51 protein-coding genes, 4 tRNA genes and 1 pseudogene (1 of these 56 cut by a window edge) are annotated in these 56,806 nt (G+C 66.8%); 42 read left to right on the forward strand and 14 right to left on the reverse strand.

All coding sequences use genetic code 11. The annotated features are described in order from the left end of the window. Positions 1–141 precede the first annotated feature (141 nt). The 22 genes from WT26_RS08920 (at position 142) to nagZ (ending at position 19,826) form a co-directional block, all read left to right on the forward strand. Entirely contained in the window at positions 142–780 is a 639-nt protein-coding gene (locus WT26_RS08920) for a DUF177 domain-containing protein (protein WP_059486572.1), read from the forward strand. 98 nt (positions 781–878) lie between these two features. Then, positions 879–1,058: a 50S ribosomal protein L32 gene (gene rpmF, locus WT26_RS08925; protein WP_006051932.1), complete on the forward strand. Its 180-nt coding sequence runs from the start codon at positions 879–881 to the stop codon at positions 1,056–1,058. A 129-nt stretch (positions 1,059–1,187) separates the two neighbouring features. Further along, positions 1,188–2,294 carry a phosphate acyltransferase PlsX gene (gene plsX / locus WT26_RS08930; protein WP_059527597.1) on the forward strand — a complete coding sequence of 369 codons (1,107 nt, stop codon included), beginning with the start codon at positions 1,188–1,190 and terminating at the stop codon, positions 2,292–2,294. Beyond that, a complete protein-coding gene (locus tag WT26_RS08935; RefSeq protein ID WP_069272650.1) occupies positions 2,295–3,284 on the forward strand; it encodes a beta-ketoacyl-ACP synthase III in 990 nt (329 codons plus the stop codon). Positions 3,285–3,393: 109 nt separating this feature from the next. Then, positions 3,394–4,326 carry an ACP S-malonyltransferase gene (fabD, locus tag WT26_RS08940; protein ID WP_069272651.1) on the forward strand — a complete coding sequence of 311 codons (933 nt, stop codon included), beginning with the start codon at positions 3,394–3,396 and terminating at the stop codon, positions 4,324–4,326. 36 nt (positions 4,327–4,362) lie between these two features. After that, positions 4,363–5,112, forward strand: a complete 750-nt coding sequence (gene fabG, locus WT26_RS08945; protein WP_006476504.1) for a 3-oxoacyl-ACP reductase FabG — start codon at positions 4,363–4,365, stop codon at positions 5,110–5,112. A gap of 144 nt (positions 5,113–5,256) precedes the next feature. Continuing rightward, complete coding sequence (gene acpP / locus WT26_RS08950) at positions 5,257–5,496, forward strand: acyl carrier protein (RefSeq protein WP_004197638.1); 240 nt, start codon at positions 5,257–5,259, stop codon at positions 5,494–5,496. Between the two features lie 170 nt (positions 5,497–5,666). Continuing rightward, on the forward strand, positions 5,667–6,899 hold the full coding sequence (gene fabF / locus WT26_RS08955; protein ID WP_059527593.1) for a beta-ketoacyl-ACP synthase II: 1,233 nt from the start codon (positions 5,667–5,669) through the stop codon (positions 6,897–6,899). Between the two features lie 74 nt (positions 6,900–6,973). Continuing rightward, positions 6,974–7,375, forward strand: a complete 402-nt coding sequence (locus WT26_RS08960) for a hypothetical protein (RefSeq protein WP_231130474.1) — start codon at positions 6,974–6,976, stop codon at positions 7,373–7,375. Positions 7,376–7,466: 91 nt separating this feature from the next. Continuing rightward, a complete protein-coding gene (rpoE, locus tag WT26_RS08965; RefSeq protein ID WP_006490873.1) occupies positions 7,467–8,066 on the forward strand; it encodes an RNA polymerase sigma factor RpoE in 600 nt (199 codons plus the stop codon). Positions 8,067–8,153: 87 nt separating this feature from the next. Further along, positions 8,154–8,771, forward strand: a complete 618-nt coding sequence (locus WT26_RS08970; RefSeq protein ID WP_027788009.1) for a sigma-E factor negative regulatory protein — start codon at positions 8,154–8,156, stop codon at positions 8,769–8,771. Positions 8,772–8,777: 6 nt separating this feature from the next. Further along, positions 8,778–9,833 (forward strand): MucB/RseB C-terminal domain-containing protein, encoded by a 1,056-nt coding sequence (locus tag WT26_RS08975; protein ID WP_069272653.1) that lies wholly within the window; start codon positions 8,778–8,780, stop codon positions 9,831–9,833. A 16-nt stretch (positions 9,834–9,849) separates the two neighbouring features. Next, entirely contained in the window at positions 9,850–11,322 is a 1,473-nt protein-coding gene (locus WT26_RS08980) for a DegQ family serine endoprotease (protein ID WP_069272654.1), read from the forward strand. 7 nt (positions 11,323–11,329) lie between these two features. Next, complete coding sequence (locus tag WT26_RS08985; RefSeq protein WP_069272655.1) at positions 11,330–11,566, forward strand: glutaredoxin family protein; 237 nt, start codon at positions 11,330–11,332, stop codon at positions 11,564–11,566. 135 nt (positions 11,567–11,701) lie between these two features. Then, the gene (lepA, locus tag WT26_RS08990; RefSeq protein ID WP_021159691.1) at positions 11,702–13,495 is read left to right on the forward strand and encodes a translation elongation factor 4; all 1,794 of its coding nucleotides are present in this window, start codon (positions 11,702–11,704) and stop codon (positions 13,493–13,495) included. Positions 13,496–13,511: 16 nt separating this feature from the next. Next, entirely contained in the window at positions 13,512–14,405 is an 894-nt protein-coding gene (gene lepB, locus WT26_RS08995; RefSeq protein WP_059527582.1) for a signal peptidase I, read from the forward strand. A 153-nt stretch (positions 14,406–14,558) separates the two neighbouring features. Beyond that, positions 14,559–15,782 (forward strand): ribonuclease III, encoded by a 1,224-nt coding sequence (rnc, locus tag WT26_RS09000; RefSeq protein WP_069272656.1) that lies wholly within the window; start codon positions 14,559–14,561, stop codon positions 15,780–15,782. Between the two features lie 60 nt (positions 15,783–15,842). After that, positions 15,843–16,742, forward strand: coding sequence for a GTPase Era (gene era / locus WT26_RS09005; RefSeq protein WP_027788003.1), 900 nt, complete (start codon positions 15,843–15,845; stop codon positions 16,740–16,742). Beyond that, entirely contained in the window at positions 16,729–17,565 is an 837-nt protein-coding gene (recO, locus tag WT26_RS09010; protein ID WP_069272657.1) for a DNA repair protein RecO, read from the forward strand. The genes era and recO overlap by 14 nt, the downstream gene beginning before the upstream one ends. Beyond that, positions 17,562–18,335, forward strand: coding sequence for a pyridoxine 5'-phosphate synthase (gene pdxJ / locus WT26_RS09015; RefSeq protein WP_069272658.1), 774 nt, complete (start codon positions 17,562–17,564; stop codon positions 18,333–18,335). The genes recO and pdxJ overlap by 4 nt, the downstream gene beginning before the upstream one ends. A gap of 11 nt (positions 18,336–18,346) precedes the next feature. Beyond that, a complete protein-coding gene (gene acpS, locus WT26_RS09020; protein ID WP_069272659.1) occupies positions 18,347–18,781 on the forward strand; it encodes a holo-ACP synthase in 435 nt (144 codons plus the stop codon). A gap of 16 nt (positions 18,782–18,797) precedes the next feature. Then, a complete protein-coding gene (gene nagZ, locus WT26_RS09025; RefSeq protein ID WP_069272660.1) occupies positions 18,798–19,826 on the forward strand; it encodes a beta-N-acetylhexosaminidase in 1,029 nt (342 codons plus the stop codon). A gap of 130 nt (positions 19,827–19,956) precedes the next feature. On the opposite strand, the gene WT26_RS09030 is transcribed toward nagZ, so the two are convergent. The 3 genes from WT26_RS09030 to earP form a co-directional block, all read right to left on the reverse strand. Next, entirely contained in the window at positions 19,957–21,342 is a 1,386-nt protein-coding gene (locus WT26_RS09030) for a sigma-54-dependent transcriptional regulator (RefSeq protein WP_069272661.1), read from the reverse strand. A 269-nt stretch (positions 21,343–21,611) separates the two neighbouring features. After that, a complete protein-coding gene (gene efp / locus WT26_RS09035) occupies positions 21,612–22,169 on the reverse strand; it encodes an elongation factor P (protein WP_011351421.1) in 558 nt (185 codons plus the stop codon). A gap of 128 nt (positions 22,170–22,297) precedes the next feature. Continuing rightward, positions 22,298–23,503, reverse strand: a complete 1,206-nt coding sequence (gene earP / locus WT26_RS09040) for an elongation factor P maturation arginine rhamnosyltransferase EarP (RefSeq protein WP_069272662.1) — start codon at positions 23,501–23,503, stop codon at positions 22,298–22,300. Positions 23,504–23,579: 76 nt separating this feature from the next. Between earP and uvrC the strand changes: the two genes are divergently transcribed. From uvrC to WT26_RS09075, 7 genes are all read left to right on the forward strand, one after another. Continuing rightward, positions 23,580–25,592: an excinuclease ABC subunit UvrC gene (gene uvrC, locus WT26_RS09045; RefSeq protein ID WP_069272663.1), complete on the forward strand. Its 2,013-nt coding sequence runs from the start codon at positions 23,580–23,582 to the stop codon at positions 25,590–25,592. A gap of 90 nt (positions 25,593–25,682) precedes the next feature. After that, positions 25,683–26,270: a CDP-diacylglycerol--glycerol-3-phosphate 3-phosphatidyltransferase gene (pgsA, locus tag WT26_RS09050; RefSeq protein WP_069272664.1), complete on the forward strand. Its 588-nt coding sequence runs from the start codon at positions 25,683–25,685 to the stop codon at positions 26,268–26,270. Between the two features lie 145 nt (positions 26,271–26,415). Continuing rightward, positions 26,416–26,491 (forward strand) — tRNA-Gly (locus WT26_RS09055). 53 nt (positions 26,492–26,544) lie between these two features. Then, a tRNA-Gly gene (locus tag WT26_RS09060) sits at positions 26,545–26,620 on the forward strand. Positions 26,621–26,668: 48 nt separating this feature from the next. Further along, positions 26,669–26,744: transfer RNA gene (locus WT26_RS09065), tRNA-Gly, on the forward strand. A gap of 98 nt (positions 26,745–26,842) precedes the next feature. After that, positions 26,843–26,916, forward strand: a tRNA-Cys gene (locus WT26_RS09070). Positions 26,917–27,206: 290 nt separating this feature from the next. After that, positions 27,207–29,141 (forward strand): collagenase, encoded by a 1,935-nt coding sequence (locus WT26_RS09075; protein ID WP_060076189.1) that lies wholly within the window; start codon positions 27,207–27,209, stop codon positions 29,139–29,141. 112 nt (positions 29,142–29,253) lie between these two features. Here the strand turns inward: WT26_RS09075 and WT26_RS09080 are convergent, their stop codons facing one another. Together WT26_RS09080 and WT26_RS09085 are read right to left on the reverse strand one after the other, a co-directional pair. Then, positions 29,254–29,757, reverse strand: a complete 504-nt coding sequence (locus WT26_RS09080; protein ID WP_069272665.1) for a GAF domain-containing protein — start codon at positions 29,755–29,757, stop codon at positions 29,254–29,256. Between the two features lie 122 nt (positions 29,758–29,879). Continuing rightward, complete coding sequence (locus tag WT26_RS09085) at positions 29,880–30,797, reverse strand: LysR family transcriptional regulator (RefSeq protein ID WP_069272666.1); 918 nt, start codon at positions 30,795–30,797, stop codon at positions 29,880–29,882. 109 nt (positions 30,798–30,906) lie between these two features. Between WT26_RS09085 and WT26_RS09090 the strand changes: the two genes are divergently transcribed. Further along, positions 30,907–31,779, forward strand: coding sequence for a pirin family protein (locus tag WT26_RS09090; RefSeq protein WP_069272667.1), 873 nt, complete (start codon positions 30,907–30,909; stop codon positions 31,777–31,779). A gap of 132 nt (positions 31,780–31,911) precedes the next feature. Next, on the forward strand, positions 31,912–32,406 hold the full coding sequence (locus WT26_RS09095) for a GNAT family N-acetyltransferase (protein WP_069272668.1): 495 nt from the start codon (positions 31,912–31,914) through the stop codon (positions 32,404–32,406). 19 nt (positions 32,407–32,425) lie between these two features. Here WT26_RS09095 and WT26_RS09100 read toward each other — a convergent pair whose 3' ends face one another. From WT26_RS09100 to WT26_RS09110, 3 genes are read right to left on the reverse strand one after another with little or no spacing between them, the layout of a single operon-like run. After that, on the reverse strand, positions 32,426–33,316 hold the full coding sequence (locus tag WT26_RS09100; protein ID WP_069272669.1) for a cytochrome c oxidase assembly protein: 891 nt from the start codon (positions 33,314–33,316) through the stop codon (positions 32,426–32,428). A gap of 10 nt (positions 33,317–33,326) precedes the next feature. After that, positions 33,327–33,773 (reverse strand): copper chaperone PCu(A)C, encoded by a 447-nt coding sequence (locus WT26_RS09105; protein WP_059527539.1) that lies wholly within the window; start codon positions 33,771–33,773, stop codon positions 33,327–33,329. Positions 33,774–33,787: 14 nt separating this feature from the next. After that, positions 33,788–34,423 (reverse strand): SCO family protein, encoded by a 636-nt coding sequence (locus tag WT26_RS09110; RefSeq protein WP_059667040.1) that lies wholly within the window; start codon positions 34,421–34,423, stop codon positions 33,788–33,790. Positions 34,424–34,705: 282 nt separating this feature from the next. Here WT26_RS09110 and otsB point away from each other — a divergent pair, with 282 nt between their 5' ends. Beyond that, positions 34,706–35,458 carry a trehalose-phosphatase gene (gene otsB, locus WT26_RS09115; protein WP_059527532.1) on the forward strand — a complete coding sequence of 251 codons (753 nt, stop codon included), beginning with the start codon at positions 34,706–34,708 and terminating at the stop codon, positions 35,456–35,458. Further along, a complete protein-coding gene (otsA, locus tag WT26_RS09120; protein WP_069272670.1) occupies positions 35,455–36,834 on the forward strand; it encodes an alpha,alpha-trehalose-phosphate synthase (UDP-forming) in 1,380 nt (459 codons plus the stop codon). Before otsB ends, otsA begins: the two co-directional genes overlap by 4 nt. Before the next feature lie 86 nt (positions 36,835–36,920). Here the strand turns inward: otsA and WT26_RS09125 are convergent, their stop codons facing one another. Beyond that, positions 36,921–38,753, reverse strand: coding sequence for an ABC transporter ATP-binding protein (locus WT26_RS09125; RefSeq protein WP_069272671.1), 1,833 nt, complete (start codon positions 38,751–38,753; stop codon positions 36,921–36,923). A 564-nt stretch (positions 38,754–39,317) separates the two neighbouring features. On the opposite strand from WT26_RS09125, the gene WT26_RS09130 reads away from it, so the two are divergent. Continuing rightward, the gene (locus tag WT26_RS09130; RefSeq protein ID WP_027787985.1) at positions 39,318–40,382 is read left to right on the forward strand and encodes a glycosyltransferase family 4 protein; all 1,065 of its coding nucleotides are present in this window, start codon (positions 39,318–39,320) and stop codon (positions 40,380–40,382) included. A gap of 235 nt (positions 40,383–40,617) precedes the next feature. Next, positions 40,618–41,433: a hypothetical protein gene (locus tag WT26_RS09135; protein WP_069272672.1), complete on the forward strand. Its 816-nt coding sequence runs from the start codon at positions 40,618–40,620 to the stop codon at positions 41,431–41,433. 90 nt (positions 41,434–41,523) lie between these two features. On the opposite strand, the gene gudD is transcribed toward WT26_RS09135, so the two are convergent. After that, positions 41,524–42,876, reverse strand: a complete 1,353-nt coding sequence (gudD, locus tag WT26_RS09140) for a glucarate dehydratase (protein WP_069272673.1) — start codon at positions 42,874–42,876, stop codon at positions 41,524–41,526. Between the two features lie 306 nt (positions 42,877–43,182). Between gudD and WT26_RS09145 the strand changes: the two genes are divergently transcribed. Next, positions 43,183–43,944, forward strand: a complete 762-nt coding sequence (locus WT26_RS09145) for a FadR/GntR family transcriptional regulator (protein WP_069272674.1) — start codon at positions 43,183–43,185, stop codon at positions 43,942–43,944. A gap of 144 nt (positions 43,945–44,088) precedes the next feature. Here WT26_RS09145 and WT26_RS09150 read toward each other — a convergent pair whose 3' ends face one another. From WT26_RS09150 to pdxY, 3 genes are all read right to left on the reverse strand, one after another. Beyond that, positions 44,089–45,237 carry a branched-chain amino acid ABC transporter substrate-binding protein gene (locus WT26_RS09150; RefSeq protein ID WP_069272675.1) on the reverse strand — a complete coding sequence of 383 codons (1,149 nt, stop codon included), beginning with the start codon at positions 45,235–45,237 and terminating at the stop codon, positions 44,089–44,091. Positions 45,238–45,559: 322 nt separating this feature from the next. Continuing rightward, entirely contained in the window at positions 45,560–47,716 is a 2,157-nt protein-coding gene (locus WT26_RS09155; protein WP_069272676.1) for a phosphocholine-specific phospholipase C, read from the reverse strand. Between the two features lie 321 nt (positions 47,717–48,037). Beyond that, on the reverse strand, positions 48,038–48,898 hold the full coding sequence (gene pdxY, locus WT26_RS09160) for a pyridoxal kinase PdxY (RefSeq protein ID WP_027787980.1): 861 nt from the start codon (positions 48,896–48,898) through the stop codon (positions 48,038–48,040). A 172-nt stretch (positions 48,899–49,070) separates the two neighbouring features. On the opposite strand from pdxY, the gene WT26_RS09165 reads away from it, so the two are divergent. Next, the gene (locus WT26_RS09165; protein ID WP_059527514.1) at positions 49,071–50,132 is read left to right on the forward strand and encodes an alpha/beta fold hydrolase; all 1,062 of its coding nucleotides are present in this window, start codon (positions 49,071–49,073) and stop codon (positions 50,130–50,132) included. 36 nt (positions 50,133–50,168) lie between these two features. Here WT26_RS09165 and WT26_RS09170 read toward each other — a convergent pair whose 3' ends face one another. Continuing rightward, positions 50,169–51,167 carry an LLM class flavin-dependent oxidoreductase gene (locus WT26_RS09170; RefSeq protein WP_059527511.1) on the reverse strand — a complete coding sequence of 333 codons (999 nt, stop codon included), beginning with the start codon at positions 51,165–51,167 and terminating at the stop codon, positions 50,169–50,171. A 623-nt stretch (positions 51,168–51,790) separates the two neighbouring features. Here WT26_RS09170 and hpnI point away from each other — a divergent pair. The 5 genes and pseudogenes from hpnI to WT26_RS09195 all read left to right on the forward strand — a co-directional run. Continuing rightward, a complete protein-coding gene (gene hpnI, locus WT26_RS09175) occupies positions 51,791–52,966 on the forward strand; it encodes a bacteriohopanetetrol glucosamine biosynthesis glycosyltransferase HpnI (protein WP_069272677.1) in 1,176 nt (391 codons plus the stop codon). Between the two features lie 94 nt (positions 52,967–53,060). Next, positions 53,061–54,503, forward strand: coding sequence for a hopanoid biosynthesis associated radical SAM protein HpnJ (gene hpnJ / locus WT26_RS09180; RefSeq protein WP_309301883.1), 1,443 nt, complete (start codon positions 53,061–53,063; stop codon positions 54,501–54,503). 3 nt (positions 54,504–54,506) lie between these two features. After that, positions 54,507–55,391 (forward strand): hopanoid biosynthesis-associated protein HpnK, encoded by an 885-nt coding sequence (gene hpnK / locus WT26_RS09185; RefSeq protein ID WP_059902045.1) that lies wholly within the window; start codon positions 54,507–54,509, stop codon positions 55,389–55,391. After that, entirely contained in the window at positions 55,388–56,419 is a 1,032-nt protein-coding gene (locus WT26_RS09190) for a lysylphosphatidylglycerol synthase domain-containing protein (protein WP_069272678.1), read from the forward strand. Before hpnK ends, WT26_RS09190 begins: the two co-directional genes overlap by 4 nt. An 85-nt stretch (positions 56,420–56,504) precedes the next feature. After that, positions 56,505–56,806 (forward strand): annotated as a pseudogene (locus WT26_RS09195) (hypothetical protein); it runs 255 nt beyond the window's last position.

Genomic DNA, 56,806 nt, shown 5'->3' on the forward strand with positions numbered 1-56,806 from the left:
GTAAAACAGGTATGCTTTTCCGCTTTTCGTCGGCAGGCTTCCGTTGTGGCGCCTGCCGGGTCTTCGGAAGTAAAGTACGGTCACCCGTACGCGAGCGGCGCCAAGCCGGATCCGCAAGTCAGCCTGTAGGCAGGAGCGCACATGAACACTTCTTCCGGCAAACCTGCTGCGGCACCACTTGATCCGCATGCAGTCGACCTGTTCGAGTTCGCCCGCAGCGGGCGGCAGGCAGCAGGCGCGGTGCGCCTCTCGCAGCTGCCGCGCATGTTAAACGAAGTGCCCGCGGACGCGCCAGATCGCGACACGGTCTTCACATGGCAGGCGGAAGGGTTCACCCAGAAGGAGTTGCAGGACGACGGCGCCGACGGGCAGCAGCCGTATCTGCGCCTCGCGGTGCACGGTCATGCGTGGCTCACGTGCCAGCGCTGCATGACCCCGTACGACCAGACGTTCGACGTCGACATGACGTACCGGGTCGTCGCGACCGAAGAAGAAGCTGAAGAATTTCCGCTCGACGACGATGAAGCCGATGTGATCGTGGGCTCACGCCAGTTCGATCTCGTCGACTTGATCGAAGAGGAGTTGCTGCTTTCGTTGCCGCTCGTGCCCAAGCACGAGGTTTGCCCGGCAGTTCACGAAAGCCTCGTGTCGGGTGCGAGCGGTCCCGCGGAAGAGACGGACGAGGAGTCCGACGAAGCCGGGGACGAAGGCAAACGGCCGAATCCGTTCGCGGCGCTGGAAGCGCTGAAGAAGGGTGGTGACGGCACCAAGAAACACTAAGCAGTTGTGGCGCGGGAAGGCGTAAAGGCTTTGGGCCAGGGTAGTTAAGCGCCGGATCGGGCTGTGTTAGAATCCGGAAAATTATTTAGGAGTTAGTCATGGCAGTCCAGCAAAACAAGAAGTCGCCGTCGAAGCGCGGCATGCATCGTTCGCACGATTTCCTGACGGCAGCGCCGCTGGCAGTCGAGCCGAGCACGGGTGAAGTGCACCTGCGTCACCACGTCAGCCCGAACGGCTACTACCGCGGCAAGAAAGTCGTCAAGACGAAGAACGACTAAGCGTCAAGTCACGCGTTGCGCGCTACGTTTGCCGTTCGCGTGACAACTGGTTCGCTTGACACTTTCCTGGCTCGACAAAAAGGCGGCATTCAACTGCCGCTTTTTTGTGCCTGAAATTCGTCGCATTCCATGACCGTAAAGCTCACAATCGATTGCATGGGAGGCGACCACGGCCCGTCCGTGACCGTTCCCGCGGCAGTCAAGTTCGTCCGCGCGCATCCCGATGCGCACCTGATGCTCGTCGGCATCGAAAGCGCGATCCGCGCCCAGCTCAAGAAGCTGAAAGCCCTCGACGATCCCGCGCTGACCATCGTTCCCGCCACCGAAGTCGTGGCGATGGACGACCCTGTCGAAGTGGCGCTGCGCAAGAAGAAGGATTCTTCGATGCGCGTCGCACTCAACCACGTCAAGGAAGGCGCGGCGCAGGCCTGCATCTCCGCCGGCAATACCGGCGCGCTGATGGCCGTTTCCCGTTACGTACTCAAGACGCTGCCCGGCATCGAGCGGCCCGCGATCGCGTTCGCGCTGCCGAACCCGTCCGGCTACACGATGATGCTGGACCTCGGCGCGAACGTCGACTGCGAACCGCAGCACCTGCTGCAGTTCGCGGAAATGGGGCACGCGCTCGTGGCGGCGCTGGAGGGCAAGGAGCGTCCGACGATCGGCCTCTTGAACATCGGCGAAGAGATGATCAAGGGCAACGAGACGATCAAGCGCGCAGGCGAACTGCTGCGCGCCAGCACGCTCAATTTCCGCGGCAACGTCGAAGGCAACGACATCTACAAGGGCACGGTCGACGTGATCGTGTGCGACGGCTTCGTCGGCAACGTCGCGCTGAAGACGTCCGAGGGGCTCGCGCAGATGCTGTCGGACATCATCCGCGAGGAGTTCGGCCGTTCGCTGATGTCGAAGCTGATGGCGCTGCTCGCGCTGCCCGTCCTGATGCGTTTCAAGAAGCGCGTCGATCACCGCCAGTACAACGGCGCGGCGCTGCTGGGGCTGAAGAGCCTCGTGATCAAGAGCCATGGTTCGGCCGATGCCTACGCGTTTGAGTGGGCAATCAAACGCGGGTATGATGCCGTCAAAAACGGCGTGCTGGAGCGCCTCACGCGTGCGATGGCGGATAATTCGGTGTCGCTCGGCGACGGCGAACACAACGCGGGCGGCGCGGGCCATGCAAGCCCCGCCGCAGGCCATCACGCCGAACCTTCCGCTGCGCAATCCTCTAAAGCATAAATGGCCCAATCGACTCTCTATTCCCGCGTGCTCGGCACGGGCAGCTACCTGCCGCCTGACCGCGTCACGAACCAGCAGTTGACCGATCGCCTCGCGAAGGAAGGCATCGAGACCAGCGATGAATGGATCGTTGCGCGCACGGGTATCCATGCGCGCCATTTCGCCGCACCGGACGTCACGACCAGCGACCTCGCGCTCGAGGCGTCGCGTCGGGCGATCGAGGCCGCCGGCATCGATCCGCAGTCGATCGACCTGATCATCGTCGCGACTTCGACCCCCGATTTCGTGTTCCCGAGCACCGCGTGCCTGCTGCAGAACAAGCTCGGCATCAAGAACGGCGGCGCGGCATTCGACGTGCAGGCCGTGTGTTCGGGCTTCGCGTACGCGATGGCGACGGCCGACAGCTTCATCCGCAGCGGCCAGCACCGCACCGCGCTCGTGGTGGGTGCGGAGACGTTTTCGCGCATTCTCGACTTCAAGGACCGCACGACCTGCGTGCTGTTCGGCGACGGTGCGGGCGCGGTGATCCTGTCCGCGTCGGAAGAGCCGGGCGTGCTCGGCAGCGCGCTGCACGCGGACGGCAGCTACGCGGACATTCTCTGCGTGCCCGGCCACGTCAACCGCGGCGTGATCGAAGGCAGCGCGTTCCTGTACATGGACGGGCAGGCCGTGTTCAAGCTCGCGGTCAACGTGCTCGAGAAGGTCGCGATCGAGGCGCTCGCGAAGGCGAATCTCGCGCCCGAGCAGATCGACTGGCTGATTCCGCACCAGGCCAACATCCGCATCATGACCAGCACCTGCCGCAAGCTCGGCCTGCCGCAGGAGCGCATGGTCGTGACGGTCGACCAGCACGGCAACACGTCGGCCGCATCGATCCCGCTCGCGCTCGACACCGCGGTGCGCGACGGTCGCATCCAGCGTGGCCAGCACGTGCTGATCGAAGGCGTCGGCGGCGGCTTCACCTGGGGCGCGTCGGTCTTCCGCTTCTAAGCCGTCACACGCGACTGCTGCGCGTGCCTGCTGCGCGCGCCTGCTGCGCGTGCTCCCATCCGGCGCGCCATTCGTGCGCGCCGTCCGAATCGATTCAATTGGGGACGATATGAAATTTGCATTCGTATTTCCGGGGCAGGGCTCGCAGGCGGTCGGCATGCTCAACGCATTCGCCGATCTGGCCGTCGTGCGCGAGACGCTCCAGGAAGCGTCCGATGCACTCAATCAGGATCTCGGCAAGCTGATCGCCGAAGGCCCGGCCGAAGAGCTGAACCTCACCGCCAACACGCAGCCCGTGATGCTGACCGCGGCCTATGCGTGCTATCGCGCGTGGCAGCAGGCGGGCGGCCCGGCGCCGTCGATCGTCGCCGGCCACAGCCTCGGCGAATACACGGCGCTCGTCGCAGCCGGCGCGCTCGCGTTCAAGGACGCCGTGCCGCTCGTGCGCTTTCGCGCGCAGGCGATGCAGACGGCCGTGCCGGTCGGCCAGGGCGGCATGGCCGCGATCCTGGGTCTCGATGACGACACGGTGCGTGCGGTATGCGCGGAAGCCGCGGAAGCGGGCGTCGTCGAAGCAGTGAACTTCAACGCACCCGCGCAGGTCGTTATCGCAGGCAACAAGGCCGCGGTCGAAAAGGCCTGCGAGATCGCGAAGGCGAAGGGTGCGAAGCGCGCGCTGCCGCTGCCGGTGTCGGCGCCGTTCCATTCGTCGCTGCTCAAGCCGGCCTCGGACCAGCTGCGCGATTACCTGGCGGGCGTCGACGTGAAGGTGCCGCAGATTCCGGTCGTCAACAACATCGACGTCGCCGTGGCCGGCGATCCGGCCGCGATCAAGGATGCGCTGGTGCGCCAGGCCGCGGGCCCGGTGCGCTGGGTCGAGTGCGTGCGGCACATTGCCGGCACGGGCGTCACGCACGTGATCGAATGCGGTCCGGGCAAGGTGCTCGCCGGCCTGACGAAGCGCATCGACGGCAACCTGACGGGGGCGTCGGTGTTCGATCCGGCGTCGCTCGACGAAGCGCTCAAGCTGGTGACCGCCTGACGCGGCGCCTTTTCTCAAGAGACGGATATTCGATTCATGGACAAGACTCTCGATAAACAGGTTGCGATCGTTACCGGCGCATCGCGCGGCATCGGCCGTTCGATCGCGCTCGAGCTCGCGCGCCTGGGCGCGACGGTGATCGGCACGGCGACGAGTGAATCGGGCGCCGCCGCGATCACCGCGGCGTTCGCGGAAGCGGGCGTCACGGGGCGCGGTGCGGTGCTGAACGTCAACGACGCGGCCGCCGCCGAGGCGCTGATCGACGCGACCGTGAAGGAATTCGGCGCGCTGAACGTGCTCGTCAACAACGCGGGCATCACGCAGGACCAGCTCGCGATGCGGATGAAGGACGAGGACTGGGACGCGGTGATCGACACCAACCTGAAGTCGGTGTTCCGCCTGTCGCGCGCGGTGCTGCGCCCGATGATGAAGGCGCGTGGCGGCCGCATCATCAACATCACGTCGGTGGTCGGCTCGGCCGGCAACCCGGGTCAGGTCAACTACGCGGCCGCGAAGGCCGGCGTCGCGGGCATGACCCGTGCGCTCGCACGTGAAATCGGCAGCCGCGGCATCACCGTAAACTGTGTGGCGCCGGGCTTCATCGACACCGACATGACGAAGACGCTGCCGGAAGAACAGCAGGCCGCGCTCAAGACCCAGATTCCGCTCGGCCGCCTCGGCAGCCCGGAAGACATTGCCCACGCCGTCGCGTTCCTCGCATCGCCGCAGGCCGGTTACATCACCGGTACGACGCTGCACGTGAACGGCGGCATGTACATGTCGTAACGATTTTCGTTTACCATCCGCGCCGTATCCCGTTTTTCAGGCGGATCGGCGCTTGATCGACCATCAAGCCAACGCGCGTTTTGGCGTCAGCAAACCTGATAAAATGCGCGCACTTGTAAATCTGAACTTTCCCTCGGAGGGGTAATGGACAACATCGAACAACGTGTCAAGAAGATCGTCGCTGAACAACTGGGCGTCGCGGAAGCCGAGATCAAGAACGAAGCTTCGTTCGTGAACGACCTGGGCGCCGACTCGCTCGACACCGTCGAGCTGGTGATGGCTCTCGAAGACGAGTTCGGCATGGAAATCCCGGACGAAGAAGCAGAGAAGATCACGACCGTTCAGCAAGCGATCGACTACGCTCGCGCAAACGTCAAGGCGTAACAGGCGTCTTTCGCGCTTGTCCGCCACGTCGCCGCGATCTTCGCGATTGACGCGCCATCCTGCCGGCCTCGCGCCGGACGGACTAACAGCCACAGGGCTCGCAGGGCTGGTTCCTGTGGCCACTGTGGCTTTTGTTTTTGTCATCCAATAATAATGGAAAAGAGGTTACCGTGAGCCGCCGTCGTGTTGTTGTTACAGGCCTGGGGCTGATTTCGCCTGTTGGCAATAATGTTGCCGACGGCTGGGCCAATCTCGTCGCCGGCAAGTCCGGCATCGCCACCGTCACGAAGTTCGATGCGTCGAACCTCGCCTGCCATTTCGCGGGCGAAGTGAAGGGTTTCAGCGCCGAAGAGTACATCCCGGCGAAGGAAGCCCGGAACATGGATACGTTCATCCATTACGGCATCGCCGCCGGTGTCCAGGCCATCAAGGACAGCGGGCTGGAAGTGAACGAAACCAATGCGGAACGCATCGGCGTGCTGGTCGGTTCCGGCATCGGCGGCCTGCCGATGATCGAAGATACGCACCAGACCTACGTCGATCGCGGCGCGCGCCGGATTTCGCCGTTCTTCGTGCCGGGTTCGATCATCAACATGATCTCGGGTCACCTGAGCATCATGTTCGGCCTGAAGGGCCCGAACCTCGCGGCCGTCACGGCCTGCACGACCGGCCTGCACAGCATCGGCCTTGCGGCGCGCCTGATCCAGGCCGGCGACGCCGACGTGATGGTCGCGGGCGGTGCCGAATCGACGGTGTCGCCGCTCGGCATCGGCGGTTTCGCGGCCGCGCGTGCGCTGTCGACCCGCAACGACGATCCGGCCACCGCGTCCCGGCCGTGGGACAAGGACCGCGACGGCTTCGTGCTGGGTGAAGGTGCGGGCGTGATGGTGCTCGAGGAATACGAGGCGGCGAAGGCGCGCGGTGCGAAGATCTACGCGGAAGTCTCGGGCTTCGGCATGACGGGCGACGCGTACCACATGACCGCGCCGAACATGGACGGCCCGCGCCGCTGCATGGTCGCGGCACTGCGCGACGCCGGCGTGAACGCGGACGAGGTCCAGTACCTGAACGCGCATGGCACGTCGACGCCGCTGGGCGACAAGAACGAGTCCGACGCGGTGAAGGCGGCCTTCGGCGAGCATGCGTACAAGATCGTCGTGAACTCGACGAAGTCGATGACGGGCCACCTGCTGGGCGGCGCGGGCGGCCTCGAGTCGGTGTTCACGGTGCTCGCGCTGCACAACAACGTGTCGCCGCCGACCATCAACATCTTCAACCAGGACCCCGAGTGCGATCTCGATTACTGCGCGAACACCGCGCGTGACATGAAGATCGACGTCGCCGTGAAGAACAACTTCGGCTTCGGCGGTACCAACGGCACGCTGGTGTTCAAGCGCGTCTGACGCGGAATCGCTTGACGAATCCTGTCGGAATCACGGTCGGGTGCCCGCAGCGCTTTGCGTTGCGGGCCTCGGCCGTGTTGTACGTGGTGCTGGCCGTTTTCATCGTGGCGGCTGCAGTGGCGGTGCACCTGTTCGTCGCGCCGCGCGCCGGCGTCGCGGCCGGGGCGGGGGCGCTGGCCGCGACGGCGGCGCTGCTGGCCTTCGGCGTGGCCCGTGCTTGCGCGCGGCGACTGCCGGCCGAGGTGCAGGTCGATGCGCTCGGCGAGGTTGCGGCATTCGGTCGCGCCGGGCAATTGCTCGCGCGCGGCCGTGTGACGGGTCATGCGCACTGGAGCAGCCTGCTGCTGGTGCTGTCGGTCGGGCAGGGTGCCCGGCGGGCCCGGCCGCTGCTGATTCCGGCCGATGCGCTCGACGCCGCATCGTTCAGCGCGCTTTCCGTGCTGGCGAGAACCGCGACGGCGGCGCGGCCGGCGTGACGGCGTGGCCGTTACGCACCGTAACCAGCGTCCGGCGCGGGAACGTTACAATGACGCTCCGCGTTGCATCCCTAGTTAACGGATTTGTCAGGTGAGTGAAAAAGAAATCGATCAGGCTCTGGTCGAACGCGTACAGAAGGGCGACAAGGCGGCGTTCGAACTCCTGGTCTCCAAATACCACCGCAAGATCATTCGGCTGATCTCGCGCCTCGTGCGGGATCCTGCCGAGGTCGAGGATGTGGCCCAGGACGCGTTCATCAAGGCGTATCGTGCGCTGCCGCAATTCCGCGGCGAATCGGCGTTCTATACGTGGTTGTACCGAATTGCCGTCAACACGGCGAAGAACTACCTTGCGACGCAAGGCCGCCGGGCGCCGACCTCGACCGAGGCCGATGCGGAGGAAGCGGAAACTTTCTCCGACGCAGACCAACTAAGGGATATCAACACGCCTGAGTCGATGTTGATGAGCAAGCAGATTGCCGAGACGGTCAACGCTGCCATGGCTCTGCTGCCCGAGGAACTGCGCCAGGCGATTACGCTGCGCGAGATCGAGGGCCTGAGCTACGAAGAGATCGCGGAAATGATGGGCTGTCCGATCGGGACGGTCCGGTCGCGGATCTTCCGTGCACGCGAGGCAATCGCTGCCAAATTGCGTCCGCTGCTCGATACGCCCGAAGGCAAGCGCTGGTAAGCGCGACAGGCGGAGCGACGCGGGGTCGGGGTCTAGTTACGGTTAGAGTCGTGAAGTCACGACGGGGTGTGCAAGATGGGGAGCATCATGGGGTCGGTCAATACGCAGTCGCAAGCGTGCTCGCGCGGCGAGCGCCTTTCCGCGCTGGTCGACGGCGAAATGTTCGATGGCCCGGATAACGGGCAGTTTCTGGCTGAGCTCAACCGCGCGGATCGCGCTGCGTGGGCCCATTACCACCTGATCGGCGATGCGCTGCGCTCGGACGAACTGGCGCTGTCGCCCGCGCTGAGCGTCGCGTTCACCGCGCGCATGTCGGCCGCGCTCGAAAGCGAGCCGCACCTGCTCGCGCCGGCGGCCGCGCCGGTCGCGCGCAAGCTGCTGTCGCTGCGCCGGCGCGTCGTGCCCGCGTTCGCGGTTGCCGCTGCAGCGGCCACGCTGACGTGGATCGTCGTCCCGCAAATGCAGACGGCCGGCGCTCCGGGCGCCGTCCAGGTCGCGTCGGCCGGTGCGCCGCAAGGCGGCAACCTGCAGCGCGTGACGGTTGCGCAGGCATCGGCCCAGCCGGGGCTGCAGGACGTCAACATCATCCGCGACGCCAGCCTCGACCAATACCTTGAAGCGCACCAGCAATTCGCGCAGCAGCCCGTCGTCACGGGTTCGATGCCGCTGATCCGCGCTGCCGTGACCACCACGCCAGGCCAATAAAACCCGATGCGGACATTGCAGTTGAATCACGCCATCTCCGGATGGAAGCGGCTGCCGGCCCTCCTGCTTTGCGCAGCCGCCCTGTTGTCCGTTCAATCCCTTCCTGCCAGCGCCCAGCAACCGGACGATCCCGTCGCGACCCGCAAGGGTGCCGCCGACTGGCTCGACCGTGTCCAGCAAGCGGCGCAGCAGCAGAGCTACGAAGGCACGTTCGTCTATCAGCGCGGCGGATATGTGCAGTCGTCGCGCATCGCGCACGTCGCGTCCCGCGACGGCGAGTTCGAGCGCATCGAGACGCTCGACGGCAAGCCTCGCAAGCTGCTGCGCCACAACGACGAGCTGTACACGTTCGTGCCCGAGCGCAAGCTGTGCGTGGTCGAGCGCCGTCAGACGCGCGACTCGTTCCCCGCGCTGCTCGGCGCGAGCGGCGAGCATGTGATGTCCGTCTACGACGCGAAGTCGCTCGGCAAGGATCGTGTCGCGGGGATCGACGCGCAGGTCGTCGAACTCGTGCCGAAGGACGCATACCGCTTCACGTACAAGCTGTGGGCCGATGCACGCACGGGGCTGCTGCTGCGTTCGCAGACGCTCGACGCGAACGATCACGTGCTCGAGCAGATCGCGTTTTCGCAATTGCAGATGGGTGGCGCGGGCGCAGCCGACAAGTCGGCGATCATGTCCGGCATGCGCAACCTGAGCGGCTGGACGGTCGTGCGCCCGCCGGTCGCGACGGTCGACATGGAAGCGCAGGGCTGGCAACTCGCACCGAGTGTCGCCGGTTTCCAGAAGATTCGCGAGGTGCGCCGGCCGATGGCCGCGCGCGATGCGGGTGAGCCGCCGATTCCGGTCGATCAGGCCGTCTTCACCGACGGTCTCGCGACGATCTCGGTTTTCATCGAGCCGGCCGAAAAGAATACGCGCAAGGAAGGCGCGGGCAGCACCGGTGCAACGAACGTTCTCGTGAAGCGCCGCGGCGACTACTGGATCACCGTGCTCGGCGAAGTGCCGCCGGCTACGTTGCAGCAGTTCGCGTCTGCCATAGAATACAAGGCTTCCAAGTAACGCTACGGCTTCCGACATGATGAAACTCACGCTGCGCAAATGGCTGGCCGTTGCGGCGGTGGCGGCTTGCCTGCCGCTCATGCCGCATTCCGCGGCGGCGGCGCCCGCTGCCAGCCTGCCCGACTTCGCCGATCTGGTCGAAAAAGTCGGGCCGGCCGTCGTGAACATCCGGACGACCGCCAACGTGCCGACGAGCGGCGGCCCGCGCGGGATGCTCCCGCCGGGCTTCGACAACGGCGACATGTCGGAATTCTTCCGGCGCTTCTTCGGCATTCCGCTGCCGCAGGCGCCCGGCAACCCGAAGAACGCGCCGGCGCCGGACAATCCGCCCGACACCGAACAGAATCGCGGCGTCGGCTCGGGCTTCATCGTGTCGGCCGACGGTTACGTGATGACCAATGCGCACGTCGTCGACGATGCGGACACCATCTACGTGACGCTGACCGACAAGCGCGAATTCAAGGCGAAGCTGATCGGCGTCGACGATCGCACGGACGTCGCGGTCGTCAAGATCCAGGCGTCGAACCTGCCGGTCGTCGCGATCGGCGATTCGAACAAGGTGCGTGTCGGCGAGTGGGTCGTCGCGATCGGTTCGCCGTTCGGCCTCGACAACACGGTGACGGCCGGCATCGTCAGCTCGAAGAGCCGCAACACGGGCGACTACCTGCCGTTCATCCAGACCGACGTCGCCGTGAACCCCGGCAACTCGGGCGGCCCGCTGATCAACATGCAGGGCGAGGTGATCGGCATCAACTCGCAGATCTACAGCCGTACCGGCGGCTTCATGGGCATCTCGTTCGCGATTCCGATCGACGAGGCGATGCGCGTGGCCGACCAGCTGAAGGCGACGGGCAAGGTCACGCGCGGCCGGATCGCGGTCGCGATCGGCGAAGTGACGAAGGACGTGGCCGATTCGATCGGGCTGCCGAAGGCGGAGGGCGCGCTCGTCAGCAGCGTCGAGCCGGGCGGTCCGGCCGACAAGGCGGGCATCCAGCCGGGCGACATTATCCTGAAGTTCAATGGCCGTTCGGTCGATACGGCGTCGGATCTGCCGCGCATGGTCGGCGACACGAAGCCGGGCACGAAGGCGACGGTCAGCGTGTGGCGCAAGGGTCAGGCACGCGATCTGCCGATCACGATCGCGGAAACCCCGGCCGAATCGACGGCGAAGGCCGAGCAGCGCAAGAACGCGCCGCAGAAGCCGCGCCAGAGCAACGCGCTCGGCTTGACGGTCAGCGACATTCCGGCCGACCAGCTGAAGACGCTGAAGCTGAAGAACGGCGTGCAGATCGATGGCGTCGACGGCCCGGCCGCCCGTGCAGGCCTGCAGCGCGGCGACATCGTGCTGCGTGTCGGCGACACCGACATCACCAACGCGAAGCAGTTCGCCGAAGTGACCGCGCAACTCGATCCGCAGAAGGCGGTCGCGGTGCTCGTGCGGCGCGGCGACAACACGCAGTTCGTGCCCGTGCGGCCGCGCCAGAAGTAACGCGCCGATGTTCACGCTCTACGGCCGCGGCTGGTGCCACCTGTGCGACGACATGCGCGACGCACTGGCGCCGGTGGCGGCCGAATTCGGCGTTGCGGTCGACTACATCGACATCGATACCGATGCGGCACTCGTCGCCCGCTACGACGAGGACGTGCCCGTGCTGCTGCTGGACGGTGCGGAAGTGTGTCGCCACCGGTTCGACGAGATGCGGGTACGGAACGCGCTCGCCGCGCGACGCTGAGGCCCGGCGGCGGCCGGTCGCCAAAATGCCGCCCGGCGGGGGGCTTTTCGGCTAAAATAAGCCGTTTTTTCACCGACTTACACAAGGCGTGCTCTGCGGTCGTCGAGCGCGCCTTTTTCGCTTGATCGGCACTGAATGGATCATATTCGCAATTTCTCGATCATCGCGCACATCGACCACGGCAAGTCGACGCTCGCGGATCGCATCATCCAGGTATGCGGCGGCCTCGCCGACCGTGAAATGGAAGCGCAGGTGCTCGACTCGATGGATATCGAGCGCGAGCGCGGCATCACGATCAAGGCGCAGACAGCCGCGCTGTCCTATCGCGCGCGCGACGGCAAGGTCTACAACCTGAACCTGATCGACACGCCGGGGCACGTCGATTTCTCGTACGAAGTCAGCCGTTCGCTGTCCGCGTGCGAAGGCGCGCTGCTGGTCGTCGATGCGAGCCAGGGCGTCGAGGCGCAGACGGTCGCGAACTGCTATACGGCGATCGAGCTCGGCGTCGAAGTCGTTCCCGTGCTGAACAAGATCGACCTGCCGGCCGCGAATCCCGAGAACGCGATCGAGGAGATCGAGGACGTGATCGGCATCGACGCGACCGACGCGACGCGTTGCAGCGCGAAGACGGGCCTCGGCGTCGAGGACGTCCTCGAGGCGCTGATCGCGAAGGTGCCGCCGCCGAAGGGCGATCCGGCCGCGCCGCTGCAGGCGCTGATCATCGACTCGTGGTTCGACAACTACGTCGGCGTCGTGATGCTGGTGCGCATCGTCAACGGCACGCTGCGTCCGAAGGACAAGATCAAGATGATGGCGACCGGCGCGCAGTATCCGGTCGAGCACGTCGGCGTGTTCACGCCGAAATCGCGCAATCTCGAATCGCTGTCGGCCGGGCAGGTCGGCTTCATCATCGCCGGCATCAAGGAGCTGACGGCCGCGAAGGTCGGCGATACCGTCACGCATGCGACCAAGGCTGCCGCCGAGCCGCTGCCGGGTTTCAAGGAAGTGAAGCCGCAGGTGTTCGCGGGGCTGTATCCGGTCGAGGCGAACCAGTACGACGCGCTGCGCGAATCGCTCGAGAAGCTGAAGCTCAACGACGCGTCGCTGCAATATGAGCCGGAAGTGTCGCAGGCACTCGGCTTCGGTTTCCGCTGCGGCTTCCTCGGGTTGCTGCACATGGAAATCGTGCAGGAGCGGCTCGAACGCGAGTTCGACATGGATCTCATCACGACCGCACCGACGGTCGTCTACGAGGTCGTGCAGAGCGACGGCTCGACGATCATGGTCGAGAACCCGGCGAAGATGCCGGAGCCCGGCCGCATCGCGGAAGTGCGCGAGCCGATCGTCACCGTGAACCTGTACATGCCGCAGGACTACGTGGGCTCGGTGATCACGCTGTGCGAGCAGAAGCGCGGCTCGCAGATCAACATGCAGTATCACGGCCGCCAGGTGCAGCTCACGTACGAAATCCCGATGGCCGAAATCGTGCTCGACTTCTTCGATCGCCTGAAGTCGGTGTCGCGCGGCTATGCGTCGATGGACTACGAGTTCAAGGAATACCGTTCGTCGGACGTCGTGAAGGTCGACATGCTGATCAACGGCGACAAGGTCGATGCGCTGTCGATCATCGTGCACCGCTCGCAGTCGCAATACCGTGGCCGCGAAGTGGCCGCGAAGATGCGCGAGATCATCCCGCGCCAGATGTACGACGTGGCGATCCAGGCCGCGATCGGCGCGCACATCGTCGCGCGCGAGAACATCAAGGCGCTGCGCAAGAACGTGCTCGCAAAGTGCTACGGCGGCGACATCACGCGAAAGAAGAAACTGCTCGAAAAGCAGAAGGAAGGCAAGAAACGGATGAAGCAGGTGGGTTCGGTCGAGATCCCGCAGGAAGCGTTCCTTGCGATCTTGCGCGTCGAAGACAAATAACAGGACTGTTCCTTTTATGAATTTTGCGCTGATTCTTTTTGTGCTCGTCATCTTGACGGGTGTAGCGTGGGTGCTGGACAAACTGGTGTTCCTGCCGCAGCGACGCAGGGCGGCCGACTCGGCGATCGAGGAGTTCGATCGCCAGCAGTCGCGCATCGACAAGCGTTTCGCGGATGAAAACGCGGTGCAGACGCGTTCGAAGCTGCGCGACGAAAAGCTGCGCCAGCCGTGGTGGCTCGAGTACACCGCGAGCTTCTTCCCGGTGATCCTGGCGGTGTTCGTCGTGCGTTCGTTCGTCGTCGAGCCGTTCAAGATTCCGTCGGGCTCGATGGTGCCGACGCTGCTCGTCGGCGACTTCATCCTCGTCAACAAGTTCGAATACGGGCTGCGCCTGCCGGTCACGAACACGAAGATCACGCAGGGCAGCCCGCTGTCGCGCGGCGACGTCGTCGTGTTCCGCTATCCGAAGGACGAGTCGGTCGACTACATCAAGCGCGTGATCGGCCTGCCGGGCGATACCGTCGCATACCAGGACAAGCAGCTCACGATCAACGGCCAGCCGGTGCCTGAAACGCCGCTGCCCGATTTCTTCGACGACGAGCGCCAGAACTACGCGAAGCAGTTCGAGGAAACGATCGGCAACAAGAAGAACGCGATCCTCAACAACCCGGCCGTGCCGCCGTTCGTGATGGGCGCATACGACTATCCGTTTCGCGACAACTGCACGTACAACAGCCGCGGCGTGATCTGCAAGGTGCCGCCCGGTCACTACTTCATGATGGGCGACAACCGCGACAACAGTGCGGACAGCCGCTACTGGGGTTTCGTGCCGGACCAGAACATCGTCGGCCGCGCGTTCTTCATCTGGATGAACTTCAGCGACCTGAAGCGCATCGGCTCCTTCAACTGATCGCATCCGGGTCACTCGCAATACGCGACGCACGGGCCGCGTCGCGTATTGCCGAACTACTTTAAGAACCGGCGGTAACACCGCCTCGTCACGCCTTTTCGCGTCCGGCCGTGCCGTTTCGGCCCGACCGGCGCCCGCGTTATACTCCTGCACATGCCCCTATCCCAGTTGGAAAGCCGGCTGCGCTATGAATTTCGCAATGCGGAATTGTTGCGCCAGGCTTTGACCCATCGTAGTCACAGTGCCACGCACAACGAACGGCTCGAGTTTCTCGGCGATTCCGTTCTGAATTGCGCGGTGGCCGCTCTTTTGTTCCAGCGTTTCAGCAAGCTGGACGAAGGCGATCTGTCGCGCGTGCGCGCCAACCTCGTCAAACAGCAGTCGCTGTACGAAATTGCTCAGGCCCTGAATATCTCGGACGGGCTGAGGCTCGGCGAGGGGGAGTTGCGCAGCGGCGGGTTCCGCCGCCCGTCGATCCTCGCGGACGCGTTCGAAGCCATCATCGGGGCCGTGTTCCTCGATGGCGGCTTCGAAGCCGCCCAAGGGGTCATCAAGCGCCTCTATATCCCGATTCTCGACCACATCGATCCGCGCACGCTCGGCAAGGACGCCAAGACGCTGCTGCAGGAATACCTGCAGGGGCACAAGATCGCGTTGCCGACTTACACGGTGGTCGCGACGCATGGTGCGGCGCACAATCAGCAATTCGAAGTCGAATGCACGGTGCCGAAGCTCGACGTGAAGGTGTCGGGCTCGGGTGCGAGCCGGCGCGCGGCCGAGCAGGCCGCCGCGAAGAAGGCGCTCGACGAGGTGATGGCGGCCGCGCCGATGCTGGCCGCCAAGCCGAAACGTTCGAAGAACGCACGCGCGGCCAAGCACGTGGAGCCGGAAATCGTGCCGGGCGTGAAGGGCGTGCAGGAAGCGCTCGACCTGCGCTCGCCGGAGCGCAAGGAACGCGCGGCGGCGCGCGCCGAAGCGAAGGCCGCGGCGGCTCCGGCGGGCGCGAGCAGCGTGGCGGAGGCGGTCGAGCGCGCGGCGCAGGCGCCGATGGCCGCGATTCGCGCGGCGCATGTCGAGCACGGTGCGGACAAGGCCGAGCGGGCGGCGAAGCCGGCGACGGACAAGCCCGCGGACCGCGCCGATGCCGCGCCGAAACCTGCCGACAAGGCGGTCGAGCGAACCGATGCCGCGCCGCGTGCAGCCGACAAGCCTGCCGACCATCGCGCCGACGCGGCGCCTCACGCGGCCGAGAAGACCGAGAAGGCCGCCGAGCGCGCCGCGCCGCGCGTGCGCGACGTGACGCCCGGCCAGGACGCGTCGTCCGGCGAAACGAGCCTCGCTGCCGCGCAGGCGCGCGTGGCCGATGCCGACCACTGAATTGCCCATCGATCGTGCCGCGCGCCGCGCGGCCGTTTCCGAACCTGTCTCCCAAACGATATGAACACTCCCGCTCCTACCGGTTTCCGTTGCGGCATGATCGCGATCGTGGGCCGCCCGAACGTCGGCAAGTCGACGTTGATGAACGCACTCGTCGGCCAGAAGATCAGCATCACGTCGCGCAAGGCGCAAACCACGCGCCACCGCATCACCGGCATCAATACGTTCGACGACGCGCAATTCGTGTTCGTCGACACGCCGGGCTTCCAGACCCGCCACAGCACCGCGCTGAACCGTTCGCTGAACCGCGCGGTCACGTCGACGCTCACGTCGGTCGACGTGATCCTGTTCGTGATCGAGGCCGGCCGCTTCGGGCCCGACGACCAGAAGGTGCTCGACCTGATCCCGCCGGGCATGCCGACGCTGCTGATCGCGAACAAGATCGACCGCGTGACCGACAAGGCTTCGCTGTTCCCGTTCATGCAGCAGATGAGCACGCTGCGCGAATTCACCGAGCTCGTGCCGCTGTCGGCGCAGCGTCCGGAAGACATCAAGCGCCTGCTGGACACGATCAAGCCGTACCTGCCGGAGGGCGAGCCGATCTACGGCGAGGACGAACTGACCGACCGCAGCTCGCGCTTCCTTGCCGCTGAAATCCTGCGCGAGAAGGTGTTCCGCTGGACCGGCGACGAACTGCCGTACACGAGCACCGTGCTGATCGACAAGTTCGAGGAGGAAGGGCGCCTGAAGCGCATCTTCGCGACGATCCTCGTCGAGCGCGATTCGCACAAGGCGATGGTGATCGGCAAGAAGGGCGAGAAGCTCAAGCAGATCAGCACCGAGGCGCGGATGGACATGGAGAAGCTGTTCGACGGCCCCGTGTACCTCGAGACCTTCGTGAAGGTGAAGAGCGGCTGGGCCGACAACGAGGCAGGGCTGCGCGCCTATGGGTACGAATGACGCACTGACGTCGACCGAAGACGCGGTAGAGGCGGGCGCTGACGCGCCGCCGCCTGCCGCGCCCCCCGAACCGCCGCGCAAGGCGCGGCGCGCGACGTCTCGCACGTCCGATTTCCGCGTCGCCGAGCAGCCGGCGTTCGTGCTGCACAGTTACCCGTATCGGGAAACGAGCCTGATCGTCGACGTGCTGACGCGCGATCATGGCCGGCTCGCGCTCGTCGCGAAGGGCGCGAAGCGCCCGCACTCCGCGCTGCGCGGCGTACTGCAGACCTTCCAGCCGCTGCTGCTGTCGTGGTCGGGCAAATCCGAGGTGCGCACGCTGACGGGCGCCGAGTGGGTCGGCGGGATGCTGCCGCTCGGCGGCGACGGGCTGCTGTGCGGCTTCTACGCGAACGAGCTGCTCGTGAAATTCTGCGCGCGCGAGGATCCCCAGCCGCCGCTCTTCAATCACTACGTGCTGACCCTCACGCGCCTCGCCCACGGCGAGCCCGCGGTGCAGGTACTGCGCTCGTTCGAGCGCGTGCTGTTGCGCGAGACCGGCTACGCGATGGCGCTGGACCGCACGGTCGCGCGCCGCGCGGTCGAGCCTGACCGCCGCTACGTGTTCGATCCCGAGCGCGGCGTGCGCAACGCGGACGACGACGTTCCGTCGCACTGGCCGGTGATTGCCGGACAGACGTTGCTCGACATGGAGCAGGACGATTACCATCGAGCCCAGACGGTTGCGCAAAGCAAGACGCTGATGCGCTTCCTGCTGAACACCTATCTCGGCGGTACGCCGCTTGCCACGCGTCAGATCCTGATCGACCTGCAAAACCTATGAGCTTCTTCCTGACAACGCCCACTGCCATCGACCTCGGCGTGAACATCGACCACGTCGCGACGCTGCGCAATGCGCGCGGCACGACCTATCCCGATCCGATCCGCGCGGCGCTTGCCGCCGAGGAAGCCGGCGCCGATGCGATCACGCTGCATCTGCGCGAGGATCGCCGCCACATCGTCGATGCGGATGTGCGCAGGCTGCGTCCGCTGCTGAAGACGCGCATGAATCTCGAATGCGCGGTGACGGCCGAGATGCTCGATATCGCCTGCGAAGTGCGCCCGCACGACGCGTGCCTCGTGCCCGAGAAGCGCGCGGAACTGACGACCGAAGGCGGTCTCGATGTCGCCGGCCACTTCGAGGCCGTGCGTGCGGCGTGCAAGCAGCTTGCCGACGTGGGCGTGCGCGTGTCGCTGTTCATCGACCCGGACGAGACGCAGATCCGTGCCGCGCACGAAGCAGGCGCGCCGGTGATCGAGCTGCATACGGGCCGTTATGCCGAAGCGCACGACGAAGCCGAGCAGCAGCGCGAATACGAGCGCATCGTCGCGGGCGTACGGGCGGGTGCGCAGCTCGGCCTGAAGGTCAATGCCGGCCACGGGCTGCACTACACGAACGTGCAGCAGATCGCCGTGATCGACGGTATCGTCGAGCTCAACATCGGCCATGCGATCGTCGCGCACGCGATTTTCGCGGGCTGGGACAATGCGGTGCGCGAAATGAAGGCGATCATGGTCGCCGCACGCGTTGCCGCGCTGCACGGCGCACGTTGAACGCTGAGCGCATGGCGATCTACGGCATCGGTACCGATATCGCGCAGGTGAGCCGTATCGCGGCCGTGCTCGAACGCACGGGTGGCAGGTTTGCCGAGAAGGTGCTGGGCCCCGACGAGCTGCGCGTGTTCCATGCGCGCCGCGCCCGCTCCGAGGCACGCGGCATCGCGTTCCTCGCGACGCGCTTTTCCGCGAAGGAAGCGTTCTCGAAGGCGATCGGGCTCGGTATGCACTGGCCGATGACGTGGCGTGCGCTGCAGACCCTCAACCACCCGAGCGGCGAGCCGTACGTGGTCGCGTCGGGCGAGCTGGCCGACTGGCTTGCCGCCCGCGGCATCACGGCGCGCGTGACGGTCAGCGACGAACGCGACTACGCGGTGTCGTTCGTGATCGCCGAGACCAACTTGCCTGCGGCGGCCCCGCCGGTTCCACGATCTTCTTCCTGACGGAATTCCCGATTCGATGAAAACGACTCCCGGCCCGGTCATGCTCGACGTCGTCGGCACGGCCCTGTCGCGCGACGATGCGCGGCGCCTCGCGCATCCGAATACCGGCGGCGTGATCCTGTTCGCGCGGCACTTCCAGAACCGTGCGCAACTGACCGCGCTGACCGATTCGATCCGCGCGGTGCGCGAAGACATCCTGATCGCCGTCGATCACGAAGGCGGGCGCGTGCAGCGTTTCCGCACCGACGGCTTCACCGTCCTGCCCGCGATGCGGCGCCTCGGCGAGCTGTGGGATCGCGACGTGCTGCTCGCGACGAAGGTCGCGACGGCCGTCGGCTATATCCTGGCCGCGGAATTGCGCGCATGCGGGATCGACATGAGTTTCACCCCCGTGCTCGACCTCGATTACGGGCACTCGAAAGTGATCGGCGATCGCGCGTTCCATCGCGACGCGCGCGTCGTCACGCTGCTCGCGAAGAGCCTGAACCATGGGCTGTCGCTCGCCGGGATGGCGAACTGCGGCAAGCATTTCCCGGGGCATGGCTTCGCGGAGGCCGACTCGCACGTCGCGCTGCCGACCGATGACCGCACGCTCGATGCGATCCTCAAGCAGGATGTCGCGCCTTACGACTGGCTCGGCTTGTCGCTGTCCGCGGTGATTCCCGCGCACGTGATCTACACGCAGGTCGACACGCGGCCGGCGGGTTTCTCGCGCGTGTGGCTGCAGGACATCCTGCGCGGGCGGCTCGGCTTCACCGGCGCGATCTTCAGCGACGACCTGTCGATGGAAGCCGCGCGCGAAGGCGGTACGCTCACGCAGGCGGCCGACGCCGCGCTCGCTGCCGGTTGCGACATGGTGCTCGTCTGCAACCAGCCGGACGCGGCCGAGGTCGTGCTGAACGGGTTGAAAGCGCGGGCAACGGACGAGTCGGTGCGACGCCTCAAGCGGATGCGCGCGCGCGGCAAGGCGCCCAAGTGGGACAAGCTGATCGCGCAGCCCGAGTACCTGCAGGCGCAGGCGCTGCTGCGCGACGCGTTCGCGTAAGCGCGCGAAACGAAACAGCCGCGCAACTCGCGCGGCTTCAGGAGGCCGGTCAGCCTGACCGACGCAGCCCGATCAGCAGACGCTGATCGGGCTGTTTCATTCGTGGCGGCGCGATCCGCGCCGCGCTGCCTCAGTCCATCTTCATCCGCTGCAGCTTGTTGTACAGCGTCTTCGGGCTGATGCCGAGCAGCGTTGCCGCGCGGTGGCGCGTACCGCCGACCGCATCGAGCGTCGCGCGGATTAGCAGATCCTCGACGTCGGACAGCGGCGTGCCGACCTTGATCTGCACGCTGCTGCCGTTCAGCGCGGCGCCGGCCGAGAAACTCGGTTCGCCCGCGCGTAGCGTCTCGATGAAATCGCCCGATGCGTCGTACGCGAAGCGCACGCGTTCCTGCAGTTCGCGCACGTTGCCCGGCCATTCGTAGGACAGGCATTCGCGCACGAAGCCCGGTGCCGCGCGCTTGTCGGTCGTGCTGCGGCCGGTTGCGCGCGCTTCGCGGTTCAGCTCGTCGATCAGCGCGTCGCCGATCGCGAGCGCATCGCCGTCGCGCTCGCGCAGCGGCGGCATCGTGATCGACGCCGCATCGAGGCGCAACCACAGATCCTCGCGCAGCGTACCGTTCGCGACCGCTTCGCGCGCCGGGCGGCGCGTGGTCGCGATCAGCCGGAAATCGCTCGTGATCGAACTCGTGCCGCCGATCCGCATGAAGTTCTGCGAATCGAGCGCATGCAGCAGCGCTTCCTGCAGCACGAGCGGCAGCGCGGTGATTTCGTCGAGGAACAGCGTGCCGCCGCCGGCCTGCTCGAACAGGCCCGATTCGCGACGCTCGGCGCCGTCGAACGCGCCGCGCTCATGGCCGAACAGTACGCTGTCGAGCGATGCGCCGTGGCGGCCGGCCTGCGCGATCGTCCTGCAGTCGAACGACACGAACGGCCCCTTGCGGCGCCGGCTCAGGTCGTGCAGCGTGCGCGCGGCCAGCTTCTTGCCGGTACCGGCTTCGCCGGAGAACAGGACAGCCGTTTCGGTGCGCGCGTTGTGCTCGATCATGTCGTATACGTGCTGCATCGCGTCGCTGCGGCCGACCAGCGCGCCGAAGCGGCCGAGGTGGCGCAGCGATGCGCGCAACGACTGCACTTCGTCGATCAGTTCGTAGGGACGGGGGATCCGCGCGAGCAGGCTGCGCAGGCGCGGAATGTTGATCGGCTTCAGCAGGTAGTCCCAGATACCGTGACGCAGGCCCTCGATGGCGCTCTCGACCGTCGCATTGCCCGTCAGCACGATGACGGGCAGCGAGCCGTTCGGCTGTTGCTGCGGCAGGTGCTGGAGCAGGTCGAACCCGCTGCCGTCCGGCAGGTTCAGGTCGACGAGCACGACATCGGGAATCGAGCGGCCGAGCGCCGTGCGCGCTTCGGCGAGCGACGTGGCCGTGTCGACCGAGAAGCCGTCCGCGGCGAGCAGCGCGGTGAGGCCGGACAGACTGTTGGGATCGTCTTCGACAATCAGGGCGTGTGGCATGGTGGACGCGAGTCGAGTCAAGAGAGGCGGGCTGTCGGTCATCGGGGCCGCAGCCGCATGTCAGATTAAAAACTGATTTTATGCCCCGCTGAACGCGTAACGAACATTATTTCTCCGGCGCTATAAAACAGTTACCGATGATACAAATTGAATATCTTTACCGGTGGATTTTGTGCTTTACATGAGCGTGGCCCACGCTCGCTTGTTGGCGCCGGACAAACAAAAAGCGCCCCGAAGGGCGCTTTGTTCGATGCGGGCATCGCTGGCGATTACGCGCGGCTGCGGTATTCGTTCGTGCGCGTATCGATTTCGATCTTGTCGCCGGTGTTGCAGAACAGCGGCACTTGCAGTTCGAAGCCCGTTGCGAGCTTGGCGTTCTTCAGCACCTTGCCCGACGACGTGTCGCCCTTGACTGCCGGTTCCGTGTAGGTGATCTCGCGAACGAGGACCGTCGGCAGTTCGACCGAGATCGCCTTCTCGTTGTAGAACACGACTTCGCAAGCCATGCCGTCTTCGAGGTAGTTCAGCGCTTCGCCCATCATTTCGGCTTCGACTTCGAACTGGTTGTAGTCGGCGTCCATGAACACGTACATCGGGTCGGCAAAGTACGAGTACGTCACTTCCTTGCGGTCGAGCACGACGACGTCGAACTTGTCGTCAGCCTTGTAGACTGCTTCCTGGCCTGCATTCGTCAGCAGGTTCTTCATCTTCATCTTGACGACGGCGGAGTTACGGCCCGACTTGTTGTATTCAGCCTTGGCGATGACCCATGCGTCGCTGCCGATCTGCACGACGTTGCCTACGCGGAGTTCCTGTGCGGTTTTCATAAAAAACTGTCCTGATCAAATCAAAAAAATAGGTGCCTGAGCGTTGCACAACGGGTGAGGCGCCAAGCAGACGCGTTCCGGTGGGCGCCAAAAGCAAGCGCTTGCGTGGTCGGCCGTCGGATAACCGCTTATTTTAACTGAGATTTTGCGTATTCCGCCAGCTTTCCCGCGAGATCGCCGACGGCCGCGAGCGCATCGGCCCAGCGGGCCGCGTTGGCGTCCAGTGCGGCGCGGTGCTGCCAGAAATCCGCCCAGTCGGGTGTGCCGGCGCCGTTCCATGCATGCCAGAACCGCTCGAGCGCCGCGCGAGGCGCGTCGGCGAGGCCGGCCGACAGGTGCGCGAGCGCGGCGTCGAGCTTCGGCAGGTGCACGTCGTCGGCCTGCGGATAGATGTGCCACACGAACGGCTTGCGTGCCCACTGCGCGCGGACGAACGAATCCTCGCCACGCACGAAATTGATGTCGGCCACCCACAGCAAGGGATCGTAGTCAGCCTGGGGGACGAATGCGAGCCCGTACGCGGTGAGATTGCCGCGGCTCGCCCGTGCGCCGGCGCCGAATGATCCAACCCCGGACTCGACCCCGAAAAAACGCGCAACGGCAGGCGACACGCGGCCGGCCGGCACGAGCGCGACGACCGGCGCCGGGCCGTCGCGCCACTGCGCGAGCAGCGCGTCGACGGCCGGATTCTCGTACGCGAACAGGCTGACGACCGTCGTGCCCGGCGCGGGCGGCGCGTCGCCCGTCGTGCGCCGCCACCAGGCGGCACGCGCGTGGGCGTCGGCTTCGAAGGCCGCGCGTCGCGAATCGAGGTCGTGTTCCTTCAGGACGCCGCCGGTGCCGGCCGACAGGCCGGGGAAGAAGAACGTCTTCAGCAGCGGGTAGCGCGGATGCGGCGACGGGCGCAGATGGAAGTCGGCGACCCAGTCCTCGGCGCTCAGGTATTCGAGGTTGATCCACACGGGGCGGCGCGCGCGGCGCGCCATCGCCGCGAGATACGCGCCGGGCAGCTCGCACGCGAACGCTTCGATCACGACATCGGCGATCTCGATCGCGTCGCCGACCTCGGCGTGCCAGTGCTCGATCACGACCCCGTCGGCGGTCTGCCGCAGCGCGTCGGGATCGACCCCGGGCAGCAGGCGCGCGAACGTGCGCAGGTCGTCGATGAACAGGCGAACCTGCCAGCCGTGCTCGTGCGCGAGCTGGCGCGCGAGGCGCCAGCAGACGCCGATGTCGCCGAAATTGTCGATCACGGTACAGAAGAGGTCGCAGGCGACGGTTTCGTCCGGCGTGCGCGGGGTCGGGTCGTGGGGGCGGGGGGCGGTGCGTGGCATCGAAGCGGGCCGGTGAATGCTCTAAACTGGCGATTCTAATAGACCCGTTCCGCGTTACAAGGCGCCCGGATCACGCATGACATCCCCTGAAGCTTCCGATACCCCGTTCGAACCGAAGAAGATCCTTGCGCAGTTGCCGCACATGCCGGGCGTCTATCGCTATTACGACACGACGGGCGCCGTGCTCTACGTCGGCAAGGCACGCGACCTGAAGAAGCGCGTATCGAGCTATTTCACGAAGACGCAGCTGTCGCCGCGCATCGCGATGATGGTCACGCGCATCGCGCGCATCGAGACGACCGTCACGCGTTCGGAGGCCGAGGCGCTGCTGCTCGAGAACAACCTGATCAAGGCGCTCGCGCCGCGCTACAACATCCTGTTTCGCGACGACAAGTCGTATCCGTACCTGAAGCTCACCGCGCACCGCTTTCCGCGCATGGCCTACTACCGCGGCTCGGTCGACAAGCAGAACCAGTATTTCGGGCCGTTCCCGAGCGCGTGGGCCGTGCGCGAGAGCATCCAGATCCTGCAGCGCGTGTTCCAGTTGCGCACCTGCGAGGATTCGGTCTTCAACAACCGCACGCGGCCGTGCCTGCTGCACCAGATCGGGCGCTGCACGGCGCCGTGCGTCGGCGCGATCTCCGACGAGGATTACGCGATCGACGTGTCGAACGCCGCGCGTTTCCTGCTCGGCCGGCAGTCCGAAGTGATGAAGGAGCTCGAGCAGAAGATGCACGCGTTCGCGTCCGAGCTGAAATTCGAGCAGGCGGCGGCCGTGCGCAACCAGATGAGCTCGCTCGCGACGGTGCTGCACCAGCAGGCGATCGAGGTCGGCAGCGACAGCGACGTCGACATCCTCGCCGTCGTCGCGCAGGGCGGGCGCGTGTGCGTGAACCTGGCGATGGTGCGCGGCGGCCGGCATCTCGGCGACAAGGCGTATTTCCCGACGCACGTCGAAAGCGCGCTGACGCTCGCCGAGGGCGGGCTCGGCGACGAGGCCGAGCCGGTGGTCGAGGCGCTGCCTGACCAGCCGGCGGAAGACGCGGGCGGCGCGCGCAATGCGCAGGCGTCGGTCGAGGCCGAGGTGCTCGACGCGTTCATCGCTCAGCACTATCTCGGCAATCGCGTGCCGCCCGTGCTGGTCGTGAGCCATGCGCCCGCGAGCCGCGACCTGCTCGAGTTGCTGTCCGAGCAGGCCGGCCACAAGGTGTCGCTGGTGCGGCAGCCGCAGGGGCAGCGGCGCGCGTGGCTGTCGATGGCCGAACAGAATGCGCAGATCGCGCTGATGCGGCTGCTGTCCGAGCAGGGCTCGCAGCAGGCGCGCACGCGGGCGCTCGCGGAGACGCTCAGCTACGAATGCGACGATCTGGCGACGCTGCGGATCGAATGCTTCGACATCAGTCATACGATGGGCGAGGCGACGCAGGCGTCGTGCGTGGTCTACCACCATCACAAGATGCAGTCGGGCGAGTATCGCCGCTACAACATCACCGGGATTACGCCGGGCGACGACTACGCGGCGATGCGGCAGGTGCTCACGCGCCGCTACGAGAAGATGGTCGAGCAGGCGGCCCAGGCGGCGGCTGTCGACGAAGCGGCCGGCATCGACGGCGAGTCGACGCGCCAGGCCGAGGCGTCGAGCCTGCTGCCGAACATCGTGCTGATCGACGGCGGCAAGGGTCAGGTCGAAATCGCGCGCCAGGTGTTCACCGAGCTCGGCCTCGACACGTCGATGCTGGTCGGCGTCGCGAAGGGCGAGGGGCGCAAGGTCGGCCTCGAGACGCTCGTGTTCGCGGACGGCCGCACGCCGCTCGAACTCGGCAAGGAGAGCGCCGCGCTGATGCTCGTCGCGCAGATTCGCGACGAGGCGCACCGCTTCGCGATCACCGGCATGCGCGCGAAGCGGGCGAAGGCGCGCCAGACGTCGCGGCTCGAGGAGCTCGAGGGCGTGGGCGCGAAGCGACGCCAGCGGCTGCTCGCGCGGTTCGGCGGGTTGCGCGGCGTCGTTGCCGCGAGCGTCGAGGAACTCGCGAGCGTCGAGGGCATCTCGCATGCGCTCGCCGAGCAGATCTACAAGCAGCTTCACTGACGCCGCCGTGCGGCCGGCTGCCTCGCCAGCGTTCTTGTGGCAGGCCGGTCGACACGGCACAATTGCGAATCCTCTACTGTCCCGCATGCCATGCCGTTCAATTTCCCGATTTTCCTGACGTGGGTACGGATCGTGCTGATTCCGCTCGTCGTCGGCGTGTTCTATCTGCCGGACACGGTGATGGGCGGCGCGCACCGCAATCTCGCGGCGGCGGCGATCTTCATACTCGCGGCGCTGACCGACTGGTTCGACGGTTATCTCGCACGCAAGTGGAACCAGACGTCGTCGTTCGGCGCATTTCTCGATCCGGTGGCGGACAAGTTGATGGTGACGGCGGCGCTGCTGATCCTCGTGCAGATTTCGCGCGTCGACGCGGCGATCGCGCTCGTGATCGTCGGCCGCGAGATCGCGATTTCGGCGCTGCGCGAGTGGATGGCCCAGATCGGTGCGTCGAAGAGCGTGGCGGTGAACCAGCTCGGCAAGTTCAAGACCGCGTGCCAGATGGTCGCGATTCCGATGCTGCTGTTCTACGGGCCGCTGCCGCTCGGCATCGCCACGATCGACACGCGCGTGTGGGGCGAGTGGCTGATGTATCTCGCGGCGGTGCTGACGATCTGGTCGATGCTGTACTACATGAAGCTCGCATGGCCGCAAATTCGCGAGCGCAGCCGCGTGTGACGCGGTCCGCCATGCCGGGGCGGAGAACTTTTTGGAAAAGGGGCGCGAAAAACCCTTGACACACGAATGTGCCTTCGACATAATCTCGCTTCTCCGCTGCACGACGAAGTAAGTGTGTGACGGGGAAGCAGTAGCGCAGCAACATGCGGGAGTAGCTCAGTTGGTAGAGCGCAACCTTGCCAAGGTTGAGGTCGCGAGTTCGAGACTCGTCTCCCGCTCCAGATTTTTTCTGGCAGCGTGTAGTACGGCAGAGCGCTGCAGATGCAGGACACATGCGGGAGTAGCTCAGTTGGTAGAGCGCAACCTTGCCAAGGTTGAGGTCGCGAGTTCGAGACTCGTCTCCCGCTCCAGGTTTTTGGCGACGCGTTGTACGGCAAGCGTTGCAGTTGCAGGACAATGCGGGAGTAGCTCAGTTGGTAGAGCGCAACCTTGCCAAGGTTGAGGTCGCGAGTTCGAGACTCGTCTCCCGCTCCAGGTAATGGGGAAGCCACGCTTCCCTTTTTATTTGATGGACCGACGGTCATCAAAGAAATCTGTCGCTTGCCGGCACGGCGAGTGAACAGTCCGCTTTTGGCGCGATAGCAAAGCGGTTATGCAGCGGCCTGCAAAGCCGTTTAGGCCGGTTCGACTCCGGCTCGCGCCTCCAGACAAAGCCCCGCTTCGGCGGGGCTTTTCTTTTTTCTCCCCTCCATTCGCTGCCGGACGCCAAACACGTTGCACGGACGGCACTCCGTCGAAAGTGCCGACGACCGTCAATACCGCCGGGACTTTATCGATCTGGTCAAAACGCTGCTATTTGTTGAAAGGCGGGGCGCATTCCGTGCAAATATTTAAATTATCGTGCATGAATATGTCTGCGTGCATGTAATTGCCCTATATTTGTCGGGTCAGCGGTGTTATATTTTTTCGCTATAAATATAACCGAGGGTAATTCGAATGCTAATAACCGGGATGTCTCGCAAAACCCGTTGCTGGTCGGCCGTCGTGGCATTGGCGGCATTCGCGGGGCTGGTCGGCGCTGCGTGGGCCAACACGCAGCCGACGCAGCAAAAGCAGGCGCGCATGCCGCGCGTGCCGCAGAACCTGCCGGTCTCGCCCGAACAGGCCGAGTACAACCTGCCGCTCAGCGAGCAGGACCGCGCGATGCTGACCAAGCCTTCGCAACAGAAGCAGCCGCTCAAGCGCAGCAAACGCAGCGCATCGGGTGCCGATTGTCGCGACATGGCGGTGATGACCCAGTATCGCGGCGCGGCACTTGCCGACTACATTGCCAATCTTCCCGATTATGAATGCCATTACGGCCTGTTTTCAGTCGATAAAACCTTGGCCGCGCAGATCTTTAATGCCGAAAACGTGCACGCCGTCGCGGGTCGTTTCGTGCAGGAGTTATATCGCTATGACGCAAGCAATTTGATTCTGGTCAATTTGCTGATTTATCTGCGTTCCGCTTATTACCAATATGACGTATCGGGCATTGCGGATCCGATTCCGAATCTCGCGGTGCAGCTGCGCCCGTATATCAAGCAAAGCCTCGAGGGCGATGCGCTCTATCGTGAGAATTCGCGTGCGCCGAGCACCGCGAACGAACTGATGAAGCTCATCACGAACATGAAGGACGAGGCGTACTACCTGCCTGCACTGAAGAACCGCGTTGCGCTCTATACGGCGAGCGCGGCGAATCCGCAGGCGGCGGCGCCGCTGCAGCAGCGGAGCGCGGCGGGCGGCTTCACCGGCCTGCTGACGGTGTTCTTCTACGCGCATCAGCGCACCGGCGCGCAGCAGATGCTCGACAGCGACGCGACCCTGCCCGAGACGCTCAATCGCTTCGTCACCGCGAACCGCGCGAGCCTGTCGAATACCAGCGCCGCATATCAGCTCGCCGACGCGGCGCGCGAGACCTATCGCTTTCTCCGTTATCCGACGCAGAAGCCGCGCGTGAAGAAGATGATCCAGGACATGCTCGCGTCGACGAGCATGACGGGCGCGGACAGCGATCTGTGGCTCGCGGCGGCGGAAGCGGTCGACTATGGCGACTCCGGCAGCTGCGCGGATTACGGCACGTGCGACTACAAGAAGCGTCTGGCCGACGCGGTGCTGACGCATCGTTACGCATGCAACGCGAGCGTGCGTGTTCTCGCGCAGGACATGACGGCGCCGCAGTTGCAGTCGGTATGCGCGGCGGTCGCCCGGCAGGACGATTACTTTCACCGGATGATGAAGACCGGACGCAAGCCGGTCGCGGGCGATCGGAATGACACGATCGAGCTCGTCGTCTTCGACGACTACGCGAACTACCGCAAGTACGCTTCGGTGATCTACGGAATCAGCACCGACAATGGCGGCATGTACCTCGAAGGCGATCCGTCGGCGCCCGGCAACCAGGCGCGCTTCATCGCGCACGAGGCGTCGTGGCTGCGGCCCGAGTTCAAGGTGTGGAACCTCGAGCACGAGTTCACGCACTATCTCGACGGCCGCTACGACATGGCGGGCGACTTCACGGCGAGCACCGCGAAGCCGACCGTCTGGTGGATCGAAGGCGTTGCCGAATATCTGTCGAGAAAGAACGACAATCAGGAATCGATCGACGCCGCGCACACGGGCGCGTACCGGTTCTCGGACGTGCTCGGGACGCGTTACGCGTCGAGCGACTACGTCGCGCGTGCATACCGGTGGGGCTATATGGCGACGCGCTTCATGTTCGAGCGCCATCGCGCCGACGTCGACACGATCGTTGCACGCTTCCGCGCGGGTGATTACGACGGCTACGAGAACTACGTCGGGTACATCGGCCGCCGCTACGACAGCGAGTTCGCCGATTGGGCGCGCAATGCAACGACGGGAGGGGAGCCGCCGCTGCCGACGGCGAGATGATCGAGCGCGGCCGCCTGAGTAAAAAGCCCGCGTCGTGAACTGCACCCATAGGTTGGATCAGTGTCAACCTCTTGGGGGCAGTTCAATTCCTCGGAGCTTTCCCTTTTCCTGTTCAGCCTCGCGCCTTCTCCCACGCGTGCTCGACGAATACGCGGCACAGCGCCTCCATCCCCCGGCGGTCTTCGTCGTCGAAGCGCGCGGCGACCGGGCTGTCGACGTCCCACACGCCGATCAGCGTGCCGTCGCCGGCCACCAGCGGCACGACGATTTCCGATTCCGACGCGGCGTCGCACGCGATATGGCCGGGGAAATCATGCACGTCACGCACGACCTGCGTCTCGCGCGTCTGCGCAGCCGTGCCGCACACGCCCTTGCCGAGCGCGATCCGCACGCACGCGGGCTTGCCCTGGAACGGCCCGACCACGAGCTCCGTCCCGTCGAAGAAGTAGAAGCCGGCCCAGTTGAGACGGTCGAGCGAGTGGTAGACCAGCGCGGCGAAGTTGGCCGCGTTCGCGGTCAGGTCGCGTTCGGATTCGACGAGCGCGCGTGCCTGCTCGACGAGCGTCGCGTATTGATCGGCCTTGGAGGCGTTGGGGTCGTTGGACAGCGTGAACATGGCTGGAATGCGCAAGGGTGGTCGGAAGTGCGCGGAGCGCGCATGCGGCAGTCTACGGCACATGCCGCTGACGCGCAGCGCGCGTCCTCGCGCACGCGAATGCGCAAGCTGGCGCCGCGGGTTCAGTCGGGTTCGAGTTCGGCAAACCGCGCAGCCAGAAAATCGAGCAGCGCGCGCACGGCAGGCAGCAACCCCCGGCGCGACGCGAACACCGCATGCACGATCTCGCGGCGCGGTGCCCAGTCGGGCAGCACGGTTACCAGCGCGCCGCGCGCGACCTCGTCGCGCACCATCATCGTCGGCAATTGCACGATGCCGACACCGGCGACGGCCGCCGCGCGCAACGCGAGCATGCCGCCGGTCACGAAACGCGGCTGGTGGTGGATCTCCGCATGCGCACCGTCGGGCCCGCGCAGCCGCCACACGTGCGTGGACTGCGGGACGCCGTGATCGAGGCTCGGCAGGCGCGCGAGATCGGCGGGAACGGCCGGCATGCCGCGCTCGCGCAGCATCGTGGGGCTGGCGACGAGGCACTGGCCGCGCTCGGCCAGCACGCGCAGCGCGAGATCGCTGTCCTCGAGCGGAGGCGGGCGTACGCGGATCGCGACGTCGATCCCTTCGCCGACCACGTCGACGCGCCGGTTGGTCGCTTCCAGATGAATCTCGACGCGCGGGCACGCGACCATGAACGCGGCGATCATCTCGCCCACGAGCGAATCGAGCAGCACGATCGGGCAACTGACGCGCACGATGCCGCGCGGCTCCTCGTGCAGCAGCGCGATCGCCTCGTCGGCTGCGTCGGCCTCGACGAGCATCGCGCGGCAATGCGAATAATAGGTCTGGCCGACGTCGGTAACGGTGAAGCGGCGCGTCGAGCGCTGGATCAGCCGCATCCCGAGCCGCGCCTCGAGCAGCGCGATGCGGCGGCTCAGCTTCGATTTCGGCATGTCCAGCGCACGCCCGGCCGGTGCGAAACCGCCGTGTTCGACGACCTGCACGAAATAATAGAGATCGTTCAGATCCCGCGCTTTATCGTTCATGAAATGGAACGCTGAGTGCGATTTTGGCAGTCTACCGGATCGATCGTTCCACCTCTATATTCCTGTTCAGGATGCGAAACACGTGTTTCGCCGCAATTCGGAGAAGGCAATGAAGAAGATCCAGGGTGTGTACAGTGCGCCGCGCGGCCATTGGGTCGGCGACGGTTTCCCGGTGCGTTCGATGTTCAGCTACCAGTCTCACGGCACGCACCTGAGCCCGTTCCTGCTGCTCGACTACGCCGGCCCGACGTCGTTCGAGCCGGGCTCGGCTTCGGCGCCGCGCGGGGTCGGCCAGCATCCGCACCGCGGGTTCGAGACGGTGACGATCGTCTATGACGGCGAGGTCGCACACCGCGACTCGACCGGCGCGGGCGGCGTGATCGGCCCGGGTGACGTGCAGTGGATGACGGCCGCGAGCGGGATCCTGCACGAGGAATTCCACTCGGAAGGGTTCACGCAGCGTGGCGGCCCGCTCGAGATGGTCCAGTTGTGGGTGAACCTGCCCGCCAAGGACAAGATGGGGGCGCCCGGCTACCAGACGCTGCTGGACGCCGATATCCCCGTGGTCGAACTGCCTGACGGCGCGGGGCGGGCGCGGATCATCGCGGGCGAGCTCGACGGGCGGCGCGGCCCGGCCCGCACGCATACGCCGATCGACGTGTGGGACGTGCGGCTCGTGGCCGGCGGCCACGCGCGGTTTCCGGTCGCCGAAGGGCGCACGCTCGCGGTGGTCGTGCTGAGCGGTACCGTGCAGGTGAACGGCGAGACGGTCGCCCGCGAAGCGCAATTCGTGCAGCTCGGCCGCGACGGCAGCGACGTCGAGATCGAGGCGAACGGCGACGCGAAGCTGCTGATCCTGAGCGGCGAACCGATCGACGAGCCCGTCGTCGGTTACGGCCCGTTCGTGATGAACTCGCAAGCGGAGATCCGCACCGCGATCGAGGACTTCAACAGCGGCCGCTTCGGCCGGATGCCGGCATGACGGACAGGCCCCGCGCAATGCGGGGCCCGTTGTCGTGCGTGCAAGGCGGTCGCGCGGCGAGTGCGCTTCGGGGCATAATCGACGATTGCCGCGCGCCGGCCGGCGCGCCCGAAGCCCGAATCAGGACCGCACATGAACGCACCCGCAACCGCCGCAAACCCGCCCGCCACCGATGCGCTCGACTGGCGCTGGAAATCCTTCGACGCGCTGACGGCGCGCGAAGTCTATTCGATCCTCGAAGCCCGCAGCGCCGTGTTCGTCGTCGAGCAGAACTGCGTGTATCGCGACATCGACGATGCGGACCAGGCCGCCTGGCACCTGGCCGCGTACGACGAAGCGGGCCGGCTGGCCGGCTATCTGCGCGTGCTGTTGCCCGATGCGCAGCACACCGACGTACGCATCGGCCGCGTGCTGACGACCGCCGCGTTCCGTGGCGCGGGCCTGGGCAACGGGCTGCTGTCGCGCGCGCTCGAGCATATCCGCGCGCAGTGGCCGGATACGCCGGTGAGCCTGCATGCGCAGGCCCACTTGCAGCGTTTTTACGGCGCATTCGGCTTCACGCCGAGTTCGGACGTGCACGACGAGGACGGCATCCCGCACGTGTGGATGAGCAGCGCGCGCGCCTGATACGGCGGCGCGCGCCGCGTCAGCGCGCGCCGTGCACGGTGCGCGCGACCGCCTGGCCGGCCTCGCGCCCGGCTTCACGCTTCGCCGCGCGTTCGTCCCGCAGGCGGCCGCGGGCGGACAGCCGCAGCCAGTGCCGCAGCGCGATCAGCGCGCCGATCACGCTCATCATCGAGCCGGGAATCCACAGCAGCAGGCCGCCGATCTGCTGGTCGCGCAGCGGGCTCAGCCACGTGAACGCGCGGCCGCAGATCGAATAGATCGGATACAGCTCGTGCGGCGTGAAGAAGATCAGCGCGCCGAGTGCGATCTGCGGCGGGATCGCCGCGACGACGATGAGGATCCGGCGGCCCGGCGACAGTCGCGCGGGCGGCGCGGGGCGCGGATCGACGACGAGCCACCAGAACAGCAGCCCGTCGACCACCATGCTCCAGTTCATCACGCGATAGAGACGCCAGTCGAGCATCGCGATGAAGTGGATCGGCGACAGCAGCCAGAAATAGATCAGCCCGACGAACAGCACGACCGCGACGACGGGATGGAACACCACGTCGAGCGTCGCGCGCACGGGTGCCCACGCGAGTGCGGGGCGCACGAAGCGCTGCCGCCAGCGAAACGGGATGCCCGCGCGAATCGCCGCGCCCGGATACGACAGCGCGATGAAGAACGGCCCGAGGTGGTGCAGCACGAGGTGCTGCGCGCGGTGCAGGAAGAACTCGTGCTCGAAGAAATAGTCGAGCCGCGTATGCAGTGCGATGTAGAGCGCCGTCAGCCCGAACCAGAACGAGAACTGCCGCAGCGGCGACACCTTCGCCTTCTTCACGCCGCGCGCGAACAGCACGGCAGCGGCGAGCACCGCGATCACCACGGTCGGCGACGGTTCCCACGGGTCGAGCCAGTACAGGAGGTTCATCGCGCGCGCATCACTTTGCCTGGGCCGGCGATTTCACGGCGAACGGCGCATCGACCGTTTCGCCGTCGGAGAATTTCAGGCGCAGGTGCACGGTGTCGCCCGGCTTGATCGCGTGCTTCGGCTCCTCGAGCATGAAGTGGTAGCCGCCCGGCGCGATGTCGACCTTGCCGCGCGCGGGGATCGTCAGCTTGTCGACCATTTCCATCTTCTGCGTCGAGCCGTTCGAGACGGTCTGGTGCAGCATCGCCATTCCGTAGTCGGGGCTGTCGACGTCGACGAGATCGACCGGCTTGTCGCCCGTGTTCACGATCGTGACGTAGCCGCCTGCAGGCAGCTTGTTCGGCAGCCAGCGCACCCATGCGTTCTGCGCGGTGATCGCACCGGCGGCATAGGCGTGGGCGCCGGCGCACAGCGCGGCGAGGAGGGCGAGCGTCTTGAGTGTCGTGTTCGTCTTCATGTCGTGAGATGAATTCAGGTGGTGGAGGCGGTGTCGATGATCCGGCGCACATCGGCGGCGATGGCGTCGGGCGAGTCGCGGTCGGTCGCAAGCAGGCGTGCGCGGCCGGTTGCGTCGAAGATGTAGACGGCCGAGCTGTGCGTGACTTCGTAGCCGCCGGACGGATCGCGCTGTTCCATCTGGTACGCGACGCGATAGCGCTTCGCGAGCGATTCTATCTGGCGGTCGGTGCCGGTCAGGCCGCGCGCATGCGCGGCGTCGAACGCGGCGACATACGATTGCATCGCCTGCGGTGTGTCGCGCGCAGGGTCGACCGAGACGAACAGGATGCGCACGTCGTTGGCCTGCGGGCCGAGCTTCGCCAGCACTTCCATCAGCCGTGCCATCGTTTCGGGGCAGACGTCGGGGCAGTGCGTGTAGCCGAAGTAGACGAGCGCGACCTGGCCGCGGAACGCATCGGCGCCGACGGGGCGGCCGTCGCCGCCCGTCAGCGTGAACGACAGGTCGGGCAGGTGGCCGGTGACGTTGGTCAGGTTCCAGCGCGGCTCGTCGTGCGTGCACGCGGCGAGCGCCACGGCGGCGGCGAGGGCCGCGGCCGTGCGGATGATGCGGGAGAAGCGCCGGTGCGGCGCTGGGCGGGCAGACGACATCCTGGGGCTCGATCGGACGGAAAGGTGACCGGCCGGCGCGATGCCATGCGTCGCGCGGCAGGCGGTTGCGACTGTAGCGCAATTCGCGCGCCCGCGTCCTTTCGAAACCCGCACGGGGCGGACGAGCGGGGCAATATGTCGCAGTTGACGCAAGCGGCGGCGCGAGGCCGGCGATGCGCCGGTTTCGCCCATCTCGGTGCGCAGGCGCGGTAAGATGCGCACAATTCCATTCGCGCAGCGGCGGTGCGGCGTTTGCCGGCCGACCCTCAGACTATCGAATCGATGCAATCCGTTCCGGCTTCCCTGTCCCTGACCGATACCGCGTTCTTCTTCGACTTCGACGGCACGCTCGTCGAACTGGCGCCGACGCCCGACAGCATTCACGTTCCGCCGTCGTTGCTGACGCTGCTCGACGAGCTGCAGCGCCGCTCGCACGGTGCGGTCGCGATCGTGTCCGGGCGCGGTATCGACAACCTCGACACGTTCCTCAAGATGCCCGGCCTGCCGATCGCCGGCCTGCACGGCGCGGAGCGCCGCGATGCGAACGGCGACACGCAGCGCATCGGCTTCAACGACGAACGCCTGCTGCGCATCGAGCGCGAACTGGCGGCCGTCGTCGACCGTCATCCGGGCATGCTGCTCGAAATCAAGGGCGCGGCCGTCGCGCTGCACTACCGCAACGCGCCCGAGCGCGAGGCGGCTGCGCGCGCGGCCACCGAGCGCCTCGTCGCCGACTATGCCGATGCGTATGTGCTGCAGCCCGGCAAGATGGTGTTCGAGATCAAGCCGAAGGGTGTCGACAAGGGGCGCGCGCTGGCCGCGTTCCTCGACGAGCCGCCGTTCGCGGGCCGCGTGCCGCTGTTCGCGGGCGACGACCTGACCGACGAGAAGGGCTTCGCGGTGGTCAACGCGCGCGGCGGCCTGTCGATCAAGGTCGGCGCGGGCGAGACGTCCGCCCGCATGCGGCTCGATTCGGTCGACGCGCTGCATGAGCAGATCGCGCACTGGCTCGGTGCGGGGCAGCCGCACGCATGAGTCGCCTCATCATCGTTTCAAACCGCGTCGCACCGATTTCGGAAGGCGAACCGGCGGCAGGCGGCCTCGCGATCGGGGTCTACGATGCGCTGAAGGAGACGGGCGGCATGTGGTTCGGCTGGAGCGGCGAGGTCGTCGCGTCCGGCGCGCCGCAGATTCGCGTCGAGGAGCACGGGCCGGTCACGTTCGCGACGATCGGCCTGTCGCGGCGCGACTACGACCAGTATTACCGCGGCTTCTCGAACGCGACGCTGTGGCCCGCGTTTCACTACCGCACCGACCTGATCCAGTACGACCGCCACGAGTTCGAAGGCTACAGCCGCGTGAACGTGTGGCTCGCCCGGCAGCTCGTGCCGCTGCTGCAGGACGACGACGTGATCTGGGTGCACGACTATCACCTGATCCCGTTCGCGCGCGCACTGCGCGCGGCCGGCGTGAAGAACCGCATCGGCTTCTTCCTGCACATCCCGTTTCCCGCCGCGCAGGTGCTCGTCAACGTGCCGCCGCATCGCGATCTCGTCGAGTCGCTGTGCGCGTTCGACCTGCTCGGCTTCCAGACCGAACCCGACCTGCGCGCGTTCTGCGACTACGTCGAATCCGAAGCGGACGGCGTGATCGAGCGCGATGGGCGCGCGGCGACGGTGCGCGCATTCGGCCGGACGCTGCGCGCGGCCGCGTACCCGATCGGCGTGCATCCGGACGAGATCGCGTCGCTCGCGCAGGCCGGCGAGCACGGCAAGGCGGTGCGCACGCTCGCGACGTCGCTGCGCGGCCGCAAGCTGATCATGAGCGTCGACCGGCTCGATTACTCGAAGGGGCTCGTCGAGCGCTTCCGCGCGTTCGAGAAGCTGCTCGAGCACGAGCCGTCGCATCGCAACCGCGTGTCGTTCCTGCAGATCGCGCCGTCGACCCGCGCGGAGCTGCGCGCGTACCAGGACATCCGCCTGCAGCTCGAAGGAGAGTCGGGGCGCATCAACGGACGCTTCGCCGAGCTCGACTGGGCACCGATCCTCTATATCCATCGCCAGTACGACCGCCAGCTGCTTGCGGCGCTGTACCGGCTCGCGCGGGTCGGCTACGTGACACCGTTGCGCGACGGGATGAACCTCGTCGCGAAGGAGTACGTATCCGCGCAGGATCCGGACGATCCGGGCGTGCTCGTGCTGTCGCGCTTCGCGGGCGCCGCGCGCGAGCTGACGGGAGCGCTGATCGTCAATCCGATCGATATCGACGGGATGGCCGATGCGTTGTCGCAGGCGCTGACGATGCCGCTCGCCGAGCGGCGCGCGCGTTATACGGACATGATCGCGCAGCTTCGCGAGAACAACGTGTCGGTGTGGCGCGACAACTTCCTGCGCGATCTGCAGCGCGCCTGAGCCGCCGCCCGGTGCGGCGTCGGGAATGAACAAAGCCGCAGTGCGTGATGCACTGCGGCTTTGTTTTCGGGCGGGCGCGCCGCGCGTCAGGCCACGCGTTCGCCGGTCGGCGTGCTGCCGTCGGGCGCCGCGTGATGGCGGCCGTGCTGCTTCGCGAGCAGGTCGCGGTACAGGCCGGGGCGGTTGCGCAGCACGTCGGGCGGGCCGTCGTCGATGACCTTGCCGTTGTTCATCACGATGATCCGGTCGAAGTTGCGCAGCGTCGACAGGCGGTGCGCGATCGCGATCACCGTGCGACCGACCATCAGGCGGTCGAGCGCGCTCTGGATCGCTTCCTCGGATGCGCTGTCGAGCGCGGACGTCGCTTCGTCGAGCAGCAGGATCGGCGCGTTCTTCAGGATCGCGCGCGCGATCGCGATGCGCTGGCGCTGGCCGCCCGACAGCTTGACGCCGCGGTCGCCGACGATCGTGTCATAGCCTTCCGGCATCGCTTCGATGAACTCCGCGCAGCGCGCGTCGCGCGCGGCCGCGAGCACTTCGTCGCGGGTCGCTTCGGGGCGGCCGTATGCGATGTTGTCGTAGATCGTCCGGTGCAGCAGCGAGATGTCCTGCGGCACGAGCGCGATCGCGTGGCGCAGGCTGTCCTGCGTGATCGTCTTCACGTCCTGGCCGTCCACCTGCACGACGCCGTCCTGCGTGTCGTAGAAGCGCTGCAGCAGCGCGAGCACGGTCGACTTGCCGGCGCCCGACTTGCCGATCAGGCCGACGCGCTGGCCCGGCTCGATATGGAGGTCGAAGTGGTCGAGGATCGCGCGGCGGTGCGGATACGCGAACGTCACGCGCTCGAAGTCGACGCGGCCGCCCTTGGCCGACAGCGGCTGCGCGTCCGAGCGATCGGGCATCCCGTGCGGCTCGAGCAAGGTCTTGACGGCTTCGGACAGGCGCGCGATGTGCTGCGTGACGTCGACGAGCGCGACCGCGAGGTCGCGCGTGCCGTGCAGGATCGTGAAGCCGAGCGAGCTGACGAGCACGATGTCGCCCGATGTCGCGCGGCCCTGGTCCCACAGCCACAGCGCCCAGCCGAGCAGGCCGGCGGACAGCATCGCGGTGATCACCGCGTGCAGCAGGCGCAGCTTTTCGAGATAGAGCAGGCTCTGCTGGCGCGCATCCATCTCGGCCTTGACCGTTGCGCCGAAGCGCTTCTGTTCGCGCAGCGTCATCCCGAACGCACGCACGAGGCCCATGTTGCCGATCACGTCGACGAGTTCGCCGTCGACCGCGGCGGCCTTCGCCGCGAACGCATGGTGGCGGGCCGAGCCGCGCCCGGCGAGCTTGAACAGGATCACGGACAGCACGGCCGAACAGCCGAGCAGGCCGGCGGCCATCATCGGATTGACGACGATGATCATCAGGATCGCGCCCATCACCGCGATGCACGGCGGCAGCACGTTCCACGCCATCGTGTTCTCCGACGTGTAGACGGCGTTCGACGTGGCCGTGATGCGGCTCGCGAGCGTGCCGGGCTGCTTTTCGGAGTAGTAGGTCGGCGAATGGCCGATCAGGTACTGGAACAGGTCGCGCCGCAGGTCGCCGGTGACCGCGACGAACGTATGCGCGGCGACCCAGCCGCCGACGCGCCACAGCAGGTTGTCGGCCGCGATCAGCCCGACGAGCAGCGCGAATGCGCTCCACAGCGGGCCGGGGTGATGACGCCCGGTCGCCAGCACGTCGATCAGGTGCTTGATCGCGTATTGCGAGCCGAGCGCGCAGCCGACGGCGGCCAGCACGCTGCAGAGCACGATCAGATGGGCGACGGGGTGCAGGCGGATGTAGCGGAACAGGAACGCGATCGGCCGGTGCGCGTAGCTCGACAGCTTCGCGTTGTGGGCGTTGCGCTGGGCAGGGGTGAGAGATTCCAAAATATGCGTGCGGTGATTCGGTGATTGAGCGTTGCGGCGGGATCGCTTGCCGGCGTTCGCCCGGACTGAATAATCCGGCATTGTAAACAAGGCCGTGCGCTGCGCTGCGCGAATCTTGCCTCGGCCAGGGGCGCGCGATCGATTTTGAGATAAAATCCGGCATCCCGTCCTGTCTCATGTGCCGGAATCACGCTGCCGGCGGTCACGGGGGCAAGGAATGCCAAAAGGGCCTTCCACTCTAGAACGGACACCCGAGTCCGCGGGTTGCAAAGTGTTGCACCTTTGTAACAAAGTAAAGTGTTTGAAATGTTGTGCGCCGTATCGGGATTAACCCTAGATAATCGGCTCCGGGTTCGATTCCAGGTTTTTTACGAACCCCTGTCAACGGGTCTTCGTTTCAAACGTTCTATGCCTGTCGCGTCGCCGACGCTCCTTGAGCAGCGCGGGTTCGACGCCCCCGGCAGGCTGATTCGTCCGATTTTTCGGACGAAATGCATCCAGCCCGGACCGCCGGCAGGTTGCCGACCCATACCTGGTTTTTAGCCGATTTTTTAGGAGTTACGCATGCGAATCGCCCAAATCGCTCCGTTGCACGAAGCGGTGCCCCCGAAACTGTACGGTGGTACCGAGCGAGTGGTGTCCTACCTCACCGAAGCACTTGTCGAGATGGGGCATGACGTCACGCTCTTCGCGAGCGGCGATTCGCAAACCTCCGCGAAGCTCGAAGCCTGCTGGCCGCAGGCCCTGCGCCTCGACCCGACGATCCGCGACGTGATGGCCCCGCACATGCTGCTCCTCGAGCAGGTGCGCCGCCGCGCGGAAGAGTTCGACGTCCTGCACTGCCACATCGACTACTACCCGTTCTCGCTGTTCTCGCGCCAGCCGGTCCCGCATCTGACGACGATGCACGGCCGTCTCGACCTGCCGGAACTGCAGCCGATCTTCAACGCGTTCAGCGACGTGCCGGTGGTGTCGATCTCCGACAACCAGCGCATTCCGCTGCCGCAGGCGAACTGGCTGTCGACCGTGTACCACGGCCTGCCGGAAAACCTGCTGACGCCGATCCCGAACGTGAAGCCGAGCTACCTCGCGTTCCTCGGCCGCATCTCCCCGGAGAAGCGCGTCGACACGGCGATCCGCATCGCCGAGCAGGCCGGCCTGCCGATCAAGATCGCCGCGAAGCTCGACAAGGCCGACCGCGCGTACTACGAAGAGAAGATCAAGCCGCTGTTCGCGCTGCCGCACGTCGAGTACATCGGCGAAATCAGCGAAGCCGAGAAGACGGAGTTCCTCGGCAACGCGCACGCGCTGCTGTTCCCGATCGACTGGCCGGAGCCCTTCGGCCTGGTGATGATCGAGGCGATGGCCTGCGGCACGCCGGTGATCGCGTTCAAGCGCGGCTCGGTGCCGGAAGTGATCGACAACGGCGTGTCGGGCTTCGTCGTCGAAGACGAACTGTCGGCCGTCGCGGCGCTCAAGCGCCTCGATACGCTGCCGCGCGAGAAGGTTCGCGCCGCGTTCGAAGCACGTTTCTCGTCGAAGGTGATGGCGCAGAACTACGTGAAGGGCTACGAGGAACTGCTGCGCCAGAAGCGTCGCACGGTGCTCCGCGAAGTCAACGCAGGCTGATCGCGGGCTGCCGCCTCGCGGCGCGCGGCTCGTCAACGACGCCCCGTCCGGGTTTCCGGCGGGGCGTTGTCACATCCGCGGCGCGGATCTGTTGTATTCTCGCCGCGCCCGACGCCGCGAACGGCCTCCGAAGCGGCCCGGCATGGCATCCGGCCGTCTGTCCAGACGGTAATGTCCCTATAATGGCCGTGCCGTGAAATCCGGCCCCGCACCGAATATCCAGAGGAGAGCAGTCTTGGCGAGAACGAAATCCACGCGCGCAGCGCCGGCCCCCGGCGCCGGTGTGATCTTCGCGTTGCGTGCGATCGGTCTCGTGCTGCTCGCACGCTGGCTGTTCTCGATGTCCCAGATGGGCTATCGCTCGTCGTTGTCCGCGATGGTGTCGTCGCCCTGGGCGTTCGTCTACCTTCTGCTGATCTTCCTGCTGCTCGCGCTGCCGGGTGCCGTCGCGCGCGCCGAGCGGCCGTTCCATCCGCTGCCGCAGTGGCTGCGCCAGGCGCTGCGCGTCTTCGCGCTGATCGGTTTCCTGTTCGCGGTCTGGTCGATCGGCATGTTCGTGTGGGTGGATGGCTGGCGCCTTGCGCTGCATGCGGTGACGGCGACCAACGGCTGGCTCGTTGCCGCCCCGGCGCTTTATGCGGCGATCGTCTGGATCTGCCGCCCGCGGCCGCTGTGGCGGACCAACGTGGCTGCCCGCCGCTTCGCGGTCGGCCGTTATGCGATTTCGCTCGACGTGCTGACGCGTACCGCGATCGTCTGGATGGAAAGCCGCAAGGTCGGCCAGTACGACGCGCGCGAACTGTCGGTGCGCTGGCCCGGCCACTCCGGCTCGACGAGCCGCCAGGTTCAGGGCGACCCGTCGCAGGATTGCCCGCCGCCCGTCGCGCTGACCCGCGGCAGCCTGTTCAATCGACCGAAGGTCGAACTGCTGTGGGATTCGCCGGCGGCCGTCGGCCATAACCGGCAGATCGTCATGCGCGCGCCGCTCGCGACCGAAGGCGACCGCGTCGCGGTGCTCGCGCTCGACGCCGCGCTCAAGCAGATCGTCTGATATGTCCGGCGCGGTGCGCCGCGTCATTGCGTCGGCGCGGGCGACAATGCCCGCCCGCGTTTGAGCCGTCGCCGCAGGCCCGCCCGCCGCTCAGCGCACGAGGCAGGGGCGCTTGTTGTTGAAGGCCCACCCCGGAATCAGGTACTGCATCGCCGCCGCGTCGTCGCGGGCGCCGAGCCCGTGCTGCTTGTACAACTCGTGCGCGACCGCGACCGCATCCATGTCGATATCGATGCCGAGCCCCGGCCGCTTCGGCACGTCCACCCGCCCGTTCTCGATCTTCAGCGGCTCGCGCGTCAGTCGCTCGCCGTCCTGCCAGATCCAGTGCGTGTCGATCGCGGTGACCTGGCCCGGCGCGGCGGCCGCGACGTGCGTGAACATCGCGAGCGACACGTCGAAGTGGTTGTTCGAGTGCGAGCCCCACGTGAGCCCCCAGTCGCGGCACATCTGCGCGACGCGCACCGAACCCTGCATCGTCCAGAAGTGCGGATCGGCGAGCGGGATGTCGACGGCCTGCAACTGCACCGCGTGCCCCATTTGCCGCCAGTCGGTCGCAATCATGTTGGTCGCCGTCGGCAGCCCCGTCGCGCGGCGGAATTCGGCCATCACCTCGCGGCCCGAGTAGCCGTTCTCGGCGCCGCACGGATCTTCCGCGTAGGCGAGCACGTGATGCTGGTCGCGGCACAGCCGCACGGCCTCGTCGAGCGACCACGCGCCGTTCGGGTCGAGCGTCACGCGCGCGTCGGGGAAGCGCTCGGCGAGCGCCGTCACGGCCTCGATCTCGCTCGCCCCCTCGAATACGCCGCCCTTCAGCTTGAAGTCGTTGAAGCCGTAGCGCGCATGCGCGGCTTCGGCGAGCCGCACGACGGCCTCGGGTGTCAGCGCGGCTTCGTCGCGCACGCGCGTCCAGTCGTCGGTCGCGCCGCTGCCGTCGCGGTAGGGCAGCGCGGTCTTCGTACGATCGCCGACGTAGAACAGGTAGCCGAGCATTTCGACGCGCTCGCGTTGCTGGCCCTCGCCGAGCAACGCGGCGACCGGCACGCCGAGATGCTGGCCGAGCAGGTCGAGCAGCGCGGCCTCCAGCGCGGTGACCGCGTGGATCGTCGTGCGCAGGTCGAAGGTCTGCAGCCCGCGGCCGCTCGCGTCGCGGTCGGCGAAGGTGCGCCGCACGTCGTTCAGCACCGCCTGGTAGTTGCCGACCGGCTGGCCGACGACGATCGCACGCGCATCGTCGAGCGTGCGGCGGATGCTTTCGCCGCCTGGCACTTCGCCGACCCCGGTCCGGCCCGCGCTGTCCTTCAGGATCACGAGGTTGCGGGTGAAGAACGGGCCGTGTGCGCCGCTCAGGTTGAGCAGCATGCTGTCGTGGCCGGCGACCGGAATCGCTTGCAGGTCGACGATGCGCGGCGTGTCGTGGGAGGGCGAGGCAGTGACGGCGTTCATGGGCGGCGATGGTAAATGGGTGGGGGCGCCGCACCCCGCAAAAGCTTTGCCGCGCGCGGCGGGAGGTGCGATCATTCGACAACCGACGTGCGCGGAACGGCAACGACCGCGGCATTGGCATTGGAGCGATGAATCCACGATAGCGGTGCGAATCGTCCGATGCCAGCGTGGGTCGACAGGACGCAGATCGACCGATCATCAGTCGTCGGATGACTTGTGACGCAGTATAATGAATCATCGGCTTTCGCTCAAACCCCGCGTAAACCCTCGGCTCACATTACGATCATTCAAAAAGGAACCGGCCTCATGTCCGTGCCTACGCTTCCCGCAGCGCCGCGCCGTCGCGCACGCAGCCTCGCACAAGATGTCGTCGACGCGCTGACTGCGCAGATCGAAAACGGCACGCTGCGCCCCGGCGACAAGCTGCCGACCGAAACCGAAGTCATGGCGGCGCAGGGCGTGAGCCGTACGGTCGTGCGCGAGGCCATCTCGCGGATGCAGGCGAGCGGCCTCATCGAGACGCGCCACGGCATCGGCAGCTTCGTGCTGGAGCCGTCGCGCCGCCAGACGCTCGGGATCGACCCGGCGACGATCACGACGCTGCGCGACGTGCTCGCGGTGCTGGAGCTGCGCATCAGCCTCGAGAGCGAATGCGCGAGCCTGGCCGCGCAGCGCGCGAACGATACCGACCTGGCCGCGCTGCGGCGCGCGCTCGACGCGATCGCAACGGGGGCGGGCGGCGGCCGCGACACGGCGCAGCTCGACTTCCAGTTCCACCTGCAGATCGCGCAATCCACCGGCAACCGCTATTTCGTCGACATCATGACGCAGCTCGGCACGTCGATCATTCCGCGCACGCGCGTGAATTCGGCCCGCTTTGCCGGTGACGATCTGGAGCGGTACGTCGGCCGGCTGAACCACGAGCACGAGGACATCTACGAGGCGATCGCGCGCCACGATCCGGAGGCCGCACGCGCCGCGATGCGCACGCACCTCACCAACAGCCGCGAGCGCCTGCGCCGCGCGCACGAGGCGGCCGAAGCGGGGCGGGACGCGCACGCCGAGTAGGCCGCCGGTCCGCCGGCGCGCGCCGTCAGGGCTCGGCGCGGCGGCGGTTCTGCCAAATATCAGTCATCGTATGATTGCATCGTGCATCACACCGGATGACGACGCCCGCGCCGCCGACGCAAGGCCGGCGCGGGCGTTCCGCACTCAACCGCCCTTCGTCGTGATCGTCTTCCATGCGCCGCTCTTCACCTGGTACAGCGTCGACATCCCGCTCTTCAGCGAGCCGTCGTTCGCGAACGAGATGCGGCCGGTGACGCCTTCGAAGTCGATCTTTTTCAGCGCCGGACGATAGACCTTCGGGTCGGTCGAGCCGGACGCCTGCATCGCCTTGATCGCCGCCCACGCGGCGTCGTAGCCGAACTGCGCGTACGACAGCACGTCGACGCCGAAGCGCTTCCTGAAGCGCTGTTCGAAATCCTTCCCTTGCGGCAGCTCGTCGAGCGGCCGGCCGTATTCCCATGCCATCGCGCCTTCGGCGGCCGGGCCCGCGATCTTGATGAACTCGTTGTCCTTCACGCCGCCGCCGCCGACGAACTGCGCGTTCAGCCCGAGCTGGCGCATCTGCTTGATGAAGTTCGCGGCGAGCGAATCGAGCCCGCCGAAGAAGATCAGGTCGGGATTCTTGGCCTTCAGGCTCGTGATCTGCGCGCGAAAGTCGACCGCCTGGTTGCTGGTGAATTCGCGGCCGATGAGGTTCCCGCCGGCGGCCTTCACGGCCTTCTCGAACTCGTCTGCTTCGCCCTGGCCGAATGCGGTGCGGTCGTCGATGATCGCGATGCGCTTCGCCTTCGTCACGTCGACCGCGTACTTGCCCGCGTTGCCGGCGTTCTGGCCGTCGGTCGCGATCACCATGAACATGTTCGCCAGCCCGCGGGAGGTGAGCGTCGGGTTGGTCGCGGCCGGATCGATCACCGGGATGCCGGCCTTGTCGTAGACGACCGAGGCCGGAATCGTCGTCCCCGAGTTGAAATGGCCGACCACGACCGACACGTTCTGGTCGACCAGCGCTTGCGCGGCCTGCACGCCGATGCGCGGGTCGGCCTGGTCGTCCTGCACGACGAGGTTGAAGTGCGCGGGCTTGCCGGCGATCTGCACCTTCTGCGCGGCGGCATCGTCGAGCGCGAGCTGCACGCCGTTCTGCAGGTCCTTGCCGTAGCCGGCGTTCACGCCCGTGAGCGGCGCGGCGAAACCGACCTTGATGTCGGTGTCGCCGGCCGCCTGCGCGGCCTGTTGCGAGAGGAGGGCAAGCGCGGTGGCGAGCGAGAGGGACAGCAGCGATGGGCGGAATTTCATAGTCATTCCTTGGACGGCGAGACACGAGAACGCGCGCAACGGCGCGCGCGGGCGACGCTTCTGCGGGCACGGCCGAAGGCAGGCCCGAGCGTCTGACGACGAGTTATAGGGGGCCAAATTGGGCGAGTCTTGTCGATTCGACGCACGAAACGTGCGGATTTCCGCACAGCGTCGGTGCGACAAGGGAAAGCGGCGATGAGGGAATTCCCGCGCCGGGCGGCGGCGGGGCGGGCGCGGCAGCAGATGCCGCGCCCGCAGCGGCGGGAAGGGGGCGCCGGCCGCATCGAACGGCCGGCGCAGGGTGACGGCGTCGGCGCTGGCGTTACTCGGCAGCCCCGACCGCGGCCTCGACCGCGTCGTCGTCGGCGGACGCCGATGCCGGCTCGGTGCGGATCAGCGGATCGCTGGTGCTCGGGCGGCCCGTCTCGACGTGGCCCGCGAAGCGGCGCAGGAAGCCGAGCAGCCGGCCGTCGCTGACGGTCAGGTCGTACCAGCCGTGGCTGCCGCGCAGATCCCAGTAGTCGTCGACGCGCGCGCCGGGCGCCAGGTCGAACACGCGCGGATGCGCGTGGCCGTACGCGTTCGTGACCTTGAGCCGCACCGCCTTGTGGCCGCGGTTCATCAGGCGCAGCGTGATGTTGCCGTTGGCGACGTCATAACCGTAGATCACTTCCGGATTGACGCTCGCCGGCCCGACCGCCGGTGCGGCGGGGGTGCGGAAATGGCAGTAGAAGCCGTTCGGGCCGTACACGTCGAGGTCGTACAGGCCGAGCGACGCCGCGGCGCTCCACGTGTCGGCGATCCGCTTGCCGGCTTCGACCGTGTACGCCCACGGGCCGTCGAGGCGGTTGCGTGACTGCACCTGGAACGCGGCGCCTGCGCGGCCCGTGTTCGCGAAGGTCAGCCGGAACAGGCCGCTCGCGCTGTCGATCCGGCCGTATGCAAACAGCTCGTAAGGCAGCGCGCGCGCCGGCCGCAGTCCGGGCTCCTGCTTCGGCAGCTTCTGCAGCAGCGGCGGCACGGGGATGTAGTCGGGGTGGCGCAGGCGGTCGGGCGGCGCGTAGCCGCTCGTGTCCGGCAGCGTCGGCCAGCCGGCGTCGGCCGTCGCGAAATCGAACGCGGCGGTCAGGTCGCCGCACACCGTGCGACGCCACGGCGACACGTTGCCCGCCTTGACCGGATATTGCGCGCCGAAACGCGCCTCGATGAATTGCAGCAGCGACGTGTGATCGAAGGTCTGCGAGCAGACCCAGCCGCCTTTCGTCCACGGCGACACGACGAGCATCGGCACGCGCGGCCCGAGCCCGTACGGGCCGGCCATGTGAGATGCGTCGCCGGGGAAGATCTCATTGGTCGTCGCGACCGTCGACAGGCCGTTGTCGCGCGACTGCGGCGCGAACGGCGGCTGCACGTGGTCGAAGAAGCCGTCGTTTTCGTCGTACGTGATGAAGAGCGCGGTCTTGCTCCACACGTCCGGGTTCGACACGAGCACCTTCAGCACCTGCTCGATGTACCACGCACCGTAGTTCGCGGGCCAGTTCGGGTGCTCGGAATACGCTTCCGGCGCGCAGATCCACGACACCTGCGGCAGCGTGCCGTTCTTCACGTCCTGCTGCAGGATGTCGAACAGCGTGCCGCCGGCGCTGATGTTGGTGCCGGTGCGCGCCTTGTCGTACAGCGGCGTGCCGGGCAGCGCGGTGCGGTACTGGTTGAAGTAGAGCAGCGAGTTGTCGCCGTAGTTGCCGATGTACGGGTTCTGCGTCCAGCCCCACGAGCCGTTCGCGTCGAGCCCCGTGCCGATGTCCTGGTAGATCTTCCACGACACGCCGGCCTGTTCGAGTACTTCCGGATAGGTCGTCCAGCCGTAGCCCTTTTCCTCGTTGCCGAGCACCGGGCCGCCGCCCGTGCCGTCGTTGCCGACGTAGCCCGTCCACATGTAGTAGCGGTTCGGGTCGGTCGAGCTCGGGATCGCGCAGTGGTACGCGTCGCAGATCGTGAACGCGTCGGCGAGCTGGTAGTGGAACGGGATGTCGTCGCGCTTCAGGTACGCCATCGTCGTGGTGCCCTTGTTCGGCACCCACTGGTCGTAGCGGCCCTTGTTCCATGCCGCGTGCATGTCCTGCCAGCCGTGCGGCAGGTCCTGCAGGAACTGCAGGCCGAGCTTGTCCGCGCCCGGATGGAACGGCAGCAGCTCGGCCGGGCCGACCGGCTGGTGGAACACCGACTTGCCGTTCGCGAGGCGCAGCGGGCGCGGGTCACCGAAGCCGCGGACACCGCGCATCGTGCCGAAGTAGTGGTCGAACGAGCGGTTCTCCTGCATCAGGATCACGATGTGTTCGATATCGCGGATGGTGCCGGTGCGGCGGTTCGCGGGAATCGCGAGCGCATCGCGGATCACGGGCGGGAACAGGTTCAGCGCGGCGGCGCCGGCGGTGCCGGCAGCGACGCGCAGGAAGTCACGACGGTTCGATCGGGTCATGGTCGTTATCGTGCGGTAAAGGTGGGCGCCGGATGGCGGGGAGTGATGCAAGCGTGCTGCCCCGGCGCGCGAATGCGGGAGCGTGCCGGGTCGTGCCGCCGCGAGCATAGCGAGAAATCGGTGTCATTCATGTGAAGCGGTGGAAACGTTTGCGCGCTCGGGCCGGGCGGCGGGGCGGGATGGCGTGCCGACGGGCGCGGCGTCGCGGGCGGTGTATCGGGACGAACCGCGGGACGAACCGCGGGACGGACCGCGGCACGAATCGCGGCGCGGACCGGCGACGGGCGATGCGCGTCGGGCGTCGTCACGCGGCGCGCGCCGTCAGGCGTCCGTCACCCACGCGCCGAACCATTCGCTCGGGCGCGCGATCTCGTCCTGTGCGGCGACGAGTTCGAGTTCGTAGCGGCGTGCATCGTAGGTCGCCTTCACGACCGCATGCACGGCGGCGAGCGTGTGCTCGAACGCGGCGCGCACGGAGTCGCCGCGCAACCGGCATGCGACGAAGATCGCGCTGGTCAGGTCGCCGACGCCGACCGGATGGCGCGGAAACGCGTACAGCGGGCGCTGGCCGATCCATGCTTCGGTTTCGGTGACGGCGAGCATGTTGAAGCGATCGGCCGGGCTGTTGCGGTCGTGCAGGTGCTTGACGAGGATGATTTGCGGGCCGCGCCGGATCAGCGCGCGGCATGCTTCGACGGCTTCGGCGACGGTTTCGATGCGCCGCCCGACGAGCTTCTGCAGCTCGGTGTGGTTCGGCGACATGCCGTCGGCGAGCGCCGGCATTTCCTGGACCATGAATTCCTCGACGCCGGGCTCGGGCCGGATGCCGCCGGTCTGGCCCATCGCGGGATCGCAGAAATACCACGCGTTCGGGTTCATCGCCTTCACCGAGCGGACGATCTCGACGGCCGCGCGCGCCTGCGGCGGCGAGCCGAGGAAGCCGGACAGCACGGCGTCGCAGCGCTTGAGCGCGCCGATCGCGGCGATGCCGTCGACGAGCTGCTCCATCTTCGCGGCATCGATCGCGCTGCCGGCCCAATGGCCATACTGCATGTGATTCGACAGCTGGACGGTATTGAGCGGCCAGACGTTGACGCCCAGGCGCTGCATCGGGAACACGGCCGCACTGTTGCCGGCATGGCCGTAGATGACGTGCGACTGAATGCTGAGGACGTTTTTCATGGGAACGCCTGCACGCGTTTCAGGGTCACGTCACACGATACCCGAGTTCGTCGCGCGCGCGGAAGTCGCGCGGCCCCGGAGTGTTGCGCGCCGTCGTCAGCGCGACCGCGTAGAATCGCGGGGCGCGAGGCGGCACGGCTGCCCGCGTGCATTTCCAATCACCGTGATCGCCATGCTTTCGATTCGCAAGATGTTGTACGCCGTGCGCGCCGTCGTGCTCGGCGCCGGCGTCGCCGCCGCGTGCGCCATGCCTGCCGCGGCGGCCGCCGCATCGCCCGCCGGCAACGACGGGCCCGTGTACGGCCCGCGCCTGGAAGGGTTCACCTATCCGGCACCCGTGCGTGTGTATACGTTCGTGTCGCAACGCGAAACGCTCGAGATGGCCTATCTCGACGTGCCGCCGGCGCACCCGAACGGCCGCACCGTCGTGCTGCTGCACGGGAAGAACTTCTGCGCGGCGACCTGGGAGGACACGATCGGCGTGCTGAGCCGTGCCGGCTATCGCGTGATCGCACCGGACCAGATCGGCTTCTGCAAGTCGTCGAAGCCCGATCGCTACCAGTACAGCTTCCAGCAACTCGCGCGCAACACGCACGCGCTGCTCGAATCGGTGGGGGTCAAGTCGGCGACGATCGTCGGCCACTCGACGGGCGGGATGCTCGCGATGCGCTACGCGCTGATGTATCCGAAGGCGACCGAGCAGCTCGTGCTCGTGAACCCGATCGGCCTCGAGGACTGGAAGGCGCTCGGCGTGCCGCCGTTGCCGGTCGACTACTGGTACGCGCGCGAGCAGAAGACCACGGCCGACGGCATTCGCCGCTACGAGCAGGGCACGTACTACGCGGGCAAGTGGTCGCCGTCGTACGAGCGCTGGGTGCAGATGCTGGCCGGGATGTACCGTGGCGCCGGTCGCGACGCAGTCGCGTGGAACTCCGCGCTGATCTACGACATGATCCTCACGCAGCCGGTGGTCTACGAACTCGGCGCGATCCGCGTGCCGACGCTGCTGCTGATCGGCGACAAGGACACGACCGCGATCGGCAAGGACGTGTCGCCGCCCGACGTGCATGCGAAGCTCGGCCGCTACCCGGAACTCGCGAAGCGGACGCAGGCCGCGATCCCCGGCGCGCAGCTCGTCGAATTCCCGGCGCTCGGGCACGCGCCGCAGATTCAGGACCCGGACGCGTTTCACAAGGCGCTGCTCGACGGGCTGGAGGCCGTGCACCCGCAGTGATGCGGGGCAGGCCGCGGGCGGCCCGGGCAAGTGCCGTCAGCGCACCTCGCTCGCGAGCTCGTCGCGGATCTGCGCGGTCAATTCGAACGAGCGCAGCCGTGCCGCATGATCGTAGATCTGCGCGGTGACGATCAGCTCGTCGGCCCCCGTCTGCGCGATACGGTCGCGCAGCTTGTCGCGCACGGTGTCGCGCGAGCCGACCGCCGCGAACGACAGCGAATGCGCCACGGTCGCGAGCTCGAGCTCGTTGGCCTCGAGCGCGTCGACGGGCGGCGGCAGCTTGCCCGGCGTGCCGCGCCGCAGATTGATGAACTGCTGCTGCAGCGACGTGAACAGGCGCCGCGCCTCGTCATCGGTATCGGCGACGAACACGTTGACGCCGACCATCGCATGCGGCTTCGGCCACGCGGCCGACGGCCGGTACTGCGCACGATAGATCTCGAGCGCGCGCATCAGGTAATCCGGCGCGAAGTGCGACGCGAACGCGAACGGCAGCCCGAGCATCGCGGCCAGCTGCGCGCTGAACAAACTCGAACCGAGCAGCCACACGGGCACCTCGAGCCCCGCGCCGGGCACCGCGCGCACGCGCTGGCCGGGCACCGGCTCCGCGAAGTAGCGCTGCAGCTCGGCGACGTCGTCCGGAAACGAGTCGGCACTGCCGATCAGGTCGCGGCGCAGCGCGCGCGACGTGGTCTGGTCGGTGCCGGGCGCGCGGCCGAGGCCGAGGTCGATGCGCCCCGGATACAGCGACGCGAGCGTGCCGAACTGCTCGGCGATCACGAGCGGCGCGTGGTTCGGCAGCATGATGCCGCCCGACCCGACGCGGATCGTCTGCGTGGCGCCCGCGACATGGCCGATCACGACGGCCGTTGCCGCGCTCGCGATGCCGGGCATGTTGTGATGCTCGGCGAGCCAGTAGCGGCGGTAACCCCAGCGTTCCGCGTGCTGCGCGAGATCGACGGTGTTGCGGAAAGCCTGGGAGGCGTCGGCGCCGGCGGGAATGGGGGCGAGATCGAGTACGGAAAACGGAGTCATCGGTTGGCCTTCGGACTGGGGGGGGCGGTGATGCGCTTACGCAACAAATGCCAAGGATTTTGCCAAAGGGTTCCGGATCGCGCTGGCGACGCGCCGATATCCCTGCGGGCGTCAGGGGCGCCCGGGCCGAGCGTATCGATTGTTTCCGCAATCAACGTAATCATCGAAAAATTACGAAATTTTACGGAGATTGGGTGCGAATTTGTGCGTAGACACAAAAAACCACGAAAGGCCAAGATTTGGAGACTGCAATACGCCTGCAAACCGCTTACGCTAGGGTTTACGAGGTTGCATCGGAAGAATGCCGGCTGTCCGGATTTTGATGATTTCGCATCAGTCCGTTTCATGGCGTGTTCGAGCGCGGGGTATCGCCGGCTGTTAAAATCCGGCGATTGTCCATCTCGCGCTCACGGTTGCCGTTCGCATTTTCTGCGTTTTGTCCGCGCGTTGCGCAGGAGCGCCTCTCGAGCGGGGCAGGGCTGCTTTCGAGCATCGCATGCCCCTGATACAGACGCTGCTGGAACAAGGAGTCGGGTCGTGCCCGCGTTCGTCCCAATCGGATCATCCATCATCGCTTGCCCGTTTGATCAACGCCGCGGCATGGCCGCCGCAGGGCGGTGCGCATGACGTCGTCAGCCGTATCGCTCATCGAGTGGCTGCTGGTCGCGTTCACGCTGGCGGCGGCCGGCTATGCGCTCGTCGCCGCGTTCGCGCCGCGGCCGCGTACGCCGCGCACGGCCGCGCGCGACGGCTTCGAGCCGGTCAGCGTGCTCAAGCCGCTCTGCGGCGCGGAGCCGCACCTGTACGAAAACCTCGCGACGTTCTGCGAGCAGCGCCATCCGCGTTATGAAGTGCTGTTCGGCGTCGCGTCGGCGGCCGATCCGGCCGTCGCCGTGGTCGAACGGCTGCGCGCCGATTACCCCGAGTGCGACATCACGCTCGTGATCGATGCGCGCGTGCACGGCAAGAACCTGAAGGTCAGCAACCTGATCAACCTCGCCGAACGCGCGAAATACGGCCGCATCGTGATCGCGGACAGCGACATCGCGGTGAAGCCGGACTATCTGGAGCGCGTGACGGCACCGCTCGCCGATGTGTCGGTCGGTGTCGTCACGTGCCTGTATCATGCGCGCAGCGTCGGCGGGTTCTGGACGCGCATCGGCGCGCAGTTCGTCGACGCCTGGTTCGCGCCGTCGGTCCGGATCACGCATCTCGGCCGCTCGAGCCGCTTCGGCTTCGGCGCGACGCTCGCGCTGACGCGCGACACGCTCGACCGGATCGGCGGCTTTCCCGCGCTGAAGGACGAACTGGCCGACGATTTCTGGCTGGCCGAGCTGCCGCGCCGCCTCGGGCGCCGCACCGTGCTGTCCGAGGTCGAGGTCGCGACCGACGTGATCGAGCCGTCGTTCGGGCCGCTGTGGCATCGCGAGACGCGCTGGCTGCGCACGATCCGTTCGCTGAACCCGGCCGGTTTCGCGTTCCTGTTCATTACGTTTACCGTGCCGTGGCTCGCGATCGGCGCGGCGCTCGCGCTGCGCCTCGACGGAACCTTCGCCGGCTCGCTGGCGGGCGGGGCGGCCGTGGTGGGCGCGTTCGGGCGGCTCGTGCTGCACGCGCGCGGCGAGGACGGCTGGCGGGCATTCTGGCGCGACCTGCCGCTCGTCGCGGTGCGCGACACGCTGCTCGCGCTCGAGTGGCTCGCGGCCGTGTTCGGCACGCATGTCGTGTGGCGCGGTGCGAGGATGACGGTCGTCGGCCGCGAACGCGCGACGGCCGTGGAGGGCGGCGACGGCCGCTGAACGGCACGGCGCAGGCTGACCAACCATGACGAGAGGCGGGCGCCGGCAGGGCGGCCCGCGGTTTTTTGACTGAATCGTTGTAACGAAACGAACTATGCAGGCTACCGGAGCATTCATGAAAACGCTGTTCTTGCAGGCCCCTTCGTATGACGGCTTCGACGGCGGAGCCGGCTCGCGCTATCAGGCGAAGCGCGAAATCCGTTCCTTCTGGTACCCGACGTGGCTCGCGCAGCCGGCCGCGCTCGTGCCGGGCAGCCGCGTCGTCGACGCGCCGGCCGACGGCCTGTCGGTCGAGGAGACGCTGAAGATCGCCAACGACTACGACCTCGTGATCATCCACACGAGCACGCCGTCGTTCCCGACCGACGCGATGTTCGCGCAGGATCTCAAGAAGATGAAGCCGTCGATGCTGGTCGGCATGGTGGGCGCGAAGGTGATGGTCGATCCGCACAACTCGCTCACGGCGAGCGAGGCGATCGATTTCGTCTGCCGCGAGGAATTCGACTACACCTGCAAGGAAATCGCCGAAGGCAAGCCGTTCCCCGAGATCAAGGGCTTGAGCTGGCGCGCGAAGGACGGCTCGATCGAGCACAACGAAGCGCGTCCGATCCTCGAGAACATGGACGAACTGCCGTTCGTCGCGCCCGTCTACAAGCGCGACCTGAAGATCGACAACTACTTCATCGGCTACCTGAACTACCCGTACGTGTCGATCTACACGGGCCGTGGCTGCAAGTCGCGCTGCACGTTCTGCCTGTGGCCGCAGACGGTCAGCGGCCATCGCTACCGCACGCGCTCGGTCGAGAACGTGCTCGCGGAAGCGAAGTGGATCCGCGACAACATGCCGGAAGTGAAGGAACTGATGTTCGACGACGACACCTTCACCGACGACCTGCCGCGCGCCGAAGCGATCGCCATCGGCCTGGGCAAGCTCGGCATGACGTGGTCGTGCAACGCGAAGGCGAACGTGCCGTACAAGTCGCTGAAGATCATGAAGGAAAACGGCCTGCGCCTGCTGCTGGTCGGCTTCGAATCCGGCGACGACCAGATCCTCGTGAACATCAAGAAGGGCGTGCGCACCGATTTCGCGCGCCGCTTCAGCGCGGACTGCAAGAAGCTCGGCATCAAGATCCACGGCACCTTCATCCTCGGCCTGCCGGGCGAGACGCAGGAGACCATCAAGAAGACGATCGAGTACGCGAAGGAAATCAATCCGCACACGATCCAGGTCTCGCTCGCCGCGCCGTATCCGGGCACGACGCTCTACAAGCAGGCCGTCGAAAACGGCTGGATGGAAGAGAACAAGACCATCAACCTGGTGAGCAAGGAAGGTGTGCAGCTCGCGGCGATCGGCTACGCGCACCTGTCGCGCGACGAGATCTATCACCACCTCGAGCAGTTCTATCGCCAGTTCTACTTCCGTCCGTCGAAGATCTGGGAGATCGTGCGCGAGATGCTGACGAGCTGGGACATGATGAAGCGCCGCCTGCGCGAAGGCGTCGAGTTCTTCCGCTTCCTGCGCGCGCACGAGGCGTAATCCGTGGCGACGCAGCGGGCGGCGCGGGCGCTGATCTTCACCGCGGACGACTTCGGGCTGCACCCGCGCGTCAACGCGGCGGTCGAGCGCGCGCACCGCGACGGCGTGCTGAACGCCGCGAGCCTGATGGTCGGCGCACCCGCTGCACCGGATGCGATCGAGCGCGCGCGGCGGCTGCCGTCGCTCGCGGTCGGCCTGCATCTCGTGCTCGCGGACGGGCCGGCCACGCTGCCCGCGCATGAGATTCCCGCGCTCGTCGGCCCCGACGGGCGGTTCGGCGACGCGATGGCGAAGGACGGCTGCCGCTTCTTCTTCCTGCCGCACGTGCGGGCGCAACTGCGCCGCGAGATTCGCGCGCAGTTCGACGCGTTCGCGGCGAGCGGGCTGCCGCTCGACCACGTGAACGCGCACAAGCATTTCCACCTGCATCCGACCGTGCTGTCGCTGATCATCGAGATCGGCCGCGACTACGGGCTGCGCGCGGTGCGGCTGCCGTACGAGACGGGCGCGCCCGCGCTGCTCAAGCCGTGGATCGCGCTCGTGCGCGCGCGGCTCGACCGCGCGGGGCTCGCGCACAACGACTACGTGGTCGGGATCGAGCATACGGGCGCGATGGACGAGGCCGTGCTGCTCGATGCGCTGGCCAAGCTGCCGCCGGGCGTCGGCGAGATCTACTGCCATCCGGCCGAGGCCGGCGACGGCCCGATCACGCCGACGATGGCCGGCTACCGTCCGGTGGACGAACTCGATGCGCTGCTGTCGCCGCGCGTCGCGGCCGCGCTGAAGGCCGCGGGCGTCGCGACCGGCGGCTTTGCCGACGTGTTCGGCCAGCCCGCGGCGCGGCGCGGCGGGCAGGCGTCGCGCGCGCCGGGAGCGCAGCCGTCATGACCCAGTGGATCAAATGGCTCGGCTGGCCGCTCGGCATCGGCATCCTGCTGGCGCTGGGGCTGCACGAAGGCATCGGCGACGTGTCGCAGATGCTCGCGCGCGCCGGTTACGCGCTGCTGTGGCTCGTACCGTTCCACGCGCTGCCGCTGCTGCTCGACGCCTACGCGTGGCACCTGCTGCTCGACAAGCGCTCGTCGCTGCCGTTCCTCTGGTGGATCGCGACCGTGCGCGAAGCGGTGAACCGGCTGCTGCCGGTGGTCGGGATCGGCGGCGAACTGGTCGGCATCCGGCTCGCGCGCTGGCAGGTGCCCGACGCGAGCCGCGTGACGGCGTCGGTGATCGTCGAGGTGCTCGTGACGATCGTCGTCCAGTATGCGTTTGCCGCGCTCGGCCTCGTGCTGCTGCTCGCGACGACGGACAACATGGGCGGCGGCACGATCGGCCTCGCGCTGCTGCTGACGCTGCCGCTGCCGGTGCTCGGCGTCGTGCTGATGCGTCGCGGCGGGATCTTCCATGCGATCGAGCGTTTCGCGGGCCGCCTGCTCGGCGATTCGCACCGGCTGTTGCAGGGCGTCGACGGCAAGCGGCTCGATGCCGACATCGATGCGCTGATGTCGCGCACGGGCCTGTTGTTCAGCGCGTTCTTCTGGCAGCTGGCCGGCTACGTGCTCGGCGCGCTCGAGATCTACTGGGCGCTCGCGCTGCTCGGCCACCCGGTGTCGATCGGCGGCGCGATCGCGATCGAGGCGATGACGCAGGCCGTGCGCCATGCGGCGTTCATGGTGCCGGGCGGCCTCGGCGTGCAGGAGGCGACCGTCGTGCTGCTCGCGCAGATGTTCGGCGTCGACCGCGAGACGGCGTTGTCGCTCGCGCTGGTCAAGCGTGGCCGCGAGGTGCTGTTCGGCTGCCTCGCGCTCGGTTCGTGGCAGCTTGCCGAGCTCGCCCATACGCGGCGCCGGATGACGGCGAGCGTGCCGCCCGCGCCGCAGGCGCAGGCCGCCGCGCGCGAAACCGAACCGACGCACTGAACGAGACGGGCCGAGCGCCCGTCTCGCGCTTTTGGCGTCGCGCGGGTATCCTTGCCGCGTGTTTTCTCGACGCGCATTTCTTCCGATGAATTTCCGTTTCCGGCTGCTCCCCGTGACGATGCTGGCCGCCGCGCTGGCGCTGACCGGCTGCGACGACAAGCAAGGCAACCTCGACGTGCAACGTATCAGGGACTTCTTCAACGCGATCAAGCCCGCGCCGCTGCTGCTGAAGGGGCTGAAGGCCGGCGAATCGACCGAGGCTGACGTGCGCGGCACGATGGGCAAGCCCGAGACCGAGCGCGATTTCACCGACGGCTCGAAGCGGCTCGAATATCCGCGCGGCCCGATGGGCAACCAGACATGGTTCGTCGATCTCGACGCGAACGG

Origin of the sequence: Burkholderia cepacia, assembly GCF_001718835.1 — a bacterium.
GTDB classification, from domain to species: Bacteria; Pseudomonadota; Gammaproteobacteria; order Burkholderiales; family Burkholderiaceae; genus Burkholderia; species Burkholderia cepacia_F.

What these genes read in the sequence shown, in the direction of transcription:
- WT26_RS09030 (WP_069272661.1), bottom strand. Translation starts at nt 21,342, where the DNA reads ATGCCACACGCCCTGATTGTCGAAGACGATCCCAACAGTCTGTCCGGC.
- WT26_RS09145 (WP_069272674.1), top strand. Translation starts at nt 43,183, where the DNA reads ATGTCCGTGCCTACGCTTCCCGCAGCGCCGCGCCGTCGCGCACGCAGC.
- earP (WP_069272662.1), bottom strand. Translation starts at nt 23,503, where the DNA reads ATGCCACGCACCGCCCCCCGCCCCCACGACCCGACCCCGCGCACGCCG.
- hpnI (WP_069272677.1), top strand. Translation starts at nt 51,791, where the DNA reads ATGACGTCGTCAGCCGTATCGCTCATCGAGTGGCTGCTGGTCGCGTTC.
- WT26_RS09190 (WP_069272678.1), top strand. Translation starts at nt 55,388, where the DNA reads ATGACCCAGTGGATCAAATGGCTCGGCTGGCCGCTCGGCATCGGCATC.
- lepA (WP_021159691.1), top strand. Translation starts at nt 11,702, where the DNA reads ATGGATCATATTCGCAATTTCTCGATCATCGCGCACATCGACCACGGC.
- WT26_RS08980 (WP_069272654.1), top strand. Translation starts at nt 9,850, where the DNA reads ATGATGAAACTCACGCTGCGCAAATGGCTGGCCGTTGCGGCGGTGGCG.
- WT26_RS09165 (WP_059527514.1), top strand. Translation starts at nt 49,071, where the DNA reads ATGCTTTCGATTCGCAAGATGTTGTACGCCGTGCGCGCCGTCGTGCTC.
- rnc (WP_069272656.1), top strand. Translation starts at nt 14,559, where the DNA reads ATGCCCCTATCCCAGTTGGAAAGCCGGCTGCGCTATGAATTTCGCAAT.
- WT26_RS09130 (WP_027787985.1), top strand. Translation starts at nt 39,318, where the DNA reads ATGCGAATCGCCCAAATCGCTCCGTTGCACGAAGCGGTGCCCCCGAAA.
- WT26_RS09110 (WP_059667040.1), bottom strand. Translation starts at nt 34,423, where the DNA reads ATGTCGTCTGCCCGCCCAGCGCCGCACCGGCGCTTCTCCCGCATCATC.
- acpS (WP_069272659.1), top strand. Translation starts at nt 18,347, where the DNA reads ATGGCGATCTACGGCATCGGTACCGATATCGCGCAGGTGAGCCGTATC.
- WT26_RS09105 (WP_059527539.1), bottom strand. Translation starts at nt 33,773, where the DNA reads ATGAAGACGAACACGACACTCAAGACGCTCGCCCTCCTCGCCGCGCTG.
- WT26_RS08975 (WP_069272653.1), top strand. Translation starts at nt 8,778, where the DNA reads ATGCGGACATTGCAGTTGAATCACGCCATCTCCGGATGGAAGCGGCTG.
- WT26_RS08920 (WP_059486572.1), top strand. Translation starts at nt 142, where the DNA reads ATGAACACTTCTTCCGGCAAACCTGCTGCGGCACCACTTGATCCGCAT.
- WT26_RS09090 (WP_069272667.1), top strand. Translation starts at nt 30,907, where the DNA reads ATGAAGAAGATCCAGGGTGTGTACAGTGCGCCGCGCGGCCATTGGGTC.
- uvrC (WP_069272663.1), top strand. Translation starts at nt 23,580, where the DNA reads ATGACATCCCCTGAAGCTTCCGATACCCCGTTCGAACCGAAGAAGATC.
- lepB (WP_059527582.1), top strand. Translation starts at nt 13,512, where the DNA reads ATGAATTTTGCGCTGATTCTTTTTGTGCTCGTCATCTTGACGGGTGTA.
- pgsA (WP_069272664.1), top strand. Translation starts at nt 25,683, where the DNA reads ATGCCGTTCAATTTCCCGATTTTCCTGACGTGGGTACGGATCGTGCTG.
- rpmF (WP_006051932.1), top strand. Translation starts at nt 879, where the DNA reads ATGGCAGTCCAGCAAAACAAGAAGTCGCCGTCGAAGCGCGGCATGCAT.
- WT26_RS08935 (WP_069272650.1), top strand. Translation starts at nt 2,295, where the DNA reads ATGGCCCAATCGACTCTCTATTCCCGCGTGCTCGGCACGGGCAGCTAC.
- pdxJ (WP_069272658.1), top strand. Translation starts at nt 17,562, where the DNA reads ATGAGCTTCTTCCTGACAACGCCCACTGCCATCGACCTCGGCGTGAAC.
- hpnJ (WP_309301883.1), top strand. Translation starts at nt 53,061, where the DNA reads ATGCAGGCTACCGGAGCATTCATGAAAACGCTGTTCTTGCAGGCCCCT.
- WT26_RS08970 (WP_027788009.1), top strand. Translation starts at nt 8,154, where the DNA reads ATGGGGTCGGTCAATACGCAGTCGCAAGCGTGCTCGCGCGGCGAGCGC.
- WT26_RS09150 (WP_069272675.1), bottom strand. Translation starts at nt 45,237, where the DNA reads ATGAAATTCCGCCCATCGCTGCTGTCCCTCTCGCTCGCCACCGCGCTT.
- otsA (WP_069272670.1), top strand. Translation starts at nt 35,455, where the DNA reads ATGAGTCGCCTCATCATCGTTTCAAACCGCGTCGCACCGATTTCGGAA.
- pdxY (WP_027787980.1), bottom strand. Translation starts at nt 48,898, where the DNA reads ATGAAAAACGTCCTCAGCATTCAGTCGCACGTCATCTACGGCCATGCC.
- gudD (WP_069272673.1), bottom strand. Translation starts at nt 42,876, where the DNA reads ATGAACGCCGTCACTGCCTCGCCCTCCCACGACACGCCGCGCATCGTC.
- plsX (WP_059527597.1), top strand. Translation starts at nt 1,188, where the DNA reads ATGACCGTAAAGCTCACAATCGATTGCATGGGAGGCGACCACGGCCCG.
- fabD (WP_069272651.1), top strand. Translation starts at nt 3,394, where the DNA reads ATGAAATTTGCATTCGTATTTCCGGGGCAGGGCTCGCAGGCGGTCGGC.
- WT26_RS09100 (WP_069272669.1), bottom strand. Translation starts at nt 33,316, where the DNA reads ATGAACCTCCTGTACTGGCTCGACCCGTGGGAACCGTCGCCGACCGTG.
- fabG (WP_006476504.1), top strand. Translation starts at nt 4,363, where the DNA reads ATGGACAAGACTCTCGATAAACAGGTTGCGATCGTTACCGGCGCATCG.
- otsB (WP_059527532.1), top strand. Translation starts at nt 34,706, where the DNA reads ATGCAATCCGTTCCGGCTTCCCTGTCCCTGACCGATACCGCGTTCTTC.
- nagZ (WP_069272660.1), top strand. Translation starts at nt 18,798, where the DNA reads ATGAAAACGACTCCCGGCCCGGTCATGCTCGACGTCGTCGGCACGGCC.
- era (WP_027788003.1), top strand. Translation starts at nt 15,843, where the DNA reads ATGAACACTCCCGCTCCTACCGGTTTCCGTTGCGGCATGATCGCGATC.
- recO (WP_069272657.1), top strand. Translation starts at nt 16,729, where the DNA reads ATGGGTACGAATGACGCACTGACGTCGACCGAAGACGCGGTAGAGGCG.
- WT26_RS09155 (WP_069272676.1), bottom strand. Translation starts at nt 47,716, where the DNA reads ATGACCCGATCGAACCGTCGTGACTTCCTGCGCGTCGCTGCCGGCACC.
- WT26_RS09095 (WP_069272668.1), top strand. Translation starts at nt 31,912, where the DNA reads ATGAACGCACCCGCAACCGCCGCAAACCCGCCCGCCACCGATGCGCTC.
- acpP (WP_004197638.1), top strand. Translation starts at nt 5,257, where the DNA reads ATGGACAACATCGAACAACGTGTCAAGAAGATCGTCGCTGAACAACTG.
- WT26_RS09170 (WP_059527511.1), bottom strand. Translation starts at nt 51,167, where the DNA reads ATGACTCCGTTTTCCGTACTCGATCTCGCCCCCATTCCCGCCGGCGCC.
- WT26_RS08985 (WP_069272655.1), top strand. Translation starts at nt 11,330, where the DNA reads ATGTTCACGCTCTACGGCCGCGGCTGGTGCCACCTGTGCGACGACATG.
- WT26_RS09075 (WP_060076189.1), top strand. Translation starts at nt 27,207, where the DNA reads ATGCTAATAACCGGGATGTCTCGCAAAACCCGTTGCTGGTCGGCCGTC.
- WT26_RS09085 (WP_069272666.1), bottom strand. Translation starts at nt 30,797, where the DNA reads ATGAACGATAAAGCGCGGGATCTGAACGATCTCTATTATTTCGTGCAG.
- WT26_RS09080 (WP_069272665.1), bottom strand. Translation starts at nt 29,757, where the DNA reads ATGTTCACGCTGTCCAACGACCCCAACGCCTCCAAGGCCGATCAATAC.
- efp (WP_011351421.1), bottom strand. Translation starts at nt 22,169, where the DNA reads ATGAAAACCGCACAGGAACTCCGCGTAGGCAACGTCGTGCAGATCGGC.